The 57,671-nt window shown below is 46.3% G+C and carries 54 protein-coding genes, 2 tRNA genes, 1 pseudogene and 3 other annotated features (2 of these 60 cut by a window edge); of the genes and pseudogenes, 3 read left to right on the top strand and 54 right to left on the bottom strand.

Annotated features, from left to right (window positions below; all coding sequences use genetic code 11):
• The 19 genes from pheA to hemA all read right to left on the bottom strand — a co-directional run.
• Positions 1-124, bottom strand: the start of a protein-coding gene (gene pheA, locus BW931_RS02795) for a prephenate dehydratase (RefSeq protein ID WP_076569802.1). The gene continues 749 nt to the left of window position 1, outside the view; only the first 124 of its 873 coding nucleotides appear in the window; the start codon lies at positions 122-124; its stop codon lies beyond the left edge, outside the window.
• Between the two features lie 18 nt (positions 125-142).
• Complete coding sequence (locus BW931_RS02790; RefSeq protein ID WP_076569800.1) at positions 143-592, bottom strand: ACT domain-containing protein; 450 nt, start codon at positions 590-592, stop codon at positions 143-145.
• A gap of 13 nt (positions 593-605) precedes the next feature.
• The gene (gene obgE / locus BW931_RS02785) at positions 606-1,892 is read right to left on the bottom strand and encodes a GTPase ObgE (RefSeq protein ID WP_076569798.1); all 1,287 of its coding nucleotides are present in this window, start codon (positions 1,890-1,892) and stop codon (positions 606-608) included.
• A 426-nt stretch (positions 1,893-2,318) separates the two neighbouring features.
• Complete coding sequence (gene rpmA / locus BW931_RS02780) at positions 2,319-2,609, bottom strand: 50S ribosomal protein L27 (protein WP_008588663.1); 291 nt, start codon at positions 2,607-2,609, stop codon at positions 2,319-2,321.
• Positions 2,610-2,623: 14 nt separating this feature from the next.
• Positions 2,624-2,944 (bottom strand): ribosomal-processing cysteine protease Prp, encoded by a 321-nt coding sequence (locus tag BW931_RS02775; RefSeq protein ID WP_008588662.1) that lies wholly within the window; start codon positions 2,942-2,944, stop codon positions 2,624-2,626.
• Between the two features lie 11 nt (positions 2,945-2,955).
• Positions 2,956-3,264: a 50S ribosomal protein L21 gene (rplU, locus tag BW931_RS02770; protein WP_076569796.1), complete on the bottom strand. Its 309-nt coding sequence runs from the start codon at positions 3,262-3,264 to the stop codon at positions 2,956-2,958.
• 13 nt (positions 3,265-3,277) lie between these two features.
• Positions 3,278-3,350, bottom strand: a sequence feature (ribosomal protein L21 leader region).
• Between the two features lie 205 nt (positions 3,351-3,555).
• A complete protein-coding gene (mreD, locus tag BW931_RS02765) occupies positions 3,556-4,074 on the bottom strand; it encodes a rod shape-determining protein MreD (protein ID WP_076569795.1) in 519 nt (172 codons plus the stop codon).
• Positions 4,071-4,943, bottom strand: coding sequence for a rod shape-determining protein MreC (gene mreC, locus BW931_RS02760; protein WP_076569793.1), 873 nt, complete (start codon positions 4,941-4,943; stop codon positions 4,071-4,073). The genes mreD and mreC overlap by 4 nt, the downstream gene beginning before the upstream one ends.
• Positions 4,944-4,955: 12 nt before the next feature.
• A complete protein-coding gene (locus tag BW931_RS02755; protein ID WP_076569792.1) occupies positions 4,956-5,996 on the bottom strand; it encodes a rod shape-determining protein in 1,041 nt (346 codons plus the stop codon).
• Between the two features lie 133 nt (positions 5,997-6,129).
• Positions 6,130-6,759 carry a RadC family protein gene (gene radC, locus BW931_RS02750; RefSeq protein WP_143541857.1) on the bottom strand — a complete coding sequence of 210 codons (630 nt, stop codon included), beginning with the start codon at positions 6,757-6,759 and terminating at the stop codon, positions 6,130-6,132.
• Between the two features lie 290 nt (positions 6,760-7,049).
• A complete protein-coding gene (locus tag BW931_RS02745; RefSeq protein ID WP_076569789.1) occupies positions 7,050-7,790 on the bottom strand; it encodes a prepilin peptidase in 741 nt (246 codons plus the stop codon).
• 159 nt (positions 7,791-7,949) lie between these two features.
• The gene (locus BW931_RS02740) at positions 7,950-9,209 is read right to left on the bottom strand and encodes a bifunctional folylpolyglutamate synthase/dihydrofolate synthase (RefSeq protein WP_076569787.1); all 1,260 of its coding nucleotides are present in this window, start codon (positions 9,207-9,209) and stop codon (positions 7,950-7,952) included.
• A 72-nt stretch (positions 9,210-9,281) separates the two neighbouring features.
• A complete protein-coding gene (locus tag BW931_RS02735; RefSeq protein WP_076569786.1) occupies positions 9,282-11,918 on the bottom strand; it encodes a valine--tRNA ligase in 2,637 nt (878 codons plus the stop codon).
• Positions 11,919-11,960: 42 nt separating this feature from the next.
• Positions 11,961-12,185 (bottom strand) — a binding site (T-box leader).
• 143 nt (positions 12,186-12,328) lie between these two features.
• Complete coding sequence (gene hemL, locus BW931_RS02730; RefSeq protein ID WP_076569784.1) at positions 12,329-13,612, bottom strand: glutamate-1-semialdehyde 2,1-aminomutase; 1,284 nt, start codon at positions 13,610-13,612, stop codon at positions 12,329-12,331.
• Positions 13,613-13,630: 18 nt separating this feature from the next.
• Positions 13,631-14,605, bottom strand: coding sequence for a porphobilinogen synthase (hemB, locus tag BW931_RS02725; RefSeq protein ID WP_407690197.1), 975 nt, complete (start codon positions 14,603-14,605; stop codon positions 13,631-13,633).
• A 5-nt stretch (positions 14,606-14,610) separates the two neighbouring features.
• Positions 14,611-15,378 (bottom strand): uroporphyrinogen-III synthase, encoded by a 768-nt coding sequence (locus BW931_RS02720; RefSeq protein ID WP_076569781.1) that lies wholly within the window; start codon positions 15,376-15,378, stop codon positions 14,611-14,613.
• Positions 15,378-16,307, bottom strand: coding sequence for a hydroxymethylbilane synthase (gene hemC / locus BW931_RS02715; protein ID WP_076569779.1), 930 nt, complete (start codon positions 16,305-16,307; stop codon positions 15,378-15,380). The genes BW931_RS02720 and hemC overlap by 1 nt, the downstream gene beginning before the upstream one ends.
• 18 nt (positions 16,308-16,325) lie before the next feature.
• Positions 16,326-17,147: a cytochrome C assembly family protein gene (locus tag BW931_RS02710; protein WP_076569777.1), complete on the bottom strand. Its 822-nt coding sequence runs from the start codon at positions 17,145-17,147 to the stop codon at positions 16,326-16,328.
• 14 nt (positions 17,148-17,161) lie between these two features.
• Positions 17,162-18,535 (bottom strand): glutamyl-tRNA reductase, encoded by a 1,374-nt coding sequence (gene hemA / locus BW931_RS02705; protein WP_076569775.1) that lies wholly within the window; start codon positions 18,533-18,535, stop codon positions 17,162-17,164.
• Between the two features lie 239 nt (positions 18,536-18,774).
• Between hemA and BW931_RS02700 the strand changes: the two genes are divergently transcribed.
• Entirely contained in the window at positions 18,775-19,242 is a 468-nt protein-coding gene (locus tag BW931_RS02700; RefSeq protein ID WP_008588647.1) for a hypothetical protein, read from the top strand.
• Between the two features lie 52 nt (positions 19,243-19,294).
• On the opposite strand, the gene BW931_RS02695 is transcribed toward BW931_RS02700, so the two are convergent.
• The 19 genes and pseudogenes from BW931_RS02695 to BW931_RS02600 form a co-directional block, all read right to left on the bottom strand.
• Positions 19,295-20,029 (bottom strand): amino acid ABC transporter ATP-binding protein, encoded by a 735-nt coding sequence (locus tag BW931_RS02695; protein WP_159435661.1) that lies wholly within the window; start codon positions 20,027-20,029, stop codon positions 19,295-19,297.
• A 170-nt stretch (positions 20,030-20,199) separates the two neighbouring features.
• Positions 20,200-20,787, bottom strand: coding sequence for a ribosome biogenesis GTP-binding protein YihA/YsxC (gene yihA, locus BW931_RS02690; RefSeq protein WP_008588645.1), 588 nt, complete (start codon positions 20,785-20,787; stop codon positions 20,200-20,202).
• Positions 20,774-23,101, bottom strand: coding sequence for an endopeptidase La (lon, locus tag BW931_RS02685; protein ID WP_008588644.1), 2,328 nt, complete (start codon positions 23,099-23,101; stop codon positions 20,774-20,776). Before lon ends, yihA begins: the two co-directional genes overlap by 14 nt.
• A gap of 137 nt (positions 23,102-23,238) precedes the next feature.
• A complete protein-coding gene (clpX, locus tag BW931_RS02680; RefSeq protein ID WP_008588643.1) occupies positions 23,239-24,510 on the bottom strand; it encodes an ATP-dependent protease ATP-binding subunit ClpX in 1,272 nt (423 codons plus the stop codon).
• 280 nt (positions 24,511-24,790) lie between these two features.
• Positions 24,791-26,077 (bottom strand): trigger factor, encoded by a 1,287-nt coding sequence (gene tig, locus BW931_RS02675; protein WP_076569773.1) that lies wholly within the window; start codon positions 26,075-26,077, stop codon positions 24,791-24,793.
• A gap of 130 nt (positions 26,078-26,207) precedes the next feature.
• Positions 26,208-27,188 (bottom strand): hypothetical protein, encoded by a 981-nt coding sequence (locus BW931_RS02670; RefSeq protein WP_076569772.1) that lies wholly within the window; start codon positions 27,186-27,188, stop codon positions 26,208-26,210.
• Positions 27,189-27,437: 249 nt separating this feature from the next.
• Positions 27,438-27,863, bottom strand: a pseudogene (locus BW931_RS02660) (glutamate synthase-related protein); the annotation flags it as partial.
• Positions 27,864-28,015: 152 nt separating this feature from the next.
• Positions 28,016-28,089 (bottom strand) — tRNA-Arg (locus BW931_RS02655).
• A gap of 2 nt (positions 28,090-28,091) precedes the next feature.
• Positions 28,092-28,165: transfer RNA gene (locus tag BW931_RS02650), tRNA-Gly, on the bottom strand.
• Positions 28,166-28,249: 84 nt separating this feature from the next.
• Positions 28,250-28,780, bottom strand: a complete 531-nt coding sequence (locus tag BW931_RS02645) for a metallophosphoesterase family protein (RefSeq protein ID WP_076569769.1) — start codon at positions 28,778-28,780, stop codon at positions 28,250-28,252.
• 3 nt (positions 28,781-28,783) lie between these two features.
• Complete coding sequence (locus tag BW931_RS02640; RefSeq protein ID WP_076569767.1) at positions 28,784-29,380, bottom strand: XTP/dITP diphosphatase; 597 nt, start codon at positions 29,378-29,380, stop codon at positions 28,784-28,786.
• Positions 29,377-30,141: a ribonuclease PH gene (gene rph / locus BW931_RS02635; RefSeq protein WP_076569766.1), complete on the bottom strand. Its 765-nt coding sequence runs from the start codon at positions 30,139-30,141 to the stop codon at positions 29,377-29,379. The genes BW931_RS02640 and rph overlap by 4 nt, the downstream gene beginning before the upstream one ends.
• 109 nt (positions 30,142-30,250) lie before the next feature.
• Complete coding sequence (gene racE, locus BW931_RS02630) at positions 30,251-31,066, bottom strand: glutamate racemase (RefSeq protein ID WP_076569764.1); 816 nt, start codon at positions 31,064-31,066, stop codon at positions 30,251-30,253.
• A gap of 22 nt (positions 31,067-31,088) precedes the next feature.
• Positions 31,089-31,526 carry a MarR family winged helix-turn-helix transcriptional regulator gene (locus tag BW931_RS02625; RefSeq protein WP_234972563.1) on the bottom strand — a complete coding sequence of 146 codons (438 nt, stop codon included), beginning with the start codon at positions 31,524-31,526 and terminating at the stop codon, positions 31,089-31,091.
• Positions 31,527-31,664: 138 nt separating this feature from the next.
• Positions 31,665-32,324, bottom strand: coding sequence for a response regulator transcription factor (locus BW931_RS02620; protein ID WP_076569762.1), 660 nt, complete (start codon positions 32,322-32,324; stop codon positions 31,665-31,667).
• Positions 32,321-34,465, bottom strand: coding sequence for a sensor histidine kinase (locus BW931_RS02615; RefSeq protein ID WP_076569760.1), 2,145 nt, complete (start codon positions 34,463-34,465; stop codon positions 32,321-32,323). The genes BW931_RS02620 and BW931_RS02615 overlap by 4 nt, the downstream gene beginning before the upstream one ends.
• Positions 34,466-34,540: 75 nt before the next feature.
• Positions 34,541-35,332 (bottom strand): succinate dehydrogenase iron-sulfur subunit, encoded by a 792-nt coding sequence (gene sdhB / locus BW931_RS02610; RefSeq protein WP_076570193.1) that lies wholly within the window; start codon positions 35,330-35,332, stop codon positions 34,541-34,543.
• 35 nt (positions 35,333-35,367) lie between these two features.
• Positions 35,368-37,116 carry a succinate dehydrogenase flavoprotein subunit gene (gene sdhA / locus BW931_RS02605; protein ID WP_076569758.1) on the bottom strand — a complete coding sequence of 583 codons (1,749 nt, stop codon included), beginning with the start codon at positions 37,114-37,116 and terminating at the stop codon, positions 35,368-35,370.
• A gap of 41 nt (positions 37,117-37,157) precedes the next feature.
• Complete coding sequence (locus BW931_RS02600) at positions 37,158-37,781, bottom strand: succinate dehydrogenase cytochrome b558 subunit (protein WP_008588624.1); 624 nt, start codon at positions 37,779-37,781, stop codon at positions 37,158-37,160.
• 265 nt (positions 37,782-38,046) lie between these two features.
• On the opposite strand from BW931_RS02600, the gene BW931_RS02595 reads away from it, so the two are divergent.
• On the top strand, positions 38,047-38,472 hold the full coding sequence (locus BW931_RS02595) for a DUF2507 domain-containing protein (RefSeq protein ID WP_076569756.1): 426 nt from the start codon (positions 38,047-38,049) through the stop codon (positions 38,470-38,472).
• Positions 38,473-38,504: 32 nt separating this feature from the next.
• Here BW931_RS02595 and uvrC read toward each other — a convergent pair whose 3' ends face one another.
• From uvrC to zapA, 12 genes are all read right to left on the bottom strand, one after another.
• Positions 38,505-40,301, bottom strand: coding sequence for an excinuclease ABC subunit UvrC (gene uvrC / locus BW931_RS02590; protein ID WP_076569754.1), 1,797 nt, complete (start codon positions 40,299-40,301; stop codon positions 38,505-38,507).
• Positions 40,302-40,398: 97 nt separating this feature from the next.
• The gene (gene trxA / locus BW931_RS02585) at positions 40,399-40,713 is read right to left on the bottom strand and encodes a thioredoxin (protein WP_008588621.1); all 315 of its coding nucleotides are present in this window, start codon (positions 40,711-40,713) and stop codon (positions 40,399-40,401) included.
• Positions 40,714-40,898: 185 nt separating this feature from the next.
• Positions 40,899-41,879, bottom strand: a complete 981-nt coding sequence (locus BW931_RS02580; protein ID WP_008588620.1) for an electron transfer flavoprotein subunit alpha/FixB family protein — start codon at positions 41,877-41,879, stop codon at positions 40,899-40,901.
• A gap of 29 nt (positions 41,880-41,908) precedes the next feature.
• A complete protein-coding gene (locus tag BW931_RS02575; protein WP_008588619.1) occupies positions 41,909-42,682 on the bottom strand; it encodes an electron transfer flavoprotein subunit beta/FixA family protein in 774 nt (257 codons plus the stop codon).
• 18 nt (positions 42,683-42,700) lie between these two features.
• A complete protein-coding gene (locus BW931_RS02570) occupies positions 42,701-43,468 on the bottom strand; it encodes an enoyl-CoA hydratase (protein ID WP_008588618.1) in 768 nt (255 codons plus the stop codon).
• 17 nt (positions 43,469-43,485) lie between these two features.
• The gene (locus tag BW931_RS02565; RefSeq protein WP_076569752.1) at positions 43,486-44,073 is read right to left on the bottom strand and encodes a TetR/AcrR family transcriptional regulator; all 588 of its coding nucleotides are present in this window, start codon (positions 44,071-44,073) and stop codon (positions 43,486-43,488) included.
• Positions 44,074-44,147: 74 nt separating this feature from the next.
• Complete coding sequence (locus BW931_RS02560; RefSeq protein WP_076569750.1) at positions 44,148-45,842, bottom strand: AMP-binding protein; 1,695 nt, start codon at positions 45,840-45,842, stop codon at positions 44,148-44,150.
• Positions 45,843-46,089: 247 nt separating this feature from the next.
• Positions 46,090-46,497 carry a DUF350 domain-containing protein gene (locus tag BW931_RS02555; RefSeq protein WP_076569748.1) on the bottom strand — a complete coding sequence of 136 codons (408 nt, stop codon included), beginning with the start codon at positions 46,495-46,497 and terminating at the stop codon, positions 46,090-46,092.
• Between the two features lie 23 nt (positions 46,498-46,520).
• A complete protein-coding gene (locus tag BW931_RS02550; RefSeq protein ID WP_008588614.1) occupies positions 46,521-48,866 on the bottom strand; it encodes an endonuclease MutS2 in 2,346 nt (781 codons plus the stop codon).
• A 14-nt stretch (positions 48,867-48,880) separates the two neighbouring features.
• The gene (polX, locus tag BW931_RS02545; RefSeq protein WP_076570190.1) at positions 48,881-50,596 is read right to left on the bottom strand and encodes a DNA polymerase/3'-5' exonuclease PolX; all 1,716 of its coding nucleotides are present in this window, start codon (positions 50,594-50,596) and stop codon (positions 48,881-48,883) included.
• 81 nt (positions 50,597-50,677) lie between these two features.
• Positions 50,678-51,232 carry a CvpA family protein gene (locus BW931_RS02540; protein ID WP_008588612.1) on the bottom strand — a complete coding sequence of 185 codons (555 nt, stop codon included), beginning with the start codon at positions 51,230-51,232 and terminating at the stop codon, positions 50,678-50,680.
• Position 51,233: 1 nt separating this feature from the next.
• On the bottom strand, positions 51,234-51,512 hold the full coding sequence (gene zapA, locus BW931_RS02535) for a cell division protein ZapA (RefSeq protein WP_076569746.1): 279 nt from the start codon (positions 51,510-51,512) through the stop codon (positions 51,234-51,236).
• Positions 51,513-51,655: 143 nt separating this feature from the next.
• Between zapA and rnhC the strand changes: the two genes are divergently transcribed.
• The gene (rnhC, locus tag BW931_RS02530) at positions 51,656-52,591 is read left to right on the top strand and encodes a ribonuclease HIII (RefSeq protein ID WP_076569744.1); all 936 of its coding nucleotides are present in this window, start codon (positions 51,656-51,658) and stop codon (positions 52,589-52,591) included.
• 30 nt (positions 52,592-52,621) lie between these two features.
• Here the strand turns inward: rnhC and pheT are convergent, their stop codons facing one another.
• From pheT to BW931_RS02510, 4 genes are all read right to left on the bottom strand, one after another.
• Positions 52,622-55,048, bottom strand: coding sequence for a phenylalanine--tRNA ligase subunit beta (gene pheT, locus BW931_RS02525; protein WP_076569742.1), 2,427 nt, complete (start codon positions 55,046-55,048; stop codon positions 52,622-52,624).
• Positions 55,049-55,060: 12 nt separating this feature from the next.
• Complete coding sequence (gene pheS / locus BW931_RS02520) at positions 55,061-56,095, bottom strand: phenylalanine--tRNA ligase subunit alpha (RefSeq protein ID WP_076569740.1); 1,035 nt, start codon at positions 56,093-56,095, stop codon at positions 55,061-55,063.
• Between the two features lie 42 nt (positions 56,096-56,137).
• Positions 56,138-56,348: a binding site (T-box leader), on the bottom strand.
• A 47-nt stretch (positions 56,349-56,395) separates the two neighbouring features.
• A complete protein-coding gene (locus tag BW931_RS02515) occupies positions 56,396-57,133 on the bottom strand; it encodes a TrmH family RNA methyltransferase (RefSeq protein WP_076569738.1) in 738 nt (245 codons plus the stop codon).
• A 122-nt stretch (positions 57,134-57,255) separates the two neighbouring features.
• Positions 57,256-57,671: the final stretch of a M42 family metallopeptidase gene (locus BW931_RS02510; RefSeq protein WP_076569736.1), read on the bottom strand. 670 nt of this gene lie beyond the right edge of the window; 416 of the gene's 1,086 nt are visible here — the last part of the coding sequence; its start codon lies beyond the right edge, outside the window — the gene reads right to left on this strand; it ends in the stop codon at positions 57,256-57,258.

The raw sequence follows: 57,671 nt of genomic DNA, 5'->3' as shown, positions 1-57,671 counted from the left end.
CTGCATCGAGACAGGCAGGGATGGTATCAAAGCTTACAAACTCCCCGCCGTCGAACAAAGAATCCACCGCCATTTTCGTAAAAGTACCCTTTGGTCCCAGATACCCTATCTTTTGCGTCTCCATTCTATCACCCCTCCATTGTTAAGCACCGGAACTTAAAACTTCCACATTATCGACGAAGGAAAGTCCCTGCATATCCTGCATCAGACTGTTCATCTCCTCCGTCATTCCTGCCGTATTAAGCGACAGAGTAACGTTCGCTTTTCCCTGGATAGGAATCGTCTGGTGTATCGTGAGTACGTTGCATCCGAACCCGGCAGCTACTGCAAGCAGGTTCGAAAGACTCCCCTTCTGATCTTCCAGGTGAAAAAACAGTGTAACGATCTGTTCTTTTACCATCGTCTGGAATGGGTAAACAGCATCCTTGTATTTATAATAAGCGCTTCGTGATAAATCGACATCGCGGACAGCTTCGTATATGGACTCAGCTTTTCCGCGCTCGAGCATGGCTTTCACATCAAGTGTTTTTTTCATCGCTTCCGGAAGTATATCACTTCGTACCAGATAAAATTTCTCGCTGTAATCTGCCATGACTTCACCCCCGTTAACCGTCTACAAATTCAAATTCAAATTCAAGCAGGCGAATCGTATCACCGTGTTCGGCACCTTTCTTCCGGAGGGCCTCATCCACACCCATGCTGCGCATCTGCTGTGCGAACCGGTTGACAGCCTGATCGTGATCGAAGTTCGTCCGGCGGAAAAGCGACTCTATCTTCTCTCCGTAAAGTACGTAAGCCCCATCATCATCTCTCGTAATATGAAAGGCAGGTGCTTCTTTTTCGTATTTATACAGAACTCTGTTTTCCGTAGTAACTTCCTCTTTCACTTCTTTAGGGATACGGTCGAGTTCATCCGCCACTGCGTAAAGGATTTCGTCCAATCCGCTTCTGGTAATCGCAGAAAGAGGATAGATCCGCAAGTCTTCCTTTTCGGTTTCGGCACGGAATTTTTCCAGATTTTCTTCCGAACCGGGCAAGTCCATTTTATTGGCAATCACTATCTGAGGCCTGTCTTTAAGACTTTCATCATAGGAGGCGAGTTCGTGATTGATAGCTACGTAATCTTCATAAGGATCACGCGCTTCCATCCCCGACATATCTATAACGTGCAGTATTACTCTGGTCCGCTCGATGTGCCTGAGGAACTGATGTCCCAGTCCTACACCTTCGTGCGCCCCTTCGATAAGACCCGGAAGATCGGCCATAACGAAACTGCGTCCATCCTTCGTTTCCACTACACCAAGATTAGGATTCAGGGTAGTGAAGTGATAGTCAGCCACTTTCGGCTTCGCGGCAGTAACAGTGGAAAGGAACGTTGATTTCCCTACGCTTGGAAAACCTACCAGCCCGACATCCGCCAGCAGTTTCAGCTCTAACTGGACGTCGAGTTCCACTCCGAGCGTACCATTCTCGGAAATTTCCGGCGCACGGTTTCTGGCAGTCGCAAATTTGGCATTTCCACGGCCGCCACGTCCTGCTGCAGCAATCACTGCCCGCTGCTTGTGCTCGAGTAAATCTGCTATCAGTTCGCCGGTAGCCGCATTTCGGACGGTAGTGCCCGGAGGTACCGGAACTACAAGATCATCAGCATTTTTCCCGTGTTTCTTCTGATTCATACCGTTTTCGCCGCGTCGAGCCTTGAAGTGACGCTGATAACGAAAGTCCATGAGCGTGTTTAAACCCTCATCCACTTCGAAAACCACGTCTCCGCCCCGGCCGCCGTCTCCGCCTGCAGGACCGCCTCTCGGAACATATTTTTCTCTGCGGTAGGCGACAAGGCCGTTGCCCCCATCTCCCGCTTTTACATATATTTTCACCTGATCGACAAACATATATTTTTCACCTCTTCAATTCAGTCTTTCGCCTATCCCCTTAAGGATACTTTCTTATCAAAACAAACGCTTATCCACAATACCTTCGCAGTATGGAAGCACCTTTCTCCCTGTCCGGGTCGATAAATCAACCTCAGCTTCCGATACGAGAACGGGGCCTGTTCAACCGGCCCCCCCAAACACTTCTCGAAGCAGTTCTTGAGCATGTTTCGTTCGGAAATTGAACTTGATTCACCCATTACCGTGACAGTGAAGAAAACGGCTTTCTTCATCTGCACATTTAAATATTATTAAGAATTATAGCAGAATCAACCTTATGATTCTATGATTCTATGGGGTACAGATACCGGTCGCTGTTCATTACTGATAAAGAAAAAACCACGTCCATGCAAAAAGCACGGCGTGGCTTCATCTTCTTATAGCAATTTACGCTTCTTGTGCTGCAGGGTATACGCTGACTTTTTTACGATCGCGACCGTAACGTTCGAATTTTACAACCCCGTCTGCTTTAGCGAAAAGTGTGTCATCGCCACCGATACCCACGTTTGTACCCGGGTAAATTTTAGTGCCGCGTTGACGGTAAAGAATGGAACCGCTCGTTACTGACTGGCCGTCAGCACGCTTAGCTCCAAGACGCTTACTCTCGGAGTCGCGTCCGTTTTTAGAGCTTCCCTGACCTTTTTTCTGGGAGAAAAATTGCAGATCTAGACGTAGCATGAATTCCACCTCCTTCAGTTTATGATTGTAATATATTGAGAATAATCCTGTTCGATAGTTCTCAGGGAAATAAGCAGCCCCTCCAGGAGGGTCAAAGCTTTTTCCTCTTCTTTATCTTTCCCGGTAAGAATGACTTTAAGGTAGCCACCTTCACCGCCCTGGACTATTTCCGGTTCGCAGCCTGCCACTTCCATCAATGCATTGGCTGCACCGAAAGAAACAGCCGATACTGCAGCACATACAAGATCATGTCCATAAGGACCGCTCTCTGCATGACCGGAAATTTCAAATCCAAGAATACGCTGATCCGCGGAAAGAATTTTTGCTGTAATCATATCTTCAACCCTTACGCGTCGATTTTGTCGATAACGACTTTTGTATAAGGCTGACGATGACCCTGTTTACGCTTGTAGTTCTTCTTCGGCTTGTATTTGAACACGGTAATCTTTTTCTGACGACCATGCTTGGCTACTTTAGCCGTTACGGAAGCACCATCTACAAATGGAGCGCCTACTTTGGAGTTGTCTCCACCGACGAACAATACTTTGTCGAAAGTTACGGACTCACCATCGGCAGCGTCCAGTTTCTCAACGTAGACTTCCTGGCCCTCTTCTACTTTGACCTGTTTTCCACCAGTTTCAATAATTGCGTACATACGTGCACCTCCTCATTAAACTAAGACTCGCCATCCAGGTACCACATTCATGGTTTATGACCTGTCCTGAGCGGTTGTAGCAGTGAAGTGCTACAAGATTAACAAACTAATGTTATCACAACCGGAAACCCCATGTCAATCAATCATCTGAACGACGGCTACTGCTATTACAGGCTCTCTGTAAAGCCCGCAGTAAATTTTACTAAACCGGAAGTATAAAAGCAATGAAAAACGAAAGAAATTACATCCGGAACATTGAAAATCCGTGGCCCCGATCCTCACCCTTATCCATTAAGAATACTCCCGCCATTTCACGAGCACGTTCTTGAGAATCAGGTAAAGAAGCAGGAAGACTATCAGATTAACGAGTAGCGCGGGGCCGAGTCGTTGAAGTATAAACTGCAGAAAATTCCCCTCCGCGACCTCAAGTGCAGAGTAGAACACGTACAAAAGAGTATCTGCGAACGAAACACCCGCAAGAACAAGCAGCGTTACGACCGGGAAATTGGTGTGGAAAAGTTTATTCAGCCCGTGTACGGTATAAACCACTACTGCGTAGACGAGCATATGTACTCCGATTATACCGGTATAGGCTACATCCATAAACAACCCCGCCCCCAGGGCGTACCAGAGCGTCCGGTACGTATCATTGGAATCGTAGAAAAGACTCATAAGAAGAAGGAAGACAAGAGTCCACTGCGGGGTCATAACAGTCTCGCCTCTTATAAGGGAGCCGGAAAAAAGATTGACGACCGTTCCTTCCAGAACGATAAACAGCAGAATAAGGATTGAAAGTTTAACAGTTTTCATGAGTTTTCTTCCTGACTCTCTTTATCGTTCTGATCGGAACGTCTGGCAATAATTACCTGGTTGATCTCATAAAGATCAGCTGCAGGCTCAATATAAGCGGTTTTCGTCAATCCATATTCATCATTCTTCACTTCATCCACCGTGCCGATTTGAAGTCTGCTCGGGAAGACACCGCCAAGGCCGGTGGAGATGACTTTCTCCCCTTTTTTCAGTTTCACGTCAAGGTTTATGCCACCGAGCAGGAGTCGTCCTGACTCTTCATCATAACCCTCTACAAGACCGAACACATTATCTCCATTTTTCTTCACTACCCAGGAAGAGATTTTGTTCGACGTATCGAACCCGCTCAACAATTTCACGGTTGAGTGAAAAGCAGCTGTAGATTGTACTTTTCCGATAAGACCTTCCTTCGTGATTACGGCCATATCTTTCTCGACTCCATGCTTGGAACCACGATTGATCGTAACCTGCTCAAACCATCTTTCCGGACTTCTCGCGATGACGCTTGCCTGAACCGGTGAATATTTCTCAAGACCTTCCGCCCGTTCCATTGTTCCCCGAAGCTCTTCGATTTCTTCTTCCAATTCCTGATTCTCTACAATCAGTCCTTCGTACTCTGCAAGTCTTTCTTTCAGCACTTCGTTCTGTTCGTATACCCGGAGCACATCCTGGAACGTTTCAATGGAGTTATCCACCCACTCCACCGGTGTGTGGATTATGGACTGCAGCACTCCTGTGGTATCGAGTATAAACCTCTCGGGGGCCGAAATATTTTCCCTTTCCCTTATAGAAAAGCCGATCAGTGTTACAAAAATAATAAATGCTACAAGTACCAGTATGAGTATTTTTCTTCTAAAAAATGAAGGCATGGGCTCTCATTCCTAATCTCTTAGACTTTGGTCTGCGACGTTCGGACGGGATTTGAAATGTTTCATATAGTCCAGGGAATGTCCGGTGCCTATAGCTACACAATCCAGAGGCTCATCAGCTATGAAGACGGGCAATCCCGTTTCTTCGCTGAGCACTCTGTCAAACCCTTTGAGCAGGGCACCGCCTCCGGTAAGGACGATTCCCCGTTCCATTATGTCGGCAGCCAGTTCCGGGGGAGTTTTCTCGAGCGTAGCCCGCACGGCTTCACCGATGGAAGAAATCGTTCCGGAGAGCGCCTCCGAAATTTCTTCCGGATACACGGAAATGGTTCTCGGGAAGCCGGTCAGCAGATCTCTGCCTCTGATCTCCATCCCTTCTGTCTCTCCAAGGTTCATAGCTGCACCGATAGTGAATTTAATTTCCTCGGCCGTTCGCTCTCCCACCATCAGGTTATGAGTTTTGCGGATGTAATTTGTGATTGCTGCATCCATTTCATCCCCGGCGATTCTTATGGACTGGCTGGTTACTATACCACCCAGAGAAATAACCGCAACCTCCGTCGTTCCTCCGCCTATGTCGACGATCATACTGCCGGTAGGATCCCACACCGGCAGGCCTGCACCGATGGCTGCCGCAAAAGGTTCTTCGATTGTAAAAGCCTCTTTTGCGCCCGCCTGCTTTGTCGCATCGATGACAGCACGTTCTTCCACCGAAGTGATTCCATAAGGAACACATATTATTACATTGGGCTTGCCCGCAAACGACGAACCGTTTTTCAAAGACTTCTGCATATAATACTTCACCATCTCTGTGGTCGTTTCGTAATCTGCGATCACCCCGTCCCTCATCGGTCGTATAACTTTTATATTTTCAGGGGTCCGGCCTATCATGACGTACGCTTCCTGCCCGACCGCTTCTATAGTGCCGGTCCTTATATTTCTAGCTACTACGGAAGGTTCACGCATCACTACTCCTTTGTCTTTCATAAAAACGAGAGTATTAGCCGTGCCGAGATCAATACCTATATCTTTGGAAAGTCCAAAAAAACCCAATACTATCTTCCTTTCTGTAACACCATGGATAAGAACAAGCGCCAGATGTAAGGGAACCTTACATTATGGCGCTTCTCGTTTCACGCTTATTTAATTATAAGAGAAATCGAATAAAATAGATAGAGGTTGGCGGTTATAGATAGCCTTTTTCTTTTAAAGAAATAAACGTGCCATCTCCTATTATTAAGTGATCAAGCATTTCTATTCCGATGATTTTACCACACTCAGCTATCCGTTTGGTTACCTGTATATCTTCTCTTGAAGGTGCAGGATCGCCGGAGGGGTGGTTGTGTACGCATACAATAGAAGCAGCCGATCTCTTCACCGCTTCTTTGAATACCTCCCGCGGGTGAACTATGGAGCTGTTGAGGCTCCCGACGAATACCGTTCGCCTGGCCAGGACGCGGTTTTTGACATCGAGAAAAAGGGCTACGAAATGTTCCTGTTTTAAATGTTTCATTTCTTCCATTACATATTCTGCTCCATCTTCCGGACTCCGGATCAGATAACCTTCCTCCCTTTTTTCACGGTACACTCTTTTCCCCAACTCGATAGCTGCGATGACCTGCATCGCTTTCGCAGCCCCAATGCCCCTGATAGCCGTCAGATCTTCCACAGTCGCTTCCCGGAGTCCGTCCACACCCTGCAGAGACACGAGAATTTCTCTTGAAAGACTTTCTATCGGCATCCCTTTTGTTCCTTTGGAAAGCAGCACAACCAGCAGTTCTCTTACTGTCAGTCTTTCTGCTCCGTACATAAGCATCTTTTCTCTTGACCCCTGTTCTCTCGTATGAATAACTTTTTCCAAATCAGTTCTCCTTTAGGACAATTCTTATCCGTGCACGGCTAAGTATCGTCATTATACCCGAGCGTGCACTTTCAGAAAAAGAACCGTAAATGAAATAAGCCGAAGCCTATTCCGGAAAAATTGAAAAAAGATCAGAGGAAATGACTATTATTTCACCGGCAGGCAGAGGATATACAAAACTTATCTACATTGAGCTTTTTATCAAGATTTATTTGAATACGACCAGCAACTTCCATGTATGTGGCTCAGAAATGTCCAAGGTACCATTCTATTAATGGTGTTCCGTAAAAGTTGGTCACACAGGCACCCGTCAGAATAAAAGGAGCAAACGGTACAGGCTGTCTGCCGGAAATCACTTTCGTTATAATCAGCAATCCGCCTGTAAGCGCTCCAAGTAAAGAGGACAACAGGAATATAAGGAAAAGTTTCTCCACGCCCATCATGAATCCGAGCAGACCGAATAATTTCATGTCGCCTCCGCCCATCCCCCCTCTGCTGAGGAGAATGATCCCGGCCGTAACACCTGCACCGACACCTCCACCTATTACCTGCGACCAGTATGAGACGGGAGGGTCTATGAGGAAATAAAGCATGCAGCAGAGAAAGAATGTAATCAGAACGGAGGAGGGAAGTATCATACTGGTTAAATCCGAAACGATGAAAATGTGCGTGAGAGCACCGAGTAAGAGGGAATAAATAAGAGAGGGAGTGAAACCGTGGTACAGGAAGGCGAAAGAGAAGTACACACCTGAGAAAAGCTCCATGGCAGGATACATCAGGGAAATATGAACCCGGCAGCCGCTGCATTTCCCCCGTAAAAATAGCCAGGACAACAGCGGTATCAATTCATACCAATGCAGATTTTTACAGCAATGCGGGCAGTAGGAACGTGAGTGCGCCAACAGCGACTTTGCGGGGGTACGCAATCCGACTACATTAAAAAATGATCCGAAAACCAGACCGAAAACGAAAAAGACAGCCGTCATGTATTCACCTTTCTTCCATCTGTATTCAGCATCCTGAGCATTTTTGAATGAATTTTCAAAAATTTCAAGCGCTATACCCAGTATAAGGAACCTTCCGTTACTCGTCCACTGTTATATGAATGAACCGGGGCAAGATTCATCTCCCACCCCGGTTCTTCCTTACGTATACATTTTCCTTACTTCCGATATAAAATAAAGCGAGCCGGTCCAGAGAATCACATCCCCGGCATCCGCCGAATTCAGTACACTCCGGTACGCCACTTCCGGATTCATAAAGTAGGGAAAGTCGCTATTCATATTAAGATAATCTTCTTTCTTCAATGATTTCGGAAAATCGAAAGAAACGGTGGCAATGGAAGCAGCTATTTTCTTCAGCATCCCGAGCATTTCTGCAGCCGGTTTCCCTTCAACGGCTCCGTATATAACATGCACGTTACTATCTTTGTACAGATTTTCCATCGTTTCCACCAGAGCTTCTGTTCCTTCGTAATTATGGGCACCATCGAGAAGCGTCAATGGGTTCCGGGAGATGATTTCCATTCTTCCGGGCCAGGTCATTTCTTTCAACGCTTTCCCGTAAAGAACGCGGCTTATTTTCCATCCGAACTCCTTCAACACTTCCATCGACGTAACGGCGAGAGCTGCATTTCTTTTCTGGTGCGCTCCGAGCATCGACAGCTCATACGTATCTTCATGCCGGAATCTATATATAAACTGCTGCTCCGCTTCTTTCTGCCCAACAGAGAAATCCTTTTCCAGTTCATATAAAGGTGCATGCAGCTTCCGTGAGGTTTCTTTAATTACTTTTTTCGCCTCCTGATGCCTCACTCCGCTGATTACAGGGACGTGACTTTTAACGATTCCTGCTTTCTGAGCGGCAATTTCCCCGTAACTGTGCCCAAGTATATCCTGATGATCCAAGCCGATATTCGTAATCACAGACAGAAGAGGGGCTACAATGTTCGTCGAATCGTAAAGCCCTCCGAGACCTGTTTCAATAATAGCTATGTCGACATTTTTTTCCTGAAAGTATAAAAAGCTCATAATCGTTATAACTTCGAACTCTGTAGGTTCCCCTCCCGGCAAAGAGGCCGCCTCTTCCACAAGCGGTTTCACTTTATATATAAGACGGATCAGTTCCTCATCGTCGATCGCTTCTTCGTTCAGACTTATTCTTTCATTAAAATGAGTGATATAGGGAGAAGTGAACGTACCTACGGAATACCCCTGTTCCATTAATAGATATTTCAAAAACGATGTCGTCGATCCTTTCCCGTTTGTTCCTGCTATGTGGACGACCGGCACGGCTTTCTCAGGGTGCCCCAGTTTCTCAGCCAGCCATTCCATCCTTTCCAGTCCGGGCTTGATTTTGAACTTGCTCCGTCCATGGATCCATTCCAGTGCTTCTTCTTTATTCATTTTTACACCTCACCTGCAACCGTGTAACTTTTCATGAAAAAAGGCACCTGCCTGGCGGTGCCCTTTTCCCTTCTAAGCTTTAAGTTCTTCGATACGCGCTTCCACTTTGGCACGCTTATCCAGATAGTCCGCTTCTTTTTCTTTCTCGGCTTCCACTACGTGAGCCGGAGCTTTGGAAACGAATTTCTCGTTGGCCAGCTTCCCTTGCACACGTTTCACTTCTTCTTCCCACTTTTTCCGTTCTTTCTCGAGACGGGCAATTTCGTCCTCTATATTCATCAGGCCTTCGAGAGGAAGGTAAAGAGAGGCGCCTGTAACGACAGCAGACATTGCCTTACCGGGAGCTTCGACTTCAGTATCGATTGTAAGCTCGCTCGGATTACAGAATTTCTCCAGATAATCGCGGTTCATTTCAAGCTCTCCGACGACTTCCCGGCTCTCCGCCTGAATAAGCAATTTTATCTGTTTCGACATTGGAGTGTCCACTTCCGCGCGAATGTTACGCACAGCCCGGATGATGGATACGAGCCTCTCCATTTCTGTAACAGCCTGACGATTATTTAATGATTCATCAGCCTGCGGCCATTCACTCACCGTGATGGAAGGTCCTTCATGAGGAAGGTGCTGCCAGATCTCTTCCGTAATAAAAGGCATGAATGGATGGAGCATGCGCATAATACGGTCAAGTGTATAGGCCAGGACCGAACGGGTGGTGTGGATCCGCTCTTCATTCTCACTGTAGAGAGGTAGTTTGGCCATTTCGATATACCAGTCGCAGAAATCATCCCAGATAAAGTTGTAAAGATGACGCCCTGCTTCACCGAAATCGTACCCGTCCACGTTTTTCGTCACCTTTTCGATGGTTTCGTTGAGTCTGGTCAAAATCCATTCGTCCGCAACTGTCCTGTTTTTCGTAATATCGATGTCCTCTACGCACAAGTCACCCATATTCATCAGTGCAAAGCGTGAAGCGTTCCATATTTTATTCGCAAAGTTCCAGGTGGACTCCACTTTTTCCCAGGTGAAACGCATATCCTGTCCCGGGGAAGAGCTGGTGGAAAGGAGGTAACGGAGTGAATCCGCTCCATACTTATCAATAACATCCATCGGGTCCACGCCGTTTCCGAGAGATTTACTCATTTTACGTCCTTCTCCGTCACGGACCAGACCGTGGATAAGGACATCTTCAAACGGACGGCGGTCCGTGAACTCGATCGACTGGAAAATCATGCGGCTGACCCAGAAGAAAATGATGTCATAACCGGTTACGAGGGCATTCGTAGGGAAATAGCGCTTAAAGTCCTCGCTCTCTTCATCCGGCCAGCCCATAGTGGAAAAAGGCCACAACGCAGAAGAAAACCATGTATCAAGGACATCCGCGTCCTGCTCCCATTCTCCTTCATTCTCCGGAGCTTCTTTCCCTACATAAATTTCCCCGGTCTCTTTATGGTACCATGCGGGAATCCGGTGTCCCCACCACAGCTGACGGGAAATACACCAGTCTCTGATATTCTCCATCCAGTTCAGATACGTTTTTTCAAACCGCTCCGGTACGAAGTTGACTTTATCCTCCGTTTTTTGCTGTGCCACTGCGGCTTCTGCGAGCGGTCCCATGTCGACGAACCACTGTGTGGATAAATAAGGTTCCACGACAGCACCGCTCCGCTCGGAGTGACCGACCGAATGCATATGCTCTTCAATTTCAGTCAACACACCCTGCTCCTGCAGATCTTTCACCAGCTGTTTCCGGCAGTCGAACCGGTCCATCCCTTCATAGACTCCGGCATTTTCGTTCATCGTCCCGTCTTCATTCATAACCAGAACGCGTTCGAGGTTATGACGGTTGCCGATTTCAAAATCATTCGGATCGTGGGCAGGGGTGATCTTAACAGCTCCGGAACCGAACTCTCTGTCTACATAATCGTCAGCGACAATCTCCAGTTCCCTTCCGATGATCGGTAGGATCGCTTTCTTCCCGATAAGGTGCACGTACCGCTCATCTTCAGGGTGTACAGCGATAGCCGTATCGCCAAGCATCGTTTCCGGTCGTGTCGTAGCAATGGAAATCGATCCCTCTTTGTCCTTCAACGGATAGCTCATGTGATAGAAAGCTCCCAGCACCTCTTTATATTCAACCTCTATATCGGACAAAGCCGTCTGGGTGGCAGGATCCCAGTTGATGATATACTCTCCCCTGTAAATCAGATCCTTTTCATAGAGACGTACAAACACTTCCTTCACCGCATCCGAAAGTCCGCTGTCCAGGGTGAAACGCTCACGGGAGTAATCGAGACCAAGTCCCATCTTTTCCCACTGGGACCGGATAAAATCAGCATACTCCCCCTTCCATTCCCAGGACTTCTCGAGAAACTTTTCCCGGCCGAGATCGTAGCGGGAAGTACCCTGTTCTTTCAGTTTCGCTTCCACTTTTGCCTGGGTGGCTATTCCGGCGTGGTCCATTCCGGGCAGCCATAAAACATCATAGCCCTGCATTCTTTTCACCCGGGTGATAATATCCTGCAGCGTCGTGTCCCAGGCGTGCCCAAGGTGTAATTTACCGGTAACGTTCGGCGGTGGAATTACGACTGTATACGGTTCCTTTTCCCCCGTTCCTTCCGCTTCGAAGTATTTTCCTTCGAGCCAGAACTGATAGCGGTCTTTCTCCACTTCCGTCGGGTCATATTTAGTCGACATTTCAATATCTTTCATTATTCATCCTCCTCTTGTCCATACAAAAGACCCTTTCCTCCAGCTAAGGACGAAAGGGTCTTTTCCGTGGTACCACCTTAATTTACAGATATATTCTGTACACTTCGTTCGGATATAACGGTCCGCGTCCGGCTTTTCCTACTGAATCAAGTTCAGAAAAGCTGCTAATAGAGCTACCTTCTGTCTACAGTGGTTTAGAAAACTTTCAGCGTTTGTTTTCCTCTCTTAAAACGTATAAGACGTACTCTTCTCCATCATGGCAATTTCTTTATCCTTTTTCTCTTTTAATTGTATAGAACAGCTTCCATGCCGTCAACGAAAATATCCATGGACCGGGCCGACTTCTGATTCACATCCACTCTGCTACAATAAACGGGGCAGCCTCCACAGAGACTGCCCCGATCAAATGATTATAATGTTTTGAATACCTTTTTCACTGCGCTGATCGTCTTCTCAATGTCCTCGTCCGTGTGGGCCGCTGATAAAAAGAGGCCTTCGAACTGGGAAGGAGGAAGGAAAATACCTTCTTCGATCATCCCGCGGTAATACTTCGCAAAACGTTCCGTATCGGAATTACCCGCTGTTTCAAAATTAGTGACAGCGTTATCGTTGAAAAATACTCCAACCATAGAACCGGCACGGTTGATGGCAAGCGGTATATCGTTTTCGTCCGCCGCCTCACGGAAACCTTCGACCAGACGATCCACTTTCTGTTCGATCGTTCCGTAGGCCTCTTCAGTCATTTGACGAAGTGTCTCATAACCGGCCGTCATCGCAAGCGGGTTACCGGAGAGCGTACCTGCCTGATATACTTTTCCGACAGGAGCTATCGTTTCCATGATTTCACGTTTACCTCCATAAGCCCCGACCGGCAGGCCGCCGCCGATCACTTTTCCGAGACAGGTCATATCCGGTGTTACACCGAAGTGTCCCTGAGCACTATTATAACCTACGCGGAAACCGCTCATGACTTCGTCGAAGATAAGCACTGTTCCATGCTCCTCCGTAATTTCACGCAGCCCCTGGAGGAAACCATTCTCCGGCGGTACGACTCCCATATTGCCGGACACAGGTTCCACGATTACAGCGGCAAGTTCGTCCCCGTACTGTTCGAATGCATAACGCACGCTTTCAAGATCGTTGTACGGAACGGTAATCGTATTTTCGGCTACGGATTTAGGAACTCCGGGGGAATCAGGAAGGCCGAGAGTCGCTACCCCCGAACCCGCCTTAATCAATAAGGAATCTCCGTGACCATGGTAGTTCCCTTCGAATTTAAGTATTTTATCTCTACCCGTATAACCTCTCGCCGCTCGCAGAGCACTCATCGTAGCTTCTGTGCCGGAGTTGACCATACGCATCATCTCAATGGAAGGTACCCGGTCGATGACCAGCTCTGCAAGCTTGTTCTCAATAACCGTGGGAGTACCGAAACTGGTACCTTTCGCAACCATCTTCTGCAGTTCGTTCACTACCCGCTCGTTGGCGTGGCCGAGAATCAGAGGGCCCCAGCTGAGTACATAATCGATATATTCATTACCATCAATATCGGTAATTTTAGACCCTTTCCCTTCTTCCATGAACAGGGCGTCCATGTTCACGGAATTAAAGGCACGTACAGGAGAGTTGACCCCTCCCGGCATTATCTCTTTCGCTGTTTTGAATTCAGAAATAGAGTTATCAAACTTTTTCATTATGACACCTTCCTTCACTTATTCTTTCAGCCATCTTGCCATATCTTTGGCGTGATACGTTACGATAAGATCGGCTCCGGCCCGTTTCATGGATAAGAGCTTCTCCGTTACGATAGCTTTCTCATCAACCCATCCCTGGCTTGCAGCTGCTTTGATCATGGAATATTCTCCGCTCACATTATATGCAACAAGTGGAACATCCGTCTCTTCTCTCGTATCTCTCAGTATATCCATATAGCTGAGGGCAGGTTTTATAATGAGAAAATCGGCTCCTTCTTCAAGATCCGACTTGACTTCCCGTTTTGCTTCCAGCCGGTTCGCAGGGTCCATCTGATACGTATCCCTGTCCCCGAACTGCGGCGTGCTGTGGGCAGCATCCCGGAAAGGGCCGTAGAAAGCAGAAGAGTACTTAACTGCGTATGACATAATCGGTGTTTGAGGGAAGCCGGACTCATCCAGAGCTTTCCTGATATACGTCACGAAACCGTCCATCATGTTAGAAGGCGCGATAATGTCTGCTCCCGCTTCAGCCTGAGTCACCGCCGTTTTAGCAAGAAGTTCAAGAGAGGTATCATTCTCGATCACTCCGCCGTTCACGACTCCACAGTGTCCGTGATCGGTATACTGACAAAGACAGGTGTCTGCGACTACTGTCAGCTGTGGAGCATAGTCTTTAATGAAGCGTATCGATTTCTGGACGATGCCATCATCGTTATAGGCTTCTTTCCCGTAAGGATCCTTCACCTCCGGGACTCCGAAAATGATGACGGAAGTAAGTCCAAGCTCTATAATTTCGTCGAGCTCTTTCTTCAGGTTGTTAAAGGCGACCTGATAAACCCCGGGCATGGACCCTACATCGTTATTTTCCGTCGCCCCTTCAACAACAAATAAGGGAAATATAAAATCTTCAGGATGCAGGTGGGTCTCCCGCACCATCGACCGAAGAGAAGCCGACTGTCTCAATCTTCTATGTCTTTTAAATTCATTAGCCATCCGTTTCATCCTTTCTCGTTAAAATATTTCTCCATCTTTTCAATAAGCGCTTCCGCTGTGAAAGTCGCAGGGCTTTGTATATTTGTAAATCCGGCGTCCGCGGCCTGTCTTTCTGTAGTAGGACCGATGCAGAAACAAGGAAGATCAAGTGCCCTGTTGCAAAGCGTTCCCGAAAGCTCACAAAATGCTTCTACAGCGGAAGGACTGAAAAAAGTAAGAGCATCCCAGCTTTCGTTTCTCAGCCTGTCCTGTAACTCTGCTGCTTTCTCTTCTAATATTAACGTATCATACGCAGTCATCGAATCAAAAGAAATGTGATGCTCCTTGAGCCCTTCCCGTACCGTTTCCCTCGAAAGGTTGCCCCGTACATATAGCACCCGCTCATCACTTTCGAGCATCGGCACCCATTCTTTCACTAAAAACTCCGCAGAATAAGAGGAAGGAAGAAAGGAAACGGTTCTTCCTTCCTCTTCGAGCGCCAATTTCGTCTTTGGGCCCACCGCCGCGTATTTGAGTCCTTCCGGGGTTGATTCCAGATATTTCCTGATCAACTCGTTAAAAAACCATACACCGTTTGTACTCGTGATGAGAACCCAGTCGTAGGCATCCAGATTCTCGAGAAGGCGGACATTTTCTTCACTATCCCTTTTAGCAAAAGAAAGCAGAGGGACAGCAGTCACACCGGCCCCTCTGCTTTCAAGACGTTCCTTTAACGTATCGGCCTGATGCCTGGCCCTTGTAATCAGGACTTCTTTTCCCGAAAGAGAAGACATTACTGCTCAAACTCCTCTTTCGCGTCTTCGATAATTTTTGCAGCACCGCGGTCTCTCAGAAGATCTGCAGCCTCTTTACCTACAGCTACAGGATCGGTACCGGTTACGATTTCGTGAAGGATCGTCTCTCCATCAGGTGTCCCCACCAGCGCAGAGAGTGTATACTTATCCCCTTCGCGATATGCATACCCTCCGATCGGTACCTGACAGCCGCCGTCCAGATCATGAAGGAATTTACGTTCGGCACTGACGGTCGCTGCCGTGTATTCGTGATTTAATTTGGCCAGAAGTTCTCTCAATTCATCGTCATCATCACGACACTGGATCGCAAGCGCCCCCTGTCCGATTGCAGGTACACAAACTTCCGGGTCAAGGAATTCAGTGACGACTTCTTCTGTCCAGCCCATCCGTTTAAGACCGGCAGCAGCAAGAACAATTGCGTCAAATTCTTCTTCTCTCAACTTTCTGAGACGGGTGCCGATGTTACCACGGATCCACTTCACTTCCACATCCGGTCTCACCGCCTTTATCTGAGCAGATCGACGAAGACTGCTCGTACCAACTATCGCTCCTTCCGGAAGATCTTTCAGAGTCGTATTGTCCTTCGACACGAAAGCGTCCCTGTGATCTTCACGTATTGGAACCGAGGAGAGAGAAAGACCTTCTGTCACTACCGAAGGCATATCTTTCATACTGTGTACGGCCATGTCGATTTCTTTGCTGTACATGGAATCCTCGATTTCTTTAATGAATAACCCCTTCCCGCCGACTTTCGAAAGGGTGACGTTCAATATTTCATCCCCACGGGTGGAGATTCTTTTGATTTCGAATTCATAGGAAGGATCGATCTGTTTCAACTGGTCTATTACCCACTCTGTCTGGCTTATAGCCAGGTCACTTTTTCTTGACCCGATAACAATTTTACGCACAATAGTTCCTCCTAGTAATTAAAAATGAAAGTTTGATAATGAACTGAACAGAAAGAAGTTGATGAGCAGGAGAAGAAAGGCACCTATATTATAGGTTGAAATGAGCCTTCCCTGAAATCCCCGCACAACCTTCAGAAACAGCCAGATCATATAGACGAATACAACTATGATCGAACCTACCGTTTTAAAGTCCATCCAGTAGAATACGTCCTCGGAAATGTAACCCCAGACGACCCCGAGCACAATCGCTATCAGCAGGACGGGTACCGCAAGAACGATGAACAAGTAAGATAATCGTTCCAGTTTAGCCAAATCCCCGAGCCTTGCGAGACGGTTCCGCCACTTTTTACTTTTCAGCCAGCGATATTGTAACAGGTAAAGCACTGAAAATATGAAAGAGAGGGTGAAAAACCCGTAAGAGATAATCGCCAGCGTCACATGTACTACCAGCATTTCGTTTACAAGTTCCACCCCGCCTTCCCCCATATCTCTCTGGGCCCGGGTCATCAGATGAATGATCATCACCGAAAAACCGATGACGTTCGTGAAGAAAATAATGAAATCCACCCGAAACAGCCGGTTCAGAACCAGAGAGAAAGTTACAAGGATCCAGGCATAAAAATAAAGACCGTCATAAACGGTCGTGACGGGAAAATCGTCTTTTATGAAGATTTGGGATAAAAGAAAAACCGTTTGCAGCGTCCAGACTACCCCGAGTAACCAGAAAGCGATCTTGTTCGCTCTCCGGTCCCCCTGGATGAAATCTATAAAATAGCCGGTAAGGCTGAGACCATAAAATAAAATGATGATTTCGTAAATCCACTTAAGGTCAAGTACCATAGGTTGTCCACCTTTTAAGCCTGAGTCATGTTCTGTAACGCAGGGAACGTCAATATCCCTTTATCATCGACCTTAACAGCGTGGTTATTTTTTTGTTCCTGAATTTTCACCTGTTCCTGCACTTCTTCTTCAATGCCGAAGATTTGAGTGAGCAGCTGCAGCGATTCTTCTGCACCAGGTTCATTGGCGAGTTCTTTTGCCTGGGTAATCGGTTCTTTCAGCATCTGGTTCACAATGCTTTTCGTGTGTTTGTTCAGTACTTTCCTTTCGCGGGCGCTCAGTTCAGGCAGCTTCCTCTCGATACTTTCCATCGTTTCCGCCTGAATGCCGAGAGCTTTCTGACGCAGCGCAGAAATGACCGGAACCACTCCAAGCGTCCGCAGCCATTCATTGAATTCAACGATTTCGGCTTCAATCATAAGCTCGATCTCTTCTGCCGCTTTCTTCCGCTCCGAAAGGTTTTCGTCCACGATTCCCTGCAAGTCGTCAATGTCATAAAGAAACATGCCTTCAAGACCGGCGATACCTGGATCAAGATCTCTCGGTACAGCGATATCGACGAAGAACAAAGGATTCCCTTTTCTCTTTCTGTGAGCCCGTGCAACCATATCTTTCGTAATGACGTATTCATCAGACCCCGTAGAGCTGATGACGATATCCGCCTCTTCAAGAATTCGCTCACGGTCCTCCAGAGTAGTAGCCTCTCCGGAGAACTGAGAAGCTACTGCTTCGGCTTTTTGCAATGTCCGGTTAAGTACTGTCACCTTACCGACGCCAAAACCGAAAAGGTTCTTGGCTGCCAGTTCTCCCATTTTACCGGCACCGATGATAGCGATGTGTTTATCTTTCAACTCTCCGAACACTTTTTTGGAAAGCTCCACCGCAGCGTAACTTACAGATGCGGCGTTCTCTCCGATCGCTGTTTCCTTATGGCCTTTCTTCGCTACAGTGACTGCCTGCTTGAACAGCTGATTGAAAACTGTACCGGTCGTGCCTGAGCCTTGAGAAAGTTGAAACGCCTGTTTCACCTGGCCGAGAATCTGCGTTTCTCCCAGAACCATAGAATCGAGTCCTGCCGAGACTCTCATCAGATGTTCGATTGCCCCGTCCGCTTCATATACAATCAAGTGAGGCGAAAACTCCTGCTTTTCAATATTGAACCACTTTTCCAGAAAATCTTTAATGTAGTAACGGCCAGTATGTATCTGATCCGCCACTACGTACAGTTCTGTGCGGTTGCACGTGGACAATATCACGTTTTCCATAATGCTTTTCTGAGCATTTAAAGTTTTCATCGCTTCTGCATGATCAGCTTCGGAAAACGCGAGCTTCTCCCTGATAGCAAGAGGGGCGGTTCGGTAATTAATACTTACAGCTAAAATATGCATGACATATACCCCCATCATGTGTCCGTACCTTATCACAACTCATATTTACCATTGTAACATGAATTTTTACCTCTGTTAGAATAACTTATGGACAGAATATGAAAGTCTTATGATACGATATAAGAAAGATTCTAAAAATTCTTTACCAGATTAGAATTAATTTAAATAAGAGCTATTAATAATATATCAAAAGCTTGTTCATTCCACAAGAAAATTACATCCCGGAGGTTCTTTCGTTTATGAAAAAATACTACTTTCTGATTGCAATGGTTTTAACAGCTATCGGCGTTTTCTTTCTCTTTAAACAGTTTCCTATCCCTTTTATCGGCACTCCGTTTGGAGGTGTGTCCCTGTTCGCCTTCCTGACAGTCGCTCTTTTCATTCACGCCAGACGCGTACGGGAGACGCCGCTGCTGTTTTTCCAGGCCATGGTCCTGCTTATCCTGTGGCAGCTTTTCGCCGAAACGAATATAGCTGTGTGGCCTGAGCATTGGAGTATGTACATCGTTTATATCGGTATTGCACTTATGTTGAGCAGAAAAGTGAAAATCGGGTTGCTGCCTCTTGCTGTCGGACTCGGCATTCTCCTCGTTCCAGCCATCGAGTCGCTTTTTTTCTGGGTGCCGCCTGTAGTGACATACATAAAAATGTACTTCAGTATCCTTTTCCTGCTGCTCGGGGGATATTACTTTTACAAACAGAAATAAACAGAAGCCACGGTTCCTGTTTCCCGGGATCGCGGCTTCTGTCTTTGAACTTTTAGACGTATATAGACTGAAGAAACTGTTTCGTCCTGTCGTTTTGCGGATGCTCGAATATCTCCTCCGGCGTCCCTTCCTCCACGATACGGCCGTCATGCATATAGACGACTCTGTCCGCTGCTTCTCTGGCAAAACGCATCTCGTGCGTTACGGCAACCATCGTCATCCCCTCCTTGGCAAGATCCTTCATCGTTTGCAGAACTTCCCCGATCAGTTCCGGGTCAAGAGCCGAAGTAGGTTCATCGAAAAGCATAATCAAAGGGTTCATAGCTAATGCCCTGGCTATAGCTACACGCTGCTTCTGCCCCCCGGAGAGACGGTTCGGGAAGACATCCTCCTTGTCGCTGAGTCCCACCTTATTAAGCAGCTCGCGGGCTTTATGTGCTGCCTTATCTTTTTCCATTTTCCTAACCTGAAGAGGAGCTTCCATCACGTTCTCAAGAACCGTTTTATGAGGGAACAGATTGAACTGCTGGAAGACCATCCCTATGTTCTGCCTGATTTCGTTCAGCTTGTCCTTCCGTTCGTCCACACGCTTTCCGTGAAGTGAAATTTCTCCACTGTCTTTCATCTCCAAAAAATTCAGACAGCGCAGTAATGTACTTTTACCGGAACCGCTTGCTCCGATAATTACGACAACTTCCCCTTCCTTCACGTTGAAATGAATATCTTTCAGTACTTGCAGTTCTCCAAATGACTTATTCAAAGCCTGTACATCAATAACTTTGTTCATTTTCACCTCTCCCAGCATTAACGGTTTTCACTAAAAATATCACGGAACGCCTGAAAAGGAAAGAGCTCACCTTCACCAGCCAATAAGTAAGAAAGGCCCGAACGATTCTGCGAATCGAACGGGCCTCCCTGGTTCTGTAATATCAGTGTTTTTCTCTGACCACCGGTCTTCTACATTTTCAGATGGGAGCGCAGGGACTTCCAGGCTTCATCTTTACCTTCGGAGGTTTCCGCAGAGAAAAGGATGAGCGGATCCTTTTCATCAACTTCCAGCACCTCACGTATAAGCTTCTTCTGAGCCGGGCGCTTCCCTTTCTTAACCTTATCCATTTTCGTAGCGATAATCGTTACCGGAAGGTCGTGATATTTAAAATAATCGTACATCATACAGTCTTCATCGGTCGGTTCATGCCGTAAGTCCACGACAAGAACTGCCGAAACGAGCTGTTCCCGTTCCCCGAAATATTCATCCATCATCTTTCCCCAGCGTGTTCTTTCCGCTTTGGAGACTTTCGCATACCCGTACCCGGGTACATCCACGAAGTGAAAAGATTTATTGATGATGTAGAAATTGAGCGTCTGCGTCTTCCCCGGCTTCCCTGAAGTGCGGGCCAGATTTTTACGCTGGATCATCGTATTGATGAACGATGATTTCCCTACGTTGGAACGCCCCGCAAGCGCAATCTCCGGAATCGGATCGCTCGGATACTGGGTCTTACTTACAGCACTGATAACTATTTCCGCTTCATTTACTCTCATTTTTCTCACCCGTCAATGCCTGCTCGAGCACCTCATCAAGATGCTTCACAGGAATGAATGTCAAATCGTTCCGGACACTTTCCGGGATGTCGTCTAAATCCTTTTTGTTTTCAAAGGGGATAATTATCCTTGTCAGTCCGGCCCGATGAGCACTGAGAGCTTTCTGTTTCAGCCCGCCGATAGGAAGGACGCGGCCTCTCAGTGTAATCTCCCCGGTCATCCCCACCTCTTTCGACACAGCACGACCTGTAAGTGCGGAGACGAGAGCAGTAGCCATCGTGATACCTGCTGAAGGACCATCTTTAGGCGTGGCTCCTTCCGGCACGTGAATGTGGATATCATTTTTCTCTACGAAGTCGGAAGAGATATTCAGCTCATCCGCCCTGGTGCGAATATAGCTGAAAGCGGCCTGGGCCGACTCTTTCATCACGTCACCTAATTTCCCGGTAAGTGTGAGATTGCCTTTACCCGGGGAGACGGAAACTTCAATGGACAACGTATCACCGCCGGCTGCTGTATAGGCAAGGCCGGTGGCTGCCCCTACCTGATCTTCAAGTTCTGCCTGACCATACCGGAATTTAGGGCGGCCGATGAGTTCTTCTATCATTTTCTCCGTAACAATTACCCGCTTCTTCTCTCCGGAAACGATTATTTTAGCAGCTTTCCGGCAGACGTTGGCGATTTCACGTTCAAGTCCGCGCACACCCGCTTCCCGTGTATAACGTCTGATAAGTTTCATAAGAGCGTCATCCCGGAACTGAAGCTGATTCCTCGTCAGCCCGTTCTCTGTAATCTGTTTACCTAAAAGATGTTCTTTTGCAATGTGAAGTTTTTCGACCTCGGTATATCCAGCAATCTGAATCACTTCCATCCTGTCCATGAGCGGACCGGGGATTGTGGACATTGTATTGGCTGTAGCTACGAACAGAACGTTCGAAAGATCATAATCTTCTTCAATATAGTGGTCACTGAACGTTGCGTTCTGTTCAGGATCGAGAACTTCAAGCATCGCAGAAGACGGGTCGCCCCGGAAATCACTGGCCATTTTATCTATCTCATCCAGCAGGAAGACCGGGTTGACAGTCTCTGCACGTTTCATACCCTGAATAATTCTCCCCGGCATAGCTCCAATATAAGTACGCCGGTGTCCACGAACCTCAGCCTCATCTCTTATACCGCCGACAGATATCCTTACGAATTTACGGTTGATCGCCCGCGCTATGGACTTTGCGAGAGACGTTTTCCCGACGCCCGGGGGACCGACGAGACAAAGAATCGGTCCTTTAATGGATTGGGTCAGCTGTTGCACGGCCAAATACTCCAATATACGTTCTTTTACTTTATCAAGACCGTAATGGTCCTCCTCGAGAATCTCTTCCGCGTGCGGCACATCCAGATTATCTTCCGTTTCGGTCGTCCAGGGCAGTACGACGAGCCACTCAATATAATTACGTATGACGGAGCTCTCGGCTGAACTTTGAGGAACTTTTTCGTACCTCCCCAGCTCTTTAAGAGCTACCAGTTCAATCCGCTCAGGCATATTTGCATTTTCAATTTTTTCTTTCAGCTCCGCAACTTCCCCGGACTTTCCATCTTTATCGCCCAGTTCGTTCTGGATAGCTTTCATCTGTTCCCGAAGGTAATACTCTTTTTGGGTATTTTCCATCGATTTTTTTACACGCTGTCCGATTTTCTGTTCTATCTGCAGAACTTCACGTTCGTTTCCTATAATGTCAATGACACGTTTCAGTCTCTCTTTTACTTCTGAAGTTTCAAGAACTCCCTGCTTTTCCTTGATTTTAATCGGAAGGTGAGACGCTACCATATCGGCAAGATGGGAAGGGTCATCGATATCGGCCAAAGTGTCGTAAGTTTCTTTCGTTACTTTTTTCGATATTTTTACGTACTGTTCGAATTGTTCCATGAGCGTACGTGTCAAAGCTTCTTCTTCATTCCGATCCCCCTGCACTTCCTGTAACGCAGTGACGGTCGTTTCGAAATGTTCTTCTTTTTCCTTTATTTCTTTTACTTTTGCCCGCTCCACGCCTTCGACGAGGACGCGGTGCGTACCATTCGGCAGTTTCACCATCTGTTTCACGAAAGCTACTGTACCTACCTCGTAAAGGTCGTCACTTTCAGGCTCATCCACGCTTGTTTCTTTTTGTGCAATCAACATAACGTGACTGTCATCGATCATAGCTTCTTCTAAAGCTTTCACTGATTTCTCACGACCGACATCCAGGTGAAGCACCATTGAAGGATAGACGAGCAATCCTCTCAGCGGAAGTAGAGGGTATGTTTTACTTTCAGTCATTCGTTACACCTCCTGATATTATTTTCATTCCATATTTGTCCGGAAGAATTATGTAAAGAAAGAATACAAATCAAAAAAACAGAAAAGAGAAGCCGCGCTTAAACTAGCGCGGCTAAGCTTTATTCCGCCTGAAGTGCTCAGGCGCTTTTTGGACTTTTCGGTTCTTCCACCGTACCATCGGTCAATATAAGACGAGGACGGCCACCTTCCATTTTCACCGTTTCTTTCGTGATGACACATTTCTCGATATCATCCCTTGAAGGCAGGTCGAACATTACATCGAGCATGATCCCTTCAATGATAGACCGCAGTCCACGCGCACCTGTTTTCCGTTCGATAGCTAATCTGGAAATTTCGCGAAGAGCATCTTCTTCAAATTCAAGTTCGACATCATCGATCTGAAGGAGTTTCTGATACTGTTTCACGAGAGCGTTTTTCGGCTGAGTGAGGATTTCTACAAGCGCATCTTCATCGAGCTGCTCAAGGCTTCCAATCACCGGAAGACGACCTATGAATTCCGGAATAAGTCCGTAACTCAGCAGGTCTTCAGGAAGTACTTTCGTAAGCAGTTCCTGTTTCTCGGAATCCGGCTGCGCCTGTTCGGACCCAAAACCGATCACTTTTCGTCCGAGACGACGTTTAATGATCTGATCGATACCATCGAATGCACCGCCAACGATAAACAGGATATTCGTAGTATCAATCTGGATAAATTCCTGATGAGGATGCTTACGTCCCCCTTGCGGAGGCACGCTCGCCTGAGTTCCTTCGAGAATTTTCAGAAGGGCCTGTTGCACACCTTCTCCGGAAACATCGCGTGTGATGGACGGGTTCTCGGACTTACGGGCGACTTTATCGATCTCATCAATATAGATAATACCTTTTTCGGCTTTCTCTACATCATAATCTGCTGCCTGAATCAGTTTAAGGATAATATTCTCTACGTCCTCGCCAACGTACCCGGCTTCCGTAAGGGAAGTTGCATCGGCAATGGCAAACGGTACATTGAGAATACGGGCCAGTGTCTGAGCCAACAACGTCTTCCCGCTACCAGTAGGCCCAAGCATAAGAATGTTACTCTTCGCAAGCTCCACTTCATCATTCTTCGCAGTTGTCGTATTCACACGTTTGTAGTGGTTATAAACCGCAACGGATAAGTTCTTCTTCGCCTGCTCCTGACCAATGACGTAATCGCCCAGGATATTGTGGATCTCTTCAGGTTTCGGAACTTCTTTGAATTCCGTTTCTTCTTCATTACCCAGTTCTTCTTCGACTATCTCTGTACACAGTTCAATACACTCATCACAAATATATACACCCGGACCTGCTACAAGCTTTCGTACCTGATCCTGGCTTTTACCGCAAAACGAGCACTTGAGCTGCCCTTTTTCTTCATTAAATTTAAACATTACTTTCACCCTTTCCAAAATGATGCCAAGGCTAACCCGCACTATCTTTCGCTTATCATACCAAATAAATCGATATTTAAAAAGTAAAAGGCTGCCCTTCCTGCTGACAACATCACATAATATTATGCAGAGACTGTACATGCAGGTCAAACGCTGAGTAATTCTTATTATGTATAGATACGATTGACTGTCTTAATGATATGACTTATTAATGACAAATTGCAAATAATATGAGAAAACAAGGCGGGGATCTTCCTCGCCTTGTTTCCGTTATCATTCATTATACTGTTTTGCTGTTCTGCTCAAGTACTTCAATCGCTTTTTGGATTTTCAGATCATCTTTGACCATGTCTGTGTTTCCTCCAAGCATCTGCTTCAGATTCTCAACGTCCGTCTGATACATAGCGGACATATTTTCAAGTTCCTTATTTACGTCTTCTTCGGTTACTTCGACGTTTTCAGTCTGAGCAATCGCCTCAAGCGTCATGTTCGTCTTCACGCGCTTTTCAGCATCTTCTTTCATCTGCTCACGAAGCTGGTTGTCGTCCTGACCGGTGAACTGGAAGTACATTTCCTTCGTCATTCCCTGCATTTGCAGACGCTGTTCGAATTCGCTTACCATACGATCCAGCTCGGAGTCGACCATGGCCTGTGGAATTTCCACGGAAGCATTGTCGCTCGCCTGGTTGACGAGTGATTCGCGTTTCTGGTTCTCAGCATCCTGCTGTTTCTGCTGTTCCAGGTTTTCGCGGGTCTTTTTCTTCAGTTCATCCATAGACTCAACGTCTTCGTCTACATCTTTAGCGAATTCATCATCAAGTTCAGGAAGTTCCTTGGCTTTCACTTCGTGAATTTTAACTTTGAATGTCGCTTCTTTTCCGGCCAGCTCTTCAGCGTGGTAATCTTCCGGGAACGTGATGTTCACATCAGGCTCTTCTCCAGCTTTTTTACCGACGAGCTGTTCTTCAAAACCTGGAATGAACGTACCGGAGCCTATTTCAAGAGAATAGTTTTCGGCCTGGCCGCCTTCAAAAGCTTCCCCGTCAACGAAACCTTCGAAGTCCATAGCAACTGTGTCGCCTTCTTCGATTTCGCCTTCTTCTTTAACTACGAGCTCAGCCTGGTTTTCCTGTTGACGCTTAAGTTCTTCCTCTACGTCTTCATCGGTTACTTCAGTATCTGCCTCTTCTACTTCAAGACCTTTGTATTCGCCGAGTTCTACTTCAGGCTTAACTGTAACATCCGCTTTGAAAATAAGCGGTTCGCCTTTCTCAATCTGTTCCACATCCACTTCAGGCTGGTCTACCGGCTCAATGCCCGTTTCCTGTACAGCATCTGAATAAGCCTGTGGAAGAATGATATCAAGTGCATCCTGATAAAGAGATTCAACACCGAAACGGCCTTCGAAGATTTTACGCGGTACTTTTCCTTTACGGAATCCAGGTACCTGCACTTCTTTCACTACTTTGTTAAACGCCTGATCGAGCGCTTTATCGAATTCTTCAGGTGATACCTCTACTGTAAGGGTCCCCTGATTTCCTTCTTTCTTTTCCCAATTTGCTGACATAAAAAGTCCCTCCAACGTCATATTTTCATTTTTACATGGATCTGTTACAGACATGTGCACGAATCTAATTTACAACCACTATATTATAACATAATGCTGTTCTCTTTCAACAATAGAGGGGTTATTATGCTTATTCTCCTGTAATCGCCCTGTATTGTTGATTTGCGACTTCAATATCCTTCTTATAGGATTCAGTTTCCGGTCCCATTCTAATAGGTGTTTCTTCTAATTGCAAATACTCATTCCCGAGCATTTTCAATGCTTCTATTATGTAAGTCACTTCATTTTCCGTAGGAAGGAAAGGGTACCGGATATAAATGTAACGATGAAGCATCGTTACGATGATATCGTACATTATCGGATGTTCCTGCTCAATATGAGTAAGACGTAACTCTAAATGCTTTACTATGTAGTGTGTGGAAGGGGAACCTATTTCGACAGGGACGATGGATATGGTTTTACCAAATTTATGTATAGATGTGCTCTCTTCCACCCCGTGCGACTGGAACCATAGTATAATGGCTGTTTTTATTACCGGATGTGTTTCTTCATCCGTCAAATATCCACGGAATGTCTCCATCGAGGGTGCCGGATCGAAGCTTTTCAATTTCATAAGAATACTATACTGTTTTTCTATTTGCTGCCCGTTTATAGCTTCCTGCCATTCCTCCATCAAATACTCTTGTTCTTCTTTTTGATGGGAATCTTCGATATCTTTACTTACGTTATACATCTGCCACAGCTGTGTCCTTACTTCACCAGGGAGGTCCTCCTGTTCAAGCACTTCTTCCACCAGCGTCATCAATTCCCCGTATTTTCCCTCGTGGAATAGAATTGTTATATAAATATGTAGATATTGAAAATAAGCGGATTCACTGACCTTCATGCGATTCAGGCAAATTTCTTCCGCCTGCACGTATTCTCCCGTGCCTACCCATGAGATTAACAGACCGGTAATCACTTCATCGTCAGCTTCGCGGTAATGGAACAGAGGTTCCAGTGATTCGATAGCTTCTTCGTACTGCTGATGGCGGACCGCTTCCAGTCCTTTCTCACGCAGCTTCTCCCTCCATTTCGGAAAAAGAACAATTTCTCCTTTGCTGTTTTCCATAACGCACCCTTCCTAACCGTTTTAAGTATGTACTTTATTCATTATATCAAACATGTATTTCAAAAGAAGAAATCCGCTTGAATTCCCCTGATTACCTGTGAATATTTCCTTGAAGAGGCAAAAATAAAACTCTTCGAACTGATAACCGAAGAGTTTAATACGTAATCTCCTCAAACCGCCTTTCCACTTCATTTCTATAATTAAGGCAAAATCCCGGTCAAGCTTTTTCTCGAGTACGATACCATTCAATTACCCGCCCGAGCCATCTTCCTCATTAATTACTTTACGAAAGTCAGAGTGATAAACGATATGTTCTCTTTTGAATTTTGTCGGAGAATCCAGCCCGGCTACAGCCGCTAAATCGAATAAACCCTGGCGCAAGGCAATCAGATAGTTGGTAACTCGGTAATTTTTTTCTTCGATAACGAGGGCCTGCTGTAATTCAGCGTCGGTCGTTGCGACTCCTACCGGACAGGTGTTTTTATGACAGACCTGCGACATGATACAACCGACACTCATCATGAACCCGCGTGCAATATTGATCAAATCCGCTCCGAGCGCCAGCGCCATTGCAATTTTATCAGGAGTGAGTAATTTGCCCGAGGCAATAATCTTAGTACGTCCACGTATACCGTATTTTTTCAGTATCTCATCCACCATAGGGATAGCTGAAAAAGCCGAAATAAATTGATTCTTTAGAATTATTCTATCCAACGTCCGATTGGAAAGTCAACTCAATAATCAGACAACTCTGCCACGAGCCTTTCCTGCAAATAAATAAAAAGCTGCATTCCTCACAAGATAAGGAATGCAGCTTTTGCAGGTAATGTCCCAGGCAGGATTCGAACCTGCGACCCACAGCTTAGAAGGCTGTTGCTCTATCCAACTGAGCTACTGGGACAATGGAGCGGGTGAGGAGAATCGAACTCCCATCATCAGCTTGGAAGGCTGAGGTTTTACCACTAAACTACACCCGCGTTTATGAAATTGTTATATGTATTGCGACGACATGAAAAAGTATACTTGCTTCACAGTAAAAAGTCAATGGTAGCAGGAAAAAATTAATTCCTGCTACTCAAGTCAAATTGCACTTCTAAATCTTCCAGTTTATTCCCGTCCATATGATAATACGTAACCGTTATTTCTTTCGAGCTGTCTTCCCACTCAATAATCGCATACGTCGGTTCACTACGGTCTCTCGGCAGCCGGGAACTTCCCGGATTCATAATCAGTTTGTCTCCCACCTTCTCCGCACCTATCGTATGAGAATGTCCGAAACAGGCAACATCGGCCCCTGCTTCCTCGGCTCTGTAATATATAGGCATCAGAGACTGTTTCACCTGAAGCAGATGCCCGTGAGCGACTAGAAACCGGACTCCTTTGACGTCTACAATCTGTTCATTTTCCATATCCTCTTCGAAGTCACAATTTCCTTTTGCGTAATGAAAACCTTCAAGCTCCGAAGCATCCGTCGCAAGTTCGGAATCTCCACAGTGGATAAAAGCATCCACTTCCTGTGAGTGGCGATCCTTCACTTCCTGCAGTTCTTCGGTGAGTCCGTGACTGTCGCTGATTATTAAAGCTTTCGGCATGAATTAGTCCCCTTTCTCCTTCAGCCACTCTTCAATTTTCAAAAGAGCATGGTGACGGTGACTTATGCTGTTCTTCTCTTCGGCAGTCAGCTGGGCCATCGTTTTCTTGTACCCCTCCGGTATGAAAATAGGATCGTAGCCGAAACCGTGTTCACCTCTCGGTTGAAGAGCAATAGCCCCTTCACACGTACCACGTTTCGTGAAAGATTCTTCTCCGGGTACTGCTACTGCAATGACACAGACAAAACGCGCCGTCCTGTCTTTGACCGTCGTCTCTCCAAGTTCTTTCAGCAGCTTTTCGGAGTTCTTCTTATCATTTTTATCCTCTCCGGCGTACCTCGCAGAGTAGATGCCCGGTCTGCCATCCAGAATATCGACCTGAAGACCCGAATCATCGGCGATGACCGGTACATTCCATCGCTCGGAAATCGTTTCCGCTTTTAAAAGGGCATTCTCTTCGAATGTTTTTCCGGTTTCTTCCACGTCTATCTGTTCTTCGAAGTCCTTCAGCGATTTCACCGAAATTTCATATTCGGAAAACATCTGCTCAAACTCTTTTACTTTCCCCTGGTTGGATGTAGCTATAATCACTTCTTTCACTGTCCGTCCTCCTCCCTTTCTTTGTAGTTTTCGATAGCACTCGCCCACGTGCCGATGGCTTCTTTCTGACGAAGCATCAGTTCCGATACGGCTTCTGAAGCCAACTCAAGCATCGTAGTCAGCTGTTTCATGGAAAACGTAGCTTCCTCGCCCGTCCCCTGAATTTCAACAAACTCTCCATCACCTGTCATAACAACGTTCATATCAACTTCAGCATTGCTGTCTTCCTCATAACAGAGATCTACGATTTCTTCGCCGTCCAGTACGCCTACAGATATCGCCGCCAAATAGTCCTGTACAGGCAATTCCTTGATTTTCCCTTTTTCCAGAAGCGTTCCCAACGCATGTACAACAGCAATGTATGCACCGGTAATGGACGCGGTTCTCGTGCCGCCATCCGCCTGAATGACATCACAGTCCACCCATATCGTTCTTTCCCCGATCGCTCCCAAATCAATCACAGAACGCAGGGATCTTCCTATCAGTCTTTGGATTTCCATCGTCCGGCCGGATACCTTCCCTTTCGAAGATTCACGTATGTTACGGGTTTGTGTAGCGCGGGGAAGCATCGCGTACTCGGCGGTAATCCATCCCTTACCCTGACCTCTCAGGAACGGAGGTACTCTGTCTTCGATGCTTGCATTACAGATCACTTTCGTATCACCGAATTCAATAAGTACGGAACCTTCCGGATGTTTGATATAGTCCGTTTCTATTTTAATAGCTCGTAAGTCTTTGACTTTCCTTTCATCTGCACGCATAAAAATTCCTCCTCGGGTTACCGTTATTTCCTGCCAATCATAACACAAAAGGGACAGCTTCTCATTCATACAAAGAGCCACTTTGAAAGTGGCTCACCAATTCTTATGTTCAATAAACGGAAACCGGGTCAAGTTCAATCACTTCAAATGTATCAAGTGGTCCTTCAAACCATTCCGTTGCGATCATTTTGAACTTTTCGAAATCCCCTGTCGTGTAAAACCGGTACGATGGTTCCTGTTCACTCTGCACCAAAAGATCATTATAAGAGAGAATGAGGCTGGCTTCACGAGCCGTCTCTTCTCCGGAGCTGATTACTTTTACGGCTCCTCCTATTTCCTGCTGGATCACCCCTTTAATCAAAGGATAATGGGTGCAGCCGAGTATGAGAGTGTCGATACCGTTTTTGTTTTTCAAAGGCTGAAGTTCCGTCCGGACGATAGCATGGGCTTCATATCCTGCCAGCACGCCGCGTTCGACCAGGGGCACCAGGGCGGGACAGGCCTGACTGTTCACCCGGATGGAAGCATCGATCGCTTTCAGGGCCTGCGGGTAGGATTCACTGCTGATCGTTCCTTCCGTTCCGATGACTCCGATTCTTTTATTCTCACTCGTCGAAATAGCTGCTCTGGCACCCGGCTCAATTACACCAAGCACCGGAATGGAGAGCTTTTCCCGAAGCTCCTCCAGCGTAAAAGCAGTAGCCGTATTACAGGCGACTACGAGCATTTTGATTTCATATCTTTTCAGATGTTCCACCATTTCCCATGTGAACGTACGGACTTCCTCTGCCGGTCGCGGGCCATATGGACAGCGTTTCGTATCACCTATGTAATAGATGGACTCCTTAGGCAACTGTCTCATAAGCTCTTTTACTACCGTCATTCCACCGACTCCCGAGTCGATAACTCCAATTGGTCGATCCATGCTGATCCCTCTTCTTTTCACTTTAATTTGTCAATTTACTCATTTTTTCATATACACGCTTCATAAGGGTGCGAAACTCCTTCAGTTCTTCTTCATCCACTTCATGAAACAAATCTTTGAGATAGGCTCTTCGTTTATCAATCACTTCCCGTATGACTTTCTCACCTTCCGACAATATGTACACACGTACCACTCTTCGGTCGGTTTCATCTTTTTTTCGTTCTACGACCCCGAGCTTTTCCAGACGATCGATCATATCAGTTGTAGTACTGTGGGCCAGATGCATTTTACTGGATATAGTTCCGATAGTAATCCCCATCTCATCCGAAACCCACTGAAGCGCCACGAACTGAGGAGGAGTTATTTCGTGATTTTCCAGAATTTCTCTACCCTTATCTTTTACGCCTCCCGCTACGTAACGCAAATAAAATTCCATATCTTCTATCATTTGATCGGACACGTGGGTTCCTCCTGACAAAATCAAAAGTCTATGTTATCTATTCTCTAAGGTTCCTGTGAAAATATCAAGACAAAAGGTATCATCCCCCCTGCCCAAATAGTAAAAACACCGGCAGTCTCCACGGGAAATGCGAACGGATTATTTTGCTTTGGAGATCAGCCCGAGTTCCTGAGCTTTATAAAGCGCCTCCGTACGGGAACGCACGTCCAGCTTGTTGAAAATTCCCGTAAGTGTATATTCCACACTCCTCTGAGACATGTGAAGGTTTTGCGCAATAGTTTTATTCGTGAACCCGTTGGATACTTCTTTTAAAATCGACTGTTCCTTCTCATTAAGGAAAAGGGCTTCTTCTTCTTTCGTTCTGTTTATGCGTACCGGCGACACGCTCGCCTCCGTACGGCGCAGCTGTCTGAACAGATGAAGAGGAATCACTACCTCATCCCTCATAGCGCATCTTATAGCCGTCAGCAGTTGTTCCTGCGAAGCCGTTTTACTGACGAACCCTTCCACTTCCGCTTCTACGAGCATATTAAAATGTGTACTCAGGTCGAACCCTGTATAGATGATGGCAGTTACATCGGGCCGTTTCTGTTTTACACGTTTCGATAATTCAATACCGTTCATCCCCGGCATATATAAATCAAGCAGCAGAACGTCGTAATCATTGTTTAAAACGAGATTCTCGACTTCCCCGGGGTTTTCCACTACGTCCACATTCATTTCACTGTTCTGTTCGATCATGGCTTTCGTTCCCATCCCTACTGCAGGATGATCATCGACGATCAAAACGTTCGTCATTCTTTACACTCCTTCTCTTTCAGCGGAAAACCAACTTCCATTTTGAAACCTTCGTATTCAGCTGTATTGATGTGAAGAGATCCTCTGAGTCCATTCACCCGATGTTCTATACCGGATAGTCCTATGTGAGTGAAGGCATTCCATTCGTATTTATTTTCCATCCCCACCCCATCATCTTCATAACGCAACGTAACCTCTTCTTCATTTCCGGCTAAATAAAGATGTACATGCTTCGCTTCACTGTGCTTCACAGCATTCGCCAGCAGCTCCTGTACGATACGATATGTAGTAAGGATCATCTCCTGATCGAGTTCGGAATGAAAATCTTCTGCACAAAAATAAACGGTGAAATTCGAACGCAGCTGATATTGCTGAATGAGACTGTCCAGAGACTGTATGAGCCCGATTTCTTTCAAAAAGGTCGGCCGTAGTTCACTGCACGTCTCCCTGGTCAGATGTATACTGTCGAGCAATTGTTCTTTATATACGGAAAGCTCGGTGCGCAAAGTAAGCGGCAGTTCCTCCCTGTTTGTATGTAGTTCATCCATACGACGATACAGGTATAGCAATTCCTGCAACACGGTATCATGAATATCGATGGACAGCTGTTCCCGCTGATCCTCGGCTATTTGAAAAAGGAGCCTCGACAGCCAGGCCGGGTACTGGTCGGTATTCTTACTCTTCACTTTCTGCAGCTGCTTCATCAATTCTTCGATGTGACTCATGTTTTCAATGGCTATATTCGCGTTCATGGAAATGATTTGAAGATATTTCCTTTCTTCCCGGTTAAGAGAAGTGAAATCCTGTTTCCCCGTACTATAGATGACGGTTACTTTGTTAAGGGACTCAGCTATTACGAAACCGAATCCTCTCCTCGTCTCCACTATTTCTCCTACTGTAAGTTTTCTATTATGCATGCTGTTTTTCAGATGCCGGAGCAGGTTTTCAGGAATCGGCTCATTCACACAGAACATGCCGTCTTTCGTGTGATAGGAGTATGCGTTGGTATAAGTTAATTTCAGCGTTTTCGTAATCTCATGGCACACTTCATTCATCAAGTCACCTACGCTGTATTGATCTTTGAAATTCTTCATCAGCTTATGCAGACTTTCCTGAAAATTACCTCTGTCGGAAAACAGTCCGCTCTGCATCCGGAAGTCCATAACCTCTGCAAACGTCATAATAAGTGTAAGCACCACTACTCCTGCGAACAAAAGCTGCAGAAAGGGTTCAAGGGAAAACGTCCAGTCTACAATCAGATTTGCCATAATAGCTATAAGAAAACTCGGCAGCAGAGAAAGAAAAGCGTGATGCCTCAACCTGCGGATAATAAAGTTAATATCGATCAACTTCTGTTTCGATAATAAGTAAAGAAACGTTATCGGGAGCGCTATAAGGAAAAACACAGCTATTTCGATTCCGATTATCGGTACACCTGTAAATAATTTAGGAACGAGATAAAAAATCAGGTAGGGTGCGAACGAAAGAGACACCCCGAAACTTATGTACTCGAAGAAAGACCGGTAGGATGAAGTCCGAAGTCGGAAAGCTCCTCTGCAGACTACGATAAAGATGAATATATAAAAAGTCAGAAGTACGAAATACTGGATCTGGTCTATCCAGAAAGGAGACTCTCTGCTCAAAAACCGGTAAACATCCATCATAAGCGATCCGGAAAGCACCACGTAACCTGTCTGGTAAATCCTTTTAGTGAAAAAATAAACTTTTATCTCTGCAAAGTACCTGTACAGAAAATGTATGAATATAACCGGGGCACTGATAAATGCCGAGGAGTTCACCAACGTACTGAAAGCGAGTCCCTGTACTGCTCCGCCTGCGCTGACGTAACCAAGCGCCAGTGTCAGAAGAAAAGCTATCAACAGCCGTATGGAAAAAGTATCAGCGATACGGCGATGAATGAATGCACTGATCATTACTGTAGTCACGAAATACAGTGATGGAATGATTACAAAGAAAAAGACATAGTAATAAGACGAAGGAACAGCCGAATAAAGAATGAGCTTCGCCCCTGTCCTTTCTTCAGGTAGAGTATACAATTCCCCGGAAATAGAGGAAACCATCAACGTGACACCAAGCAAAAGCACAAGACCCAATATATAATACATCCACCGTTTACACACACCGACCCCTCCCTTCCAGTATCTTAATAAAATAGAAAGACTGTGTCCACTTCGGACACAGCCTCCAGTAAAAAATTATTTATCGCTTCCGAAAAAGCTTTTGAACGATTCGACTGCCGTGTCACGATAAAGGGCAGCCAGTGACGTAGTCAAAGGAATTCCCTTAGGACAAACCTCTACGCAGTTCTGCGCGTTCCCGCAGCCCATGATACCTTCTTCATCCATAATGGACTGGAGACGCTCACTCTTGTGCATCTCCCCGGTAGGATGGGAATTGAACAGGCGAACCTGAGATAGAGCAGCAGGACCGATGAAATCGGACTTACTGTTCACGTTCGGGCAGGCTTCCAGGCATACACCGCAACTCATACACTTGGAAAGTTCATACGCCCACTGACGTTTTGTTTCGGCAATCCGCGGTCCCGGGCCAAGATCGTATGTTCCGTCAATAGGTACCCATGCTTTGACTTTCTTCAGAGAGTCGAACATGCGGCTACGATCGACGGCAAGGTCACGGGTGACCGGGAATGTATTCATAGGTTCGAGATGGATAGGCTGTTCCAGCTGATCTACGAGTGCCGTACAGGACTGTCTCGGCTCTCCGTTGATAATCATGGAACAGGCACCACATACTTCTTCCAGACAACCCATTTCCCAGAATATCGGAGTAGTAGCTTCTCCGTCTGCATTAACAGGATTTCTTCTGATTTCCATCAACCCTGAGATGACGTTCATATTTTGACGGTATGGGACGACAAATGTTTCTTTGTACGGTTCACTTTCAGGTTCATCCTGTCTTGTGACGACAAATGTTTCTTTGTACGGTTCACTTTCAGGTTCATCCTGTCTTGTGACGACAAATGTAATATTCTTCTCTTCACTCACGATGAAGGACCTCCTTATTAACTCTTGGAATAATCGCGCTTACGCGGTTCGATTAATGACGTGTCCACCTCTTCATAGCTGATGATCGGCTCGTTGTTTTCCTTATCATATGTTGCGATTGTAGTCTTGAGGAAATCTTCGTCGTTACGGTCCGGAAATTCAGGTTTGAAGTGCGCACCGCGGCTTTCGTTTCGGTTATAAGCTCCAAGGGTGATCACTCTTGCCAGTTGCAACATATTATCAAGCTGACGGGTGAACATGGCTCCCTGGTTACTCCAACGGGACGTATCGTTGATATTGATACGTTTATAACGTTCCATCAGTTCTTTGATCTTTTCGTCCGTTTTCAGAAGGTTTTCGTTGTCCCGGACCACAGTCACGTAGTCTGTCATCCATTCCCCGAGTTCTTTATGAATCTGGTAGGCGTTCTCATCTCCATCCATTTTCATAATTTCCTCGAAACGATCCTGCTCTGTCTGAAGATGTTTATCGAACACTTCTCTATCCATATCTTCCACATGTTCATCAAGACCTTCGGAATATCTTACTGCACTCGGACCGGCTACCATTCCTCCATAAATGGAAGATAGCAGAGAGTTGGCGCCAAGACGGTTTCCGCCGTGCTGCGTAAAATCACATTCTCCGGCTGCGAAAATACCGGGGATGTTCGTCATCTGGTTGATGTCTACCCACATTCCGCCCATAGAATAGTGTACAGCAGGGAATATTTTCATCGGTACTTTACGAGGATCCTCACCGACGAATTTTTCGTAAATCTCGATAATCCCGCCAAGTTTAACATCAAGCTCTTTGGCATCTTTATGAGAAAGATCCAGATAAACCATGTTTTCTCCGTTTATACCGAGTTTCTGATTTACACAGACGTCGAATATTTCACGGGTCGCGATATCACGTGGTACGAGGTTCCCGTAAGCAGGATACTTCTCTTCGAGGAAGTACCATGGTTCCCCGTCTTTGTATGTCCATACGCGGCCGCCTTCCCCGCGTGCCGACTCACTCATAAGACGAAGTTTGTCATCGCCCGGAATAGCAGTAGGGTGGATCTGGATGAACTCGCCATTTGCGTATTTAACTCCCTGCTGGTATAAAGCACCGGCAGCAGATCCGGTATTGATGATAGAGTTCGTGGATTTTCCGAAAATAATCCCCGGTCCCCCGGTTGCCAGGATCATTGCATCAGCAGGAAAGTCTCTGATTTCATGGCTGTGGATGTCCTGAGCGACTGCTCCACGGCTTATTCCTTTGTCGTCAATGATAGCCGAGAGGAATTCCCAACCTTCGTATTTTGTAACAAGACCGTTCACTTCATGTCTGCGAACCTGCTCATCAAGTGCATAAAGCAATTGCTGACCGGTCGTAGCTCCTGCATACGCTGTACGGTGATGCTGTGTACCTCCGAAACGGCGGAAATCCAACAGCCCTTCAGGTGTACGGTTGAACATTACCCCCATACGATCAAGCAGGTGAATGATTCCGGGCGCGGCATCACACATCGCTTTAACAGGCGGCTGGTTAGCAAGAAAGTCTCCGCCGTACACCGTGTCATCGAAGTGTTTCCATGGAGAATCCCCTTCCCCTTTCGTATCCACTGCTCCGTTGATGCCACCCTGGGCACAGACGGAGTGGGAACGTTTCACGGGTACAAGTGACAACAAATCTACGTGTACTCCTTCTTCTGCTGCTTTGATTGTCGCCATCAGACCGGCCAGGCCTCCCCCGATGATGACTATGTTTTTATTCGACATTATTTATGTTCACTCCCTTAATCACTGCTTTTATCTATTGTCTAGACGCCGTAAGCGAACTGAATCAGCGTACGTACGCCTACATAACCCAGTGCTAAGAATACAACTACGGTAGCGTAAGTCATAATACGCTGGGATTTCGGTGTAACCGTAATGCCCCAACTTACAAAGAAAGACCATAGACCGTTAGCAAAGTGGAACGTTACTGACAATACACCGACTATGTAGAACCAGAAAAAGAATGGCTGTGTCAGTATATCTTCCATCAACTGATAGTTCAGCTCTTCCCATCCAAAACCTACAGCTACTCTCGTCTCCCAGATGTGCCACGCTACGAATATGAGCGTCAGAACGCCTGTAACCCGCTGCAGCATAAACATCCAGTTACGGAAATATCCGTGCTTGTTCACGTTGAAATTGGACTGGAATGCAATATAAACTCCGTAAATTCCGTGAAAAAGTAATGGTAAAAAGATGACGAAAATTTCCAGTACATACCGATACGGCAATCCTTCTATGAAATGAGCCGCCGTATTGAATGCCTCTGGCCCCCGTGTTGCAAAAAAGTTTGTAGTTAAGTGCTGGAACAGAAATATCCCAAGAGGCACTACCCCCAGTAATGAATGTAATCTTCTGTTCACATAGCCTCGTGATCCTGCTGCCATATTTACCCCCCTCAATATGATGAATAATTAAATTATGTACACAACCCCGGATAATAAAGCGCTTTAAAATATAAAAAAACGTAAGGAGAGGATCACCCTCCTATCATCCGGAAGCGTACAATTTGTATCATACTTATTGTACTGCGATAGGTCAGCACCGTCAAGAAGGCAGTGTTCCGATCAAGGGAAATCTTTCCACCGGGCTGTTGCACAAACCTGATTTTCAAGTGATAATAATAGACAGAAAAAAAGGAGGCTGAACATCATGGCACGTATTACCACCGGCAATATTTCCTCGCTCGTTACTACCGGAGCAGGATTCGACATTCTTCGCTACTTTGCCCTGCCTGACATGCTCGGTGAAGACGCAGAACAAATTTTATATATAATGGGAAGAAATATAGCGCGGAACTCCGCTTATGAAAATAACGAGGAAGTCACCAGATTCTTCCGGGATTTTGGATGGGGAGAGCTTGAAAAAGAGAAATCCGGAAAAAATGAAATTCACTTCTCCCTGCACGGAGACGTGGTAAAACAGAGATTCACCCAGGAAGAATTTCAAATTAACGCCAAACTGGAGGCGGGATTCCTTGCCGAGTGTCTGAGTAAGTTGAAAAACGAAACATTTGAATGCAGGGATGAAATAAATGAAAAAAATCATTCCATCTCCCTTATCGCTTATAAACTGTAAAGTGTCTAATTAAAATTTCAGAAGAACCGGCATCAGTTTTCTGCCGGTTCTTCTTTTTTTTCATTCAATTTAATCTGGACGGTACGCGCCACCGGCTCGGGGATGCCGAGCTTCACTATTTCATTTATATCAGCTTCCCGGATAGCGGGAATCGACTTGAAATGTTTCAGCATCAATTTCCTTCTCTTCTCTCCTACGCCGGGGACATCGTCCAGTTCGGACTGAAGTGCTCCTTTTCCACGCAGCTGGCGGTGAAAGGAAATGGCGAATCTGTGCACTTCATCCTGTATACGCTGCACGAGATAGAACGCCTGGGAATGCCTGTCCAGGTCTACCGGGCCGGGTGGATCGCCATAAAGAAGTTCGCTCGTTTTATGCTTGTCGTTTTTCGCAAGACCGGCCATCGGTATATCCAGCCCAAGCTCATTTTCAAGAATGTCCTGAGCTGCCGACATCTGTCCTCTGCCCCCGTCGATCAGTATAAGATCAGGGAGCGGTTTTTCTTCCCTTACCACTCGTTTATACCGGCGCCTGATCACTTCACGCATCGTTTCGTAGTCATCTGGCCCTTTTACATCTTTCACTTTAAACTTCCGGTAATCTTTTTTACTTGGTTTTCCGTCTATAAATGTAACCATTGCCGATACAGGATCCGTCCCCTGTATGTTGGAGTTGTCAAAAGCTTCGATCCGTAGAGGGGCTTCTATATTCAGCACTTCACCGAGAGTATCCACAGCTTTCACCGTTCGTTCTTCATCTCTTTCAATGAGAGCGAATTTTTCTTCCAGCGCAATTTCGGCATTCTTTTCCGCCAGCTCAACGAGTTCTTTCTTGCGGCCCCTCATCGGAACGTTTACGTCCGTGTCAATAGCGCCTTCGAGCACGTTTGTGTCCGTGCCGAGGGGAACGAGCACCTGCTTTGGATAAAGATGATTCTGGTGCAGATAAAAACTCGCAATCGAAGAGAGAAAAGTCTCTTCGGGATCGTCGAAAAAAGGAAAGATGGAAACATCTCTTTCTATCAGTTTTCCCTGACGCACGAAGAACACCTGCACGCACATCCAGCCTTTGTCATAGGCATAACCGAACACATCGCGGTTCACCTGGTCGTTCATCGTCATTTTCTGCTGTTCCATCACCGACTCTATGTGGCTCACCTGATCCCGCAGCTCTTTGGCACGTTCGAAATCCATTTTTTCCGAAGCCTCATACATTTTGTTTTGCAGATCTTTCTTGATTTCTCCGTGACCTCCGCTTAGGAAAGAGGAAATCTGCTGCACGATTTCCCGGTTCTGTTCCCGGGACACGGGGAATTCGCACGGTCCGAGACACTGGTGCATATGATAATACAGACAGACACGTTCCGGCATTTTATTACATTTTCTGAGCGGATAAAGTCGATCCAGCAACTTTTTCGTTTCTCTTGCCGATACCACGTTCGGGTAAGGACCGAAATACTTCCCCTTATCTTTTTTCAGTTTTCTCGTAACGAGCAGCCTCGGGTGTTCTTCAGCTGTGATTTTTAAATAAGGGTACGTTTTATCGTCCTTGAGCAGCACGTTGTATTTAGGATCGTGTTTTTTTATGAGATTCATTTCGAGAATAAGTGCTTCTATTTCTGACGTAGTCACGATGTATTCAAAATCTGTTATCTCACTGACCAGTCGCTGGGTTTTCCCGTCATGAGCTCCCGTGAAATAGGAGCGCACACGGTTTTTCAGCACTTTTGATTTTCCGACGTAAATAATCGTCCCGTGTCGGTCCTTCATTAAATAACATCCGGGCTGATCAGGGAGAACAGCTAATTTCTCACTAATCACATGATTCATCCCATTCACTCCAATTCTGCTTTGACTGCGGCTTTCACGGTTCGCGATTACCGGTCAAAAAAAGCCATGCTGCAATTCACAGCACGGCTTATATAATTTACGCGTGTTTTCTGATAACTTCTGTAAGCTGTTCTTTCGGTTGGAAACCGACTATCTGGTCGACCACTTCACCATTTTTGAATAGAAGAAGAGTCGGAATGCTCATTACTCCGAATTTACTTGCCGTTTCCTGGTTCTCGTCAACGTCAAGCTTAACGATTTTAACTTCATCGCTCATCTCTTCATCAATTTCCTCAAGAACCGGTGCAATCATTTTACAAGGGCCACACCACGGTGCCCAGAAGTCTGCGAGTACCAGACCGTCATTTGTTTCCTGTTCAAAGTTCTGATCACTTGCTTTTACAATTGCCATAAATAAATCCTCCTATCAACTTATGTTTGTACTGAGTATATCATTGCGTACGGAACGTGACTAATATTTTGTTTTTCGGTCATGTCACTACTCTTCACAGCGGGGCTAAATGCTGAGGTTTCGCTGCCGGCAAACGACTTATCCGCAAACAAATAAACCGGGGACAGGAGCCCCCGGATAAGATGTTACGCATTCACTTTCATATTTCTGATTTCTTCCGTAAGCTTAGGAACGATTTCGAAAATGTCACCTACAAGACCGTAATCGGCAATACTGAAAATGTTCGACTCGGGATCTTTGTTGATAGCTACAATCACCTTGGAGTTTGACATACCGGCAAGGTGCTGAATAGCGCCCGAGATACCGCAGGCGATATACAGGTCAGGCGTCACAACTTTACCGGTCTGGCCGATTTGAAGTGAATAGTCGCAATAACCTGCGTCACAGGCTGCACGGGAAGCCCCTACAGCCCCGCCGAGTTCATCGGCAAGTTCCTGAAGCGGTTCAAACCCTTCCGGACCTTTTACAGCGCGGCCTCCGGCTACGATTACTTTCGCCTCGGATAGATCCACCCCTTCGGAAGTTTTACGGATCACTTCTTTGATAATGGTGCGGATATTTTGTACGTCCACGTCCAACGAAGAAACATCTCCGCTTCTGCTGTCATCTTTTTCAAGAGCAGCGATGTTGTTTGGGCGTATCGTCACAAATGTAATACCTTCTGTAACCACTTTCTTTTCGAACGCTTTACCCGAATAGATCGGGCGTGTGAAGACAAAGCCGTCATCACCTTCTTCTACCTCGGTCACATCGGAAATCAGACCGGTTTCAAGCTGGCTGGCCAGTTTAGGAGTTACGTCTTTACCGATGGACGTATGCCCCATAACGATCCCGTCCGGACTCTCCTGGTCGATAACCGCTTTGTACGCCTGAGTGAAGCCTTCAGGTGTATACGTTTTCAATTCAGCGTTTGCAACGGTAACTGCACGATCCGCTCCATATTTGATAAGTTCTTCCGCCATCGAATTGAGATCGCCTTCTCCACAGATTGTGGCTACGACTTCTCCACCTTCGCTGAGAGTTTTGCCAAGAGCTATAGCTTCAAAAGAGACATTTCTCAGTTCGCCTTCTTTCGCTTCTGCGATTACTAATATATTTTTACTCATTTCTTAACCTTCTCCTTTCCTGTGTCCGATTACAGTACCTTGGATTCGTTCTTCAAAAGACTTACAAGTTCTTTTACCTGCTCATCCGGTTCGCCTTCGATGATTTTTCCAGCCTGCTTTTCAGGAGGAAGGAAGATTTCGAGTGTTTTCGTTTTTGCTTCCACATCGTCCTCTTCGAGATCAAGATCGTCAATTTCAATTTCTTCGAGAGGTTTCTTCTTCGCTTTCATAATCCCGGGAAGGGAAGGATATCTCGGCTCGTTCAAGCCCTGTTGACATGTAACGAGAAGCGGGAGTGTTGTTTCCACTTTTTCCACGTCACCTTCAACGTCCCTTTCGATATTGACTGTTTCTCCGTCGATGGATATGTCTGTAATCGTAGTGACGAATGGTATATCCAGCCGTTCAGCCAGTCTCGGACCGACCTGACCGCTCGCTTCGTCGATTGCTACGTTACCGGCCAAAATGATATCCGGTTCGTTTTCCTTGAAATAAGCCTCAAGAATTCTAACCGTCGTATACTGATCCCCCTCTTCGAGATCATCTTCGGTATTAATGAGAACACTCTTGTCAGCGCCCATCGCGAGAGCAGTACGAAGCTGTTTCTCTGCCTCTTCATCACCGACTGTAACTACGGTCACTTCCCCGCCGTGTGCATCTTTCAGGTTGATAGCTTCTTCCACAGCGTACTCGTCATAAGGGTTGATGATATATTCGGCACCCTCGTCTTCGATTTTTCCATTGCTGATAGAAATTTTTTCTTCTGTATCAAAAGTTCTTTTAAGCAAAACATAAATATTCATTACATTTCCCTCCAGTTTCTATTTATCACGGAACTCGGGTTTTCTTTTCTCGATAAAAGCCTGCACACCCTCTGCAGCGTCATCTGTGCGGAAAACCTCTTCAAAGCGTTCAGCTTCGTCTTTCAATCCTGCATTCAGTGTGGATTCATAGACGTTCGGCACAAGTCTGAGTACGTGCTCCACAGACGGTTTGCTTTTAGCCGCTATGGATGCCGCCACTTTCCTTACGTGATCAAGAAGTTCCTCCTCCTCGACCGCTCCGTTGGCAAGCCCTATTTTGACAGCTTCCTCACCGCTTACCGGCTCAGCCGTCAAAATCATCTCATAAGCTTTGGCATCTCCTACGTAACGAGGAAGACGCTGAGTCCCTCCGAAGCCCGGTATGATTCCGAGTCCCAGTTCGGGAAGGCCGAGTTTCGCTTTCTTCGTAACGAATCTCATGTGACAGGAAAGGGCAAGTTCCAGTCCTCCGCCCAATGCAGCTCCATGAATGGCCGCTATGAAAGGGGCGTGAAACTGTTCAATTCTGTCGAAAACAGCCTGACCTTTGAAAGACATATTTTCTTTGCCGCCCTGAAACTCAGTAAATTCCTTTATGTCAGCACCGGCTGAAAAGAATTTTCCTTCGCCTTTTAAAATGACAGCTTTAAGAGACTTCTCTGCATCCAGTTCATTCAGAATTTCGTTGAGATCTGCCAGAATTGTACTGGACAAAGCGTTGGCAGGCGGACTTTCTATAGTGATCTCAGCCACCTGACCTTTGATTTCATAAGTTAACGTATCCATCCTATCCACTCCCCCTGCTATGAACGTCTAAGCAGCCCTTCCACAATCATCTCGTGTACTTCTTTCGCCTGCTTAGTGATATCATAGCGTTCTTCTTTCATAACCCAGTTTGTCACTACCTCATCGATAGTACCGAAAATCAATTGCCGCACCAGTTTTCTATTAATATTATCGCGAAAAACTTCTTCCCTGATACCTTCCTCGACTATTTCATCAATCACGTCTAAGTATTTTTTCAGTACGGAGTTGATTTTCAATCTGAGCATCTTATTGGATTGGCGCAATTCAAGTTGCGTCACCACAGCCAGATGGTGATCCTCAGATAATTGTTCAAAATGAGTCTCCACCAGTACACGCAGTTTCTCGGATGGCGTCTGTCTTGAAGTAGTTGCGCTTTCAATTCTTTCTATAAAGACTCCCATTTTCTCCTGGAAGAGCGAAACGAGGATATCTTCTTTATTCTTGAAATAGAGATAAATCGTTCCGTCCGCAACTCCTGCCCGTTTAGCTATTTTAGAAACTTGAGATGAATGATATCCATTCTCGGCAATAACTTCGACCGCTGCATCAATGATTTGTCTGTATTTTGGCTTCGTCTGTTTCATCTCTGCTCTCCTGCCTTCGAAATAATGAATGAACCATCATTCATCTCTCATTCTACCCACTAAAATTTATTCTGTCAACTGAGCTTCTTCTGCTTTTCTTTTTCTTCTTCCACCAGGCTTCTCCTCAGTATTTTACCGACGGCCGTTTTCGGAAGTTCTTCTCTGAACTCATAAAGTTTAGGAACTTTGTATACTGCGAGATGCTGTTTACAGAATTCATTCAGTTCTTCTTCCGTAAGACTGCTGCCTTCTTTTCGTACGACGTAAGCTTTGACCGTTTCCCCTCTGTAAGGATCCGGCACTCCGGCTACAACGGCTTCCTGAACCTGACTGTGTTCATAAAGGATTTCTTCCACTTCACGCGGGTAAATATTATATCCGCCGGCGATGATCATATCTTTTTTCCTGTCGACAATATAGAAATAGCCCTCTTCATCCATATAGCCGATATCCCCGGTCCTGAACCATCCGTCCGGACTCAGCACTTCCCGCGTCTCTTCTTCTTTGTTCCAGTAACCTTTCATCACTTGAGGACCTTTAACGGCTATTTCACCTATGCTTCCGACTTCAGCTTCTCCTTCTCCGGACAGGTCCATAATCTTGGAGTCGGTGTTCGGCCATGGCACGCCTATACTTCCGGGTACTCTTCTTCCCCACAGGAAATTGGAGTGGGTAACCGGAGACGTTTCAGTCAGACCATACCCTTCGACGAGCCGTCCTCCCGTCACGTTTTCGAAACGCTCCATCACTTCTACAGGGAGGGGCGCAGACCCACTGATACAGGCATCGATGGATGACAGATCGTATTTATTTATATTCGGATGATTTAAAAGACCGATATATATAGTCAGTGCTCCCGGAAAAAGCGTAGGTCTTTCTTTATCTATCGTTTTAAGCACTTCTTCCACTTCGAATTTAGGAATAAGGAGAATTTTGAATCCCATCATAATGGATAGGTTCATCACCGAGGTCATGCCGTATACATGAAAGAACGGCAGCATCCCGAGGGTGACTTCTTCCCCTTTTTTGCTCTTATACATCCAGTCCACGGACATCCGGGTATTGGCTACAAGGTTGTAATGGGTAAGCATTACTCCTTTCGGATAACCCGTGGTCCCTCCCGTGTACTGCAGCAGTGCCAGATCTTCTTTCGGATCTATATCGATCTCCGTAACGGCCGGTACTTCCGATTTGAATATGTTTTTCCATAAATGTGTTTCACCGTTATGTTCCGGACTGACAATCATTTTGTATTCTTTCTTCTGGACAAAAGGATAGAGCGTGTTTTTAGGAAAAGGTAAATAGTCCCGAATCCCCGTCACTACTATATGTTCAAGATCTGTCTGTTTTTTGACGGAAGCAGCTTTCGGATAGAGGATGTCCAGACATATAATCATTTTTGCGCCGGAATCCTTCAACTGATACTGAAGTTCTCTTTCCGTATAGAGCGGGTTCGTCTGTACGACGATTCCTCCGGCCATTAATACGGCGTAATAACTGATGACAGACTGAGGAGTGTTCGGCAGCATAATGGAAACGCGGTCTCCTTTCACAACTCCAAGCTGCTGCAGATAACCCGCAAGATGACAAGCTTCCTCATAAACCATTTCGTACGTCATTTCTTTCCCCATAAAATAAAGCGCTTTCTTTTTTGCGTACGATTGGGCACTCTGCTTCAAAAACTCATGCAATGGCTTTTCTTCATACTCTTTCTCAACCTCGATTTCGTTCGGGTAATGCTTATGCCATATCTTTTCGGACTGGGTCATTCCTTCCCCTCCTTAAAATGAGTTACTACCATTATAACGGCTGGAAGGGAAAAAATGAATGATTTTTCAAATATTTCAATAATATGTACCTAGTAATAAATTCCCGTTTTTCCCGCCCCGCCATGTTCGAGACGGGCGAAGACGGAAATAACCGGGAACTCAGATTAAGTAAATGACACCCGCAGCAATAAACAATACCGCTACTACGATCATTACAATGGATAATGTACGCAATGACTGTCTCCCCTTATATAATTGTAGCGCCGATTACGTAAGATAAACCGACTGAGATAATGAGGGAAAGAAGCCCGACGGCCCGGTTCCCCTCTTCAATCTCTTTATCTATGCGAAAAGATGGAGTTAAAAACTCAAAGATGAAATAACCGATGAGGAGAAGCAGAAATCCGAAAACTCCCCAGCCGATGGAGAGAAACAGAGCATCATTATGTTCAATGGAAAAACGGAAAATGTTGGATATACCGAATATTTTTCCACCGGTGGCCATAGCTACTGCCAGATTCCCTTCTTTAATTTCTTTCCAGTTATCATACTTAGTAACCAGCTCGAATAAAGTAAGGAAAACGACTATACATAGCACGACCACACTGAATCTCGCTGCAGTGTCCACGATCGAAATTTCCCAGAACCCTTCCATGTTTCACCTCTCCCCCTGCATAATCATTTAAGTTCAAGTACAGTAACGCCGCTTCCTCCTTCTTTCATACCACCGGAACGCGCCGTACTGATTCTGGAGTGTCGTTTTGCCAGCGACTGGACTCCCTGTCTGAGGGCACCTGTCCCTTTTCCATGGATAATGGAAACTTGAGGGTAACCAGCGAGAAGGGCATCATCAAGATATTTTTCAAGACGGTTCAAGGCATCTTCATACCGTTCCCCTCTAAGATCAAGCTCAGGTTTCACGTGGGAAGTTTTCCCTCTTACCGGTGCAATCTGTTTCTCCCGTTCCGGCTTTTTCGTTTTGACGAATTCGAGGTCCTTCCTTTTCGCTTTTACTTTCATGGATCCTACCTGTACCTGATACTCGTCGTTTCTTCCTTTCTCGACAATTACACCCTGCTGATTCAGCGTAAGAAGTTTCACTTCATCGCCTGCCTGAAGTTCCTTTGTTTCATTCGACTGCTTGTTCTTCGGCTGTTTCTCTTTCTTCGTAAGCTCCGGCTCAGCTTCATCGAACATCTTCCTGGCTTCAATCCACTCATGTTCTTTCAGTTCGGAGGAGTTCTTCATCTGCTTCAGTTCGTCTACGATGCCCTGTGCTTCCTCCCGTGCTTTATCAACAGACTGTTTCGCTTTTTCTTCGGCTTTCTTATACAGTTTTTCCTTCTGATCCTCGAACCGTTTCCATTCGCTGTTAAGCTCCGAGTAAATTTCTTCCGCTTCCCGCCTTATCTCTTCAGCCCGCTCATAGTCCGCTTCCGCCTCTCTCCTTGCTTCATCGAGAGAAGCTATCATGGATTCGACACTTTCCGAGTCGACTCCCACTCTTTCTTTGGCGGCACTGATTACATCTTCCCGTAAGCCGAGACGTCTCGATATTTCGAAGGCATTACTTCTCCCCGGAACTCCGATTAATAGCCGGTAGGTCGGCTCAAGCGTTTCGATGTTGAATTCTACGGAAGCGTTGACGACGTTTTCCCTGTTGTAGCCGTATGCCTTCAGCTCAGGATAGTGGGTCGTAGCTATGACCCTTGCGTCTTTATCAACCACTTCATCCAGGATAGCCATAGCAAGAGCTGCACCTTCCTGCGGGTCCGTACCGGCTCCAAGCTCATCAAAAAGCACGAGCGTGGAGTCATCCACTTTATCCAGAATATCCACGATATTAGTCATGTGGGAAGAGAAAGTGGAGAGACTCTGCTCAATGGACTGCTCATCTCCGATGTCCGCATAAACGTTGTCGAATACTGCAAGTTCACAGCCGTCCATCGCAGGGATCTGCAGTCCAGCCTGTGCCATTAATGTACATAGACCCACCAGTTTCAGTGTTACCGTTTTACCTCCGGTGTTCGGGCCGGTAATGATGATGGAAGTGAAGTCTGTACCAAGCTCGATGTCGTTCGGCACTACCTCTTCCTCTGAGATAAGCGGATGTCTTGCCTGCTTCATCAATATTCTGCCTTCATTGTTCATCGCGGGCATAGCTGCTCCCATACTTCTGCCCAGTTTTGCTCTCGCAAAAATGAAATCAAGTCCAGCAAGTACCCGGACATTCTCGGCAAGGATAGGACGATCTTCTTCAATGGCCTCGGACAGCTCTCCGAGAATCCTGTCCACTTCCCTTTTCTCCTGCACCCTAGCCTCCTGCAGGTCGTTGTTGATATCGACTACAGGCTGGGGTTCTATAAAGAGTGTCGCTCCCGATGACGACTGATCATGAACAATCCCTTTGATACTTCCCCGATACTCCTGCTTTACAGGCAATACGTACCGTTCATTTCTTATCGTTACGATAGCGTCCGACAGTTTTTCGGACTGCTGCTTCGTGTAAGATTCCATTTTATCCCGGAGCCTGCTTTCTAACGTATTGATTCTGCTGCGGATCGAACGGAGGGTATCAGATGCCCCGTCCATGACCACCCCGTTATCGTCGATACTGTTCCTGATCGTTCTCTCAAGGATCGGTAATGGATGAATGATGTCGACAAGTTCTCTCAGAATAGGCATGTCAGGCTCTTCCATTTCTTCTACAAAGCGTTTCAATTCTTTACCGCCATAGATAGTGGTCGCCACGTCCACACACTCGGTCGCCGAGAGTACACCTCCGATCGAGGTGCGTTTAAGATGCGGTTTAATGTTTCTGATGCCTCCGAACGGAATATGCCCTTTCAGCCGGAGTACCTGCTGGGCTTCATCTGTTTCGTTTTGGAGTTTCACCACTTCCGGCAATTCTGTGGAAGGTTTCAGACGCTGAGCCGCATCCTTTCCAAGAGAAGTCTCCGCATAACCGGTCAGTTTTTCGATTATTTTTCCAAACTCAAGCACGCCCAAAATTCGTTCGTTCATGCAGTAGTGCCCCTTTATTTTGAAGTATCGTTAAGCCATTTCTTAAATTCTTTCAAAGATTTTGTATTTAATACGTTTTCCTTCTTCATGTACCCCCGGCGTGCAGTACCGACGCCCGTCTTCATATCCTCAAGCATAGGGAAATTGTGAGCATCCGTATTGATGGCTATCATTACTCCGTTTTCCTGAGCCTTCTCTATGTTATCAGCCATTAAATCAAGACGGTTCGGATTGGCGTTCAATTCAAGAACGGTACCTGTTTCTCCAGCTTTTTTAATGAGTTTTTCGATATTAACCGCGTATCCTTGCCTTTTTCCGATCAGACGGCCGGTCGGATGAGCAATAATATCGACGTGCGGGTTATCAAGTGCTGCATTCATACGTTTCATTATTTCTTCTTCTGACTGGGAAAATCTGGAATGAATGGACGCTATCACTACATCCATTTCCTTCAGAAAGTCGTCATCGAAATCCAGAGTTCCATCCGGCAGGATATCCATTTCCACTCCGCAGAAAATGTGAAAATCAGTCATCTTATCATTCACTCTTTCGATTTCCTCTCTCTGCTTCCGGAGTCTTGATTCGTTAAGTCCGTTCGCAACCCTGAGATATTTTGAGTGATCGGTTATCACTATATATTCATATCCTTTTTCTTTGCATCGTTCGGCCATCTCTTCGACAGAGTGGGCTCCGTCACTCCAGGTGGTATGCATATGAAGATCAGATTTAATATCTTCAGGCTGAAGAAGCGGCACAGGCTGTCTGAACAGTTTTGTTTCCTCTTTTCCCTCTCTTACTTCCGGAGGAATGTAGGTAAGACCGAAATGCTCGTAAAAAGCTTTCTCGGTTTTGAAAGTCTTTATTTTTCCGGAATCACTGTTTTCGACCCCATACTCGCTTATCTTCTCTCCCTGGGATTTGGCAATTTGACGCATTAGGACATTATGATCTTTTGAACCTGTAAAATGATGCAGGGTGGAAGCGAATTCCTTATCTTTCACTATGCGGAAATCCACATTCACATCCCAGTCTCCGCGTAACACTACAGAGACTTTCGTTTCTCCGGAAGCGATCACTTCCCGTATATCAGGATGCTTCAGCAGTTCATCCCTCGTCTTCCCGGGGCTTTTCGAGGAAATGATAAAATCGAGGTCACCAATCGTTTCTTTCACACGCCGCATACTACCGGCAAGTGAAAACCGTTCAATAGTCTCCAGCTTATGCAGGTATTCTTCCACCTTTTTTGCAAAAGGCTGCATGTAAGCGATAGGCAGCCTGTCGGGCCGGGTACCGAAATCACGGAGAGACTGAAGCATTTTTTCAGCTGATTTCTGACCGAAGCCCTCGAGTTTTTCCACCTCCCCCTCTTCCAATGCCTTCTGCAGTGTAGCTTTATCCACGATTCCGAGCTGATCATAGAGCTTTGCCAGTTTCTTACCACCAAGTCCCGGCAAATCCAGAAGCGGAATCAGCCCTTCAGGGACTTCTTCCTGTAATTCCTCGAGTTCAGGAGACTTTCCGGTTTCAATATATTCTTCGATTACTGTGGAAGTTCCCTTTCCTATTCCCTTGATTTTAGTGAAGTCATCAATCTCGGTAAGGGAGCGGTTATCACGTTCCAGAGCCTGAGCGGCTTTTGTATAAGCGGATATCCTGAACGGGTTCTCCCCCTTCAGTTCCAGGTACACCGCTATGTCCTCCAGTAATTTTATAACATTTTTTTTGTTTATCTGACTCACTCAAACTCTCCTCCTTTATACATAAAAAGCCGCTATGACAGTTAATAATCACGGCGGCTCTTCTGAGATTCCTTATTTGAAAAACCCTGCAAACTCCTTCATCCAGAGTGACTTTATCTCCCCGGAAATAATAGGTGTGTATTCAACGATCAGCGGGGCCAGCACTGAATTATCCAGGCTGTTCTGCAGGAACATGATAGGAGTTAAAGCGGCTATATACAGGAATATGAAAAGAATTAAATAGTTCTCCACAAATCCGAGCGCACCACCCAGCAGATGGTTGAGAGATTTCAGTATCGGAAGCTCCGCTACAAAATCAAGCATTGAAGCGATAATCTGTATGACTACGTTCACCGCCACAAATATCAGTATAAAAGCTACTGCATTGTAAAACGCCACTTCCATAGGGACGTCCCCTGTAAATATAGCCCAGGCCCCGTTCTCCTGAAATTCCGGGTAAGGAACCCACAGTGTAAGTTTTGAAGCAAGGTCATCGTAGTACAGTACAGCGGTCAGAAAAGCTGCAATGAACCCGACGATATGAAAAAGCTGTAACACGAAACCCCGCTTCATCCCTTTGACGAGACCAAGGAATAAAATTAAAAGTATCAATAAATCAATAATCATATCAGTCTCCGGCCTCTTTCTCCAACTTTTGAATATAGCTCATAAGTTCATCGTAATCTTTTTTCAGTTTAATATAATCACTCATCGTGTTGACAGCTGTAAGCACAGCCAGTTTAGCGGTATCAAGCCGAGGGTTATTCTTTATGATCCCTCTCATTGTTCCATCCACTCTGCCTGCTACTTCACGAACGTGACGGTCGTCCTCATTTCCTACTATAGTATAGGAACGGTTGTAAATTTCAACGGTAGTTTTCACTTTTCCTTTATCCGATTGGGACACGTCCATTCCCTCCTGCTTGTCAATCCTAACTAGTATCTTAACACGAAGATAAACAAATAGGAAAGCAATATAAAGCAACCCACCCGAGATGCGAACAGTCTGATATAATAAGTCCATAACGAGCAGGAAAGGATCAATGATTTATGCCGACTTATGTATTGAAGACTACACCTGAGAGAATAGAAGAAATGAAAAACTACTATAGCCGATATTTAAAGAAAACGCCCCCCTATGCCGTGTTCCAGGCTCACACATCCCTGGCCTCCATCACCGCTTACCAATCGGGGAAAGTGGTCTTTCAGGGAAAGACACCGGAGCAGGAAGCGGGGCAATGGGAAAAGGGGGTACACATGCCTGAGGAAAGGAATCCAAAGAAAGAAACTCACGCATATCACCCTCCGTCCGGTCTGTTCCACAGTCCGCATATCGGCTCCGATGAAGCCGGTACGGGAGATTACTTCGGGCCGATCACCGTCTGCGCTCTCTACGCTGATGAGGAGCAGATACGCACGCTCAAAGAAATCGGCGTCAAGGATTCCAAACATCTGACAGATGACAAAATAACCGTAATAGCCAAACGTATCGTTGAGATGAATATATCTTATCGGCTCATGCGTCTTTCCAACGACAGATACAATGAATGGAGGGAAAAGGGATGGTCCCAGGGCAAAATGAAAGCCCTGCTTCACCATCAGGCCGTAACGAAACTCGGGGAGGACCTTTCTCCCATACATCCTGAAGGAATTCTGATAGACGAGTTTGCCAGGCCGGAAATTTATAAAAAGCATCTGCGATCCGCAGGTAAAACAATTGAGAACAACACGTATTTTATGACAAAAGCGGAAAGTTATTCGATTCCGGTAGCTGCCGCTTCCATACTCGCCCGCTCCTTATTCGTGAAGGAAATGAATAAGCTGAGCCATCATTTCGGCAGAACTATCCCGAAAGGAGCCTCTTCGAAGGTTGACCGGGCAGCAGCAGCTATTTTGAAAACTCACGGAGAAGATACTTTGAAACACGTGGTGAAGTGGCACTTCGCCAATACGGCAAAAGCGAAAAAAATAGCTCAGGAAGGATGAACCTTCTCTGAGCTATTTTTATCCTGTTTTTTACTGTCTCAGACGTGCATTGTGTTTTGCGGCAACGGCTTCCAATATTGCACCGTGTGCTTCTTCCACTTCTTTATCTTTTAATGTTCGTTCCGGATTTTGATAGAGCAGTCGGAAAGCAATCGATTTTTCTCCGGGATCGAGGTGTTCACCCTGATATACATCAAATACCCGCACCTGTTTAATGAGAGGAGCACCGGTTGTGACGATAGTCTCTTCGATCTCTCCAGCCGAGGTCTTTTCGCCTACTACAAGTGCAATATCCCTGGATACGGAAGGGTATTTAGGTATTTTTACAAACGTTTCCTCTTTTTCATACCGATTCAGCAGCAGATCCATATTCAGATCGAAAACGTACGTTTCTTTCAGGTCATGTTTTTTCTGGTAGCGGGGGTGCACCTGTCCCATGAAACCTATCGTCTTTCCGTTACAGACCACGAGAGCAGTCCGACCCGGATGCATGCCCTGTACGTCTCCTTTCACATAAGTGAAAGAAAGACCAAGACGGCCGGCCAGCTCTTCCACGATACCTTTGACTACGAAAAAGTCTGCCTCTTTCTTCTCCTGCTGCCACGGATTCGTAACCCACTCGCCGGAAACAGCCCCCGCTGCACGAAGAACTTCTTTTGGCTGCTGCACGTGCTCGTCTTCTCTGCTTATAAACACTTTCCCGAGTTCATAGTACGCAAGATTCTGCTGCTGTCTTGCAGTATTATAACTGTGAGTTCTTAAAAGCTCCGGCAGAATACTCAGACGTAAGTGACTGTGGTCCTCACTCATCGGCATGGCCAGACGTATCGCCCCGTGCTGTTCATCTTCCAGCTCAGGACTGATCATTTCTTCAGCCGATTCTTTATCTGTCAGTGAATAAGTGATCGTTTCACTTAACCCGGCCCCTTCAAGAAACGTTTTAACGTTTCTTTTCAGTCGCTGCTCTTCTGTAAGACCACCTGCCTGGCCGGAACCCTCCGGAAGAGTGTAAGGTATATGATCATACCCATAAATGCGCGCCGTCTCTTCCAGCATATCTTCAAATATCGAAATATCAAAACGGCGGGACGGAACCTGCACATCAAAAACGCCTTTCTTTTCTTCATACTCGAACTGCAGGCGTCGCAGAACGTTCTTCACATCCTGTACTTCCATTTTCGTACCGAGCCGATCATTGAGCCTGGACGTCTCCATGCGGATGACCGTTTCTTTGCGATTCAAGTGGTCTTCTTCAGCTGTGCCTTTCAATATTGTCGCCCCGGCGTATTTCTGCAACAGTTCACACGCTCTTTCCCCGGCCTGAGCAACGCGGTTAACGTCCAGTCCTTTTTCAAAACGTACGCTGGATTCACTGCGTAACTCGTGGTCATTTGCACTTCGTCTCACTACCTGAGGGTCGAAGTACGCAGCTTCGAGAAGTAAATCAGTAGTACCTTCGTGCACTTCGGATTCTTTACCTCCCATAACCCCGGCGAGGGCATGGGCTTTCTCTCCATTGGTGATGACCAGGTGATGAGGGGAAAGCGTCCGCATCTTGCCGTCCAGGGTCTCCAAAGTTTCCCCCTCCTCGGCATAGCGAGTAACAATCACATCACTGTTGAAACGGTCACGGTCGAAAGCGTGAAGGGGCTGCCCATACTCAAGGAGAACGTAGTTCGTGATATCCACTACGTTATTGACGGGTCTTGTGCCGGCAGCCATGAGACGATTCTTCAACCACAGCGGCGACTCTTTCACTTCAACATCCTGCACAACGAAAGCCCCATAATACGGGTTCGCTTCTTTATCTACAATTTCTACCGCTACGTCTGAGTCCGCTTTATCTTTCGCTTCCTCATAGGAAGGACGCTCGAGCGTGTAATTCCGAGCAAGAGCAGCTGCCGTTTCGTAAGCCATCCCCACCATGCTCAGGACATCGGCACGGTTCGGTGTCACGTCAAGTTCAAGAACAGAATCATCCAGGTTCAGAAGTTTCACTGCGTCTTCTCCCGTTTCTGTATCCTCAGGAAAAACGAAGATGCCGTCTTTGAAAGCTTCCGGCACATCCTCCTCGTTCACCCCGAGTTCCTGAAGGGAACAGATCATTCCATTTGATTCTTCCCCGCGCAATTTCGTTTTTTTGATTTTGAAGTTACCCGGAAGCACGGCTCCAGGCTTAGCTACAGCCACTTTCTGTCCTGCTTTTACGTTAGGGGCACCGCAGGCGATCTGCAGGGTCTCTTCTCCCGTGTCCACCTGACACAAAGAGAGTTTGTCCGCATCGGGGTGCTGCTCACAGCTGATGATATTCCCGACGACCACTCCCTGCGGCAGCTCTTCCGGTTCCGAGATACCGTCCACTTCAATCCCGGTTTTTGTTATAATTTCCGATAATTCTTCTGTCGTATAGCCGCTGATATCTACGAGCTCTTTCAGCCAGTTCAATGAAATAAGCATATTAATTCCTCCTTACGCGTTATGATATTGTTTCAGAAAACGTACGTCGTTCGTATAAAAATGACGGATGTCGTCAATTCCATGCTTCAGCATTGCAATCCGTTCAGGACCCATTCCGAAAGCGAATCCGGAATATTTTTCGGAATCGTATCCGGCCATTTCAAGAACGTTCGGATGCACCATACCTGCTCCGAGAATTTCTATCCAGCCGGTACCTTTACAGACGGAACACCCTTCTCCTCCGCAAACTTTACAGGAAATATCCATCTCTACAGAAGGTTCCGTAAAAGGGAAGAAACTCGGTCGCAGACGAATCATCCGTTCTTTTCCGAACATTTTAGCCGCAAATTCCTGCAATACCCCTTTCAAATCGCTCATCCGGACGTTTTCGTCGACAAGCAGCCCCTCGATCTGGGTGAACTGGTGGGAATGCGTGGCATCGTCGTTATCTCTCCGGTACACTTTCCCCGGACATATCATTTTCACGGGTTCTTTTCCGTTTTTTGCATTCATCGTTCTTGCCTGTACCGGAGACGTATGCGTACGCATCAGCAGCTCTTCGGTGATGTAGAACGTATCCTGCATATCACGGGCAGGATGGCCCTTAGGGAGATTTAATGCTTCGAAATTGTAGTAGTCCGTTTCCACTTCCGGACCTTCTTTGATTTCAAAACCCATCCCGATAAAAAGATCTTCAATCTCCTCAATAATCGAAGTGAGAAGATGCGGCCCGCCTACCTGGACCGGACGGCCGGGGAGGGTAACGTCAATGTCTTCATTTTTCAGCTGTTCTTCCAGGGCTTCGTCTTCAAGTCTGGACTGTTTTTCCTCAATGGCATCGGCAATTCTTTCTCTTACTTCATTTGCTAACTGGCCTATTACCGGACGCTCTTCTTTCGGCAATTTTCCCATACCCCTGAGCACTTCCGTTATCGGTCCCTTTTTACCTAAATATTCCACACGGACACTTTTCAATTCTTCAATGGTTTCCGCCTGCTCTACTTTCAGCAGTGCCTCCTGTTCGAGTTCCTGCAAACGTTCGTTCATTGTCCATACCTCCTTATAAATACAAAAACCCCGCCCCCCTGAAGAAGGGACGAGGTTCATGGTCGCGGTACCACCCTTGTTGACACAGTTGTGTCCACTTTGCGTAAGTTAACGGACCGTCATCCGGACACGACTGTGTCAGCTCAAGAGTGAAATTTCGGCAGTCGCTACGGCAGCAGCGTTTCCAGTCTGAGACGCTGCCTCCCTGTAACCGATATTGCGACTGTCTACTTTGCTCCGTCAAAGCTTTTACCTGTATAACTAATAAATAATTATAGGAAAATTGTAAAGTAAATGCAACTACTGATTCACAGCAAACATTAATATTCCTCCGGCCACAGCGACATTAAGCGATTCTGCTTCGCCGTATATCGGTATTTTCACTCTGTCGTCAGAAAGCCCGAGGAGTTCTTCCCTGACTCCATTCCCTTCATTGCCGAGGAGAATCGCTACTTTCTGCGGACGCTTCAGTTCCGAGTAATCACCGGCCCCGTGCAGGGCAGTCCCCCAAACGGCGACGCCTCTGCTTTTAAGTAAGGGAATCTCATCTTCCAGAGAGACTTCTATTACTTTCATGTCATGAAACATCGAACCCTGGGTCGCACGTACCACTTTATCGTTAAAACGATCTGCGCTTCCCCTGCCGATGAGTACTGCATCAAACCCCGCAGCATCTGCCGTCCGTATAAGAGTGCCGAGATTTCCGGGGTCCTGAATAGTATCAAGGAGAAGAAAACGCGATCCCGTCTCCACTCTCTCTTCTTTTTTATACACGACCGCCATAATCCCCTGCGGGGTCTCTGTCTCCGTAATCTCCTTCATTACCGCTTCACTTACAAGTTCCTTTTTCCCTTCATAAGAGACCGGCATGCGGGTCTCTTCCTGAACTATAAGTTCCTTCACTTCCCAGTCACTATTAACAACTTCTTCCACAAGGTGATAGCCTTCCACGAGGAAAAGTCCATACTGATCTCTGTATTTCTTCTTATGGAGTTTCTTCCACTCTTTCACTTTTTGATTTTTGACGGATGTTATCATTAGTTATTCCTCACTCTTTCCTTACTCTTACCGGTCATCGTTTACCAGCCGGTATTCTCAATTCTCACCGCAAAAGTAACAGGACCTCCCCCTTGGAAATGGAGCGGTCCTGTTCAGTATAATCAGTTGAACGTAATATTCTCGACAGTCTTAGTATCGAGGTTTTTAATCACTTCTACAATAATACTTACTGCGTTTTCGAAATCATCCCGGTGCAACATTGCAGCATGGGAATGGATATAACGGGTCGGTACTGTAATGGAGAGCGCCGGCACCCCATTATGGCTCAGATGAATGGATCCTGAGTCCGTACCGCCTGCAGCCATGGAATCGAACTGATAAGGGATATTATTCTTATCTGCCGTATCAGTCACAAAATCCCGCAGCCCTTTATGCGAAATCATGGAAGCGTCGTAAAGAATGATTTGAGGTCCTTCTCCCATTGAAGCCTGGGCATCTTTGTTCGTAACGCCAGGAGTATCACCGGCGATGCCGACGTCCACACCGAAAGCAATGTCAGGCTGGATCATGTTGGCAG

The organism is Salimicrobium salexigens (assembly GCF_900156705.1).
In the GTDB taxonomy this organism is placed as follows: domain Bacteria; phylum Bacillota; class Bacilli; order Bacillales; family Halobacillaceae; genus Salimicrobium; species Salimicrobium album.
This window is presented reverse-complemented; position numbering and strand designations above follow the sequence as displayed.

Bases quoted from the DNA above. Each gene is read 5' to 3' on its own strand.
- BW931_RS02515 (WP_076569738.1), bottom strand. From the start codon at position 57,133: ATGATAACATCCGTCAAAAATCAAAAAGTGAAAGAGTGGAAGAAACTC.
- tig (WP_076569773.1), bottom strand. From the start codon at position 26,077: ATGTCAGCAAATTGGGAAAAGAAAGAAGGAAATCAGGGGACCCTTACA.
- BW931_RS02600 (WP_008588624.1), bottom strand. From the start codon at position 37,781: ATGGCAGCAGGATCACGAGGCTATGTGAACAGAAGATTACATTCATTA.
- BW931_RS02580 (WP_008588620.1), bottom strand. From the start codon at position 41,879: ATGAGTAAAAATATATTAGTAATCGCAGAAGCGAAAGAAGGCGAACTG.
- rplU (WP_076569796.1), bottom strand. From the start codon at position 3,264: ATGTACGCAATTATTGAAACTGGTGGAAAACAGGTCAAAGTAGAAGAG.
- hemA (WP_076569775.1), bottom strand. From the start codon at position 18,535: ATGCATATTTTAGCTGTAAGTATTAATTACCGAACCGCCCCTCTTGCT.
- BW931_RS02575 (WP_008588619.1), bottom strand. From the start codon at position 42,682: ATGAATATTTATGTTTTGCTTAAAAGAACTTTTGATACAGAAGAAAAA.
- yihA (WP_008588645.1), bottom strand. From the start codon at position 20,787: ATGAGAGTAAATGAAGCGGAAATAGTTATCAGTGCTGTAAGTAAGACC.
- BW931_RS02620 (WP_076569762.1), bottom strand. From the start codon at position 32,324: ATGACGAACGTTTTGATCGTCGATGATCATCCTGCAGTAGGGATGGGA.
- trxA (WP_008588621.1), bottom strand. From the start codon at position 40,713: ATGGCAATTGTAAAAGCAAGTGATCAGAACTTTGAACAGGAAACAAAT.
- BW931_RS02540 (WP_008588612.1), bottom strand. From the start codon at position 51,232: ATGATTATTGATTTATTGATACTTTTAATTTTATTCCTTGGTCTCGTC.
- hemL (WP_076569784.1), bottom strand. From the start codon at position 13,612: ATGAAAAAGTTTGATAACTCTATTTCTGAATTCAAAACAGCGAAAGAG.
- BW931_RS02700 (WP_008588647.1), top strand. From the start codon at position 18,775: ATGAAAAAATACTACTTTCTGATTGCAATGGTTTTAACAGCTATCGGC.
- hemB (WP_407690197.1), bottom strand. From the start codon at position 14,605: ATGGCTAATGAATTTAAAAGACATAGAAGATTGAGACAGTCGGCTTCT.
- rpmA (WP_008588663.1), bottom strand. From the start codon at position 2,609: ATGCTACGTCTAGATCTGCAATTTTTCTCCCAGAAAAAAGGTCAGGGA.
- BW931_RS02670 (WP_076569772.1), bottom strand. From the start codon at position 27,188: ATGGAAAACAGCAAAGGAGAAATTGTTCTTTTTCCGAAATGGAGGGAG.
- BW931_RS02645 (WP_076569769.1), bottom strand. From the start codon at position 28,780: ATGCCGAAAGCTTTAATAATCAGCGACAGTCACGGACTCACCGAAGAA.
- BW931_RS02570 (WP_008588618.1), bottom strand. From the start codon at position 43,468: ATGGATACGTTAACTTATGAAATCAAAGGTCAGGTGGCTGAGATCACT.
- pheT (WP_076569742.1), bottom strand. From the start codon at position 55,048: ATGCTTATTTCATTGAACTGGCTGAAAGAGCTCGTAGATATCAGCGGC.
- BW931_RS02550 (WP_008588614.1), bottom strand. From the start codon at position 48,866: ATGAACGAACGAATTTTGGGCGTGCTTGAGTTTGGAAAAATAATCGAA.
- clpX (WP_008588643.1), bottom strand. From the start codon at position 24,510: ATGTTTAAATTTAATGAAGAAAAAGGGCAGCTCAAGTGCTCGTTTTGC.
- BW931_RS02735 (WP_076569786.1), bottom strand. From the start codon at position 11,918: ATGAAAGATATTGAAATGTCGACTAAATATGACCCGACGGAAGTGGAG.
- BW931_RS02740 (WP_076569787.1), bottom strand. From the start codon at position 9,209: ATGAATAAAGAAGAAGCACTGGAATGGATCCATGGACGGAGCAAGTTC.
- sdhA (WP_076569758.1), bottom strand. From the start codon at position 37,116: ATGTCGAATAAAAACATAGTCATCATCGGGGGAGGCCTGGCCGGTCTG.
- BW931_RS02695 (WP_159435661.1), bottom strand. From the start codon at position 20,029: ATGAACAAAGTTATTGATGTACAGGCTTTGAATAAGTCATTTGGAGAA.
- BW931_RS02745 (WP_076569789.1), bottom strand. From the start codon at position 7,790: ATGACGGCTGTCTTTTTCGTTTTCGGTCTGGTTTTCGGATCATTTTTT.
- pheS (WP_076569740.1), bottom strand. From the start codon at position 56,095: ATGAACGAACGTTTGCAGGAACTCGAACAGGAGGCACTGCTGAAAGTA.
- BW931_RS02775 (WP_008588662.1), bottom strand. From the start codon at position 2,944: ATGATTACAGCAAAAATTCTTTCCGCGGATCAGCGTATTCTTGGATTT.
- BW931_RS02555 (WP_076569748.1), bottom strand. From the start codon at position 46,497: ATGGAAGGGTTCTGGGAAATTTCGATCGTGGACACTGCAGCGAGATTC.
- BW931_RS02560 (WP_076569750.1), bottom strand. From the start codon at position 45,842: ATGACCCAGTCCGAAAAGATATGGCATAAGCATTACCCGAACGAAATC.
- BW931_RS02720 (WP_076569781.1), bottom strand. From the start codon at position 15,378: ATGTCTTCTCTTTCGGGAAAAGAAGTCCTGATTACAAGGGCCAGGCAT.
- radC (WP_143541857.1), bottom strand. From the start codon at position 6,759: ATGCTTATGTACGGAGCAGAAAGACTGACAGTAAGAGAACTGCTGGTT.
- obgE (WP_076569798.1), bottom strand. From the start codon at position 1,892: ATGTTTGTCGATCAGGTGAAAATATATGTAAAAGCGGGAGATGGGGGC.
- uvrC (WP_076569754.1), bottom strand. From the start codon at position 40,301: ATGAATCATGTGATTAGTGAGAAATTAGCTGTTCTCCCTGATCAGCCC.
- BW931_RS02710 (WP_076569777.1), bottom strand. From the start codon at position 17,147: ATGGTACTTGACCTTAAGTGGATTTACGAAATCATCATTTTATTTTAT.
- BW931_RS02595 (WP_076569756.1), top strand. From the start codon at position 38,047: ATGGCACGTATTACCACCGGCAATATTTCCTCGCTCGTTACTACCGGA.
- lon (WP_008588644.1), bottom strand. From the start codon at position 23,101: ATGACTGAAAGTAAAACATACCCTCTACTTCCGCTGAGAGGATTGCTC.
- racE (WP_076569764.1), bottom strand. From the start codon at position 31,066: ATGGATCGACCAATTGGAGTTATCGACTCGGGAGTCGGTGGAATGACG.
- BW931_RS02790 (WP_076569800.1), bottom strand. From the start codon at position 592: ATGGCAGATTACAGCGAGAAATTTTATCTGGTACGAAGTGATATACTT.
- rnhC (WP_076569744.1), top strand. From the start codon at position 51,656: ATGCCGACTTATGTATTGAAGACTACACCTGAGAGAATAGAAGAAATG.
- BW931_RS02565 (WP_076569752.1), bottom strand. From the start codon at position 44,073: ATGAAACAGACGAAGCCAAAATACAGACAAATCATTGATGCAGCGGTC.
- mreC (WP_076569793.1), bottom strand. From the start codon at position 4,943: ATGCCTTCATTTTTTAGAAGAAAAATACTCATACTGGTACTTGTAGCA.
- rph (WP_076569766.1), bottom strand. From the start codon at position 30,141: ATGCGTGCAGATGAAAGGAAAGTCAAAGACTTACGAGCTATTAAAATA.
- mreD (WP_076569795.1), bottom strand. From the start codon at position 4,074: ATGAAAACTGTTAAACTTTCAATCCTTATTCTGCTGTTTATCGTTCTG.